The sequence below is a fragment of the Kitasatospora setae KM-6054 genome (genome assembly GCF_000269985.1).
Lineage (GTDB): Bacteria > Actinomycetota > Actinomycetes > Streptomycetales > Streptomycetaceae > Kitasatospora > Kitasatospora setae.
This window is the reverse complement of the sequence record NC_016109.1, coordinates 6,996,872-7,053,203: the sequence shown is the minus strand read 5'-3', so window position 1 is coordinate 7,053,203 and position 56,332 is coordinate 6,996,872. Positions and strand designations below refer to the sequence as shown.

Genomic DNA, 56,332 nt, shown 5'->3' with positions numbered 1-56,332 from the left:
CCCGGCCACCGGTCACCCCGTCCCCCACGGACGTCCTGCGCTACCCGCCGCGGATCACGCCGCGGTTCACGCCGCCGCGCTGAACAGCGGCAGGTAGCCGCTCGCCTGGCCGCTGGCGTTGGGGTGGTAGCTGTCGCTGATCGGCAGCGTGGTGCTGTTCAGCCACTGGCTGGACGAGCCGCAGATCTCGTGCCCGGAGAACGCCGTGCGGACGTCCTGGAAGGTGAACCCGGCGTTCGCCGCCTGCTTGGCGATCACCGTGTCCAGGGTGTCGGCGGCGCCGTTGATCGCGGTCCGCTTGGTGTTCGAGATGCCGAAGACGCAGGTGCCGGGCACCTGGTAGAGGTGCGGGTAGCCGAGCACGACCACCTTGGCGTTCGGCGCCTTCGCCCGGATCTGCCCGTACAGGCCCGCCAGTTGGCCCGGCAGCGTGTTGGTGGCGTAGCTCTTGGCCGCGTTCACGGCGCTCAGGCAGGAGCTCTCGCTGTCCAGCACGCAGGTCTGCATGGTCGAGGCGAACCCGGCGTCGTTGCCGCCGATGGTGATCGACACCAGCGTGGTCGACGAGTTCAGCACCCCCAGCTGGTTGGCCGCCACGTCCCCGGTCTTCGCGCCCGAACAGGCCACGAACGCGAACGAGGACGGCGCGTGCGCGGTCTTCCACAGGTACGGGTACGCCTTGGTGCTGCGGCTGCAACTGCCGCTGTCGCTGGTGTAGCTGCCGGAGCCGACCCCGGCCGAGTACGAGTCGCCCAGCGCGGCGTAGTTGACGCCGGCGGCGCTCGCCTGGGTGGCGGCGGCGAGGGTGGTGACGGTCAGCGCGGCCGCGGTGAACGCGACGGCGGCAGCACGGATTCTGGGCATCGAACCTCCAGTGAGTGACGCAGGCCACACATTGGATACCAGCCGGTAGCCTCGCGGGGAAGCGGTCATGCCAAAGAAATTGACGAACTCTCACCGCACGGGACCCCCACACGCGCTACGCGCGCAGACCCATCCCTGACCTGGACTGCGGGAATCCGCCCACCGAGCCCCCCGCCCCCACTACCGCCGAGTAGCGCCCCGGCGCACCACCCACCGCCGCACCCCGCGCCACACGCCCCGCGCGAAGCGCGTCCGGCCTCAGTGGAACCGGCGGCCCGCCACCGGCAGTTCCTCGATCGTCTCGTCCGCCCGCACCGGCACCCCCCACCGCGCGGCCGCCACCGCGACCGCCGCCCGCGCCTGCCGCAACCCCGGCAGCCCCCAGCCCAGCAGCTCGACCGCCAACCCCGGCGCCACCAGCAGCCGCCGGTAGTGCCGCCCCGACGCCGGGTCCGGCGCCGAAGGGCCCGCCCCGCGCAGCGCCGCCGCCATCCGCACCCGGGCGCACTCGTGCCCGCCGTTCGCCGACCCCACCCGGTCGTACAGGTACCCGAGGTAGACCGGCCCGCCGATCACCGCCTGCGCCTCCTCCCCCGCCTCCCGCGCCAGCGCCCGCCCCGGGTCCCCCGCGTCCTCCGGCTCCAGCGAGCCGCCCGGCAGGCTGACCACGCCGTCGCGCGGATTGACCAACGTCAGCACCCGCCCGTCCGGCACGAACAGCCACCCCCACGACTGCTTCACCGTCAACCCCCCCGGCACCGGCTCCCCCGGCCGCCACGGCCACCCCGCGTTCGGCCGCCGGCGCACCCGTCCGAGCAGGTCGGAGATCTCCGGGCTGTACTCGATGCCCATCCCGCGCTCCCTCCGCTCTCCCGGCCCGCCCGCCGCACCACCTGATGATCTTCCCCGAACACCCGACCGATGAACAGCCCCGACCGCCACCCGGGTCACCCCGTCTGCTACAAGCCCACCCCACCCCCGCCCGCAGGGCGTCCCGCTCGCCCGTCGCCTCCCCGCCTCCTCCCCGCCCGGAGGGCGTCCTGCTCGTCCGTCCCGGGCAGTGTCCGGCACCTGTGATACTCGTAAGCCGGAGCCACCGGAACGACGAGGAGTGACGGGACATGCCGCGGGGAGCGTCCGAGTGAAGCTGCTGCACACCTCGGACTGGCACCTGGGGCGGTCCTTCCACCGGGAGAACCTGCACGAGGCGCAGCGGGCGTTCCTGGATCACCTGGTGGCGACCGTCGCCGCCGAGGGGGTGCGGGCGGTGCTGGTCGCGGGTGACGTGTACGACCGGGCGCTGCCGGGGCTGGAGGCCGTCGAGCTGTTCGACGAGGCGCTGTGGCGGTTGGCCGAGTTGGGCGTGCCGGCCGTGTTCATCTCCGGGAACCACGACTCGGCCCGCCGGTTGGGCACCGCGGCGCGGCTGATCGACCGGGCGGGGATCCACCTGCGGACGGATCCGGGCGCGCTGGCCGTGCCGGTGATGCTGGCGGACGAGCACGGCCCGGTGGCGGTGTACGGGCTGCCCTACCTGGAGCCGGCCCTGGTGCGGGAGCGGCTGGGCGTGGCGAGGGGCGGCCACGAGCAGGTGCTGTCGGCGGCGATGGACGCGGTCCGGGCCGATCTGGCCGGGCGTCCGGCCGGGACGCGCGCGGTGGTGCTGGCGCACGCGTTCGTGACCGGTGGCGCGGTCAGCGACAGCGAGCGGGACATCGCGGTCGGCGGCGTGCAGTCGGTGCCCGCCGAGGTGTTCGACGGCGTGCACTACGCGGCGCTGGGGCACCTGCACGGCTGCCAGACGCTGGCCCCGCACCTGCGCTACTCGGGTTCCCCGCTGGCGTACTCCTTCTCCGAGGCGGACCACGAGAAGTCGATGTGGCTGGTCGAGCTGGACGCGGCGGGCGCGGTGGAGGCCCGCCGGGTCCTCTGCCCGGTGCCGCGCCGGCTGGCCCGGATCGCGGGCCGGATCGACGACCTGCTGGCGGACGAGCGGTACGCGTACGCCGTCGACCGCTGGGTGCAGGCCACCTTGACCGACCCGGTCCGGCCGGCGGACGCGATGGAGCGGCTGCGGGTGCGCTTCCCGCACACCCTGCAGTTGCTGTTCGAGCCGGAGGGCGGTGAGCGGGGCGACGGCGGCTCGTACGCCGAGCGGGTGCGCGGGCGCAGCGACCGGGAGGTGGTGGAGGGTTTCGTCGCGCACGTCCGCCCGGGCCGGGAGCTGGCGGGCGACGAGCGGGCCTGGCTGTTGGAGGGCCTGGAGTCGGTGCGCCGCGCGGCGGCCGGCCGGGCGGAGGAGAGCGCGCGATGACCCCGACCACCTCGAAGGGCGCCCGATGAGGCTGCACCGGCTCACCGTCACCGCGTTCGGCCCGTTCGCGGGCACCGAGCGGATCGACTTCGACCTGCTCTCCTCGGCGGGCCTGTTCCTGCTGCGCGGCGCGACAGGCGCGGGCAAGAGCAGCGTGCTGGACGCGGTCTGCTACGCGCTGTACGGCGAGCTGCCCGGCACCCGCCGCAGCAACGGGGTGCGCAGCGACCACGCCGCGCCGGGCGTCCGCACCGAGGTGGTGCTGGAGGCGACGCTGGGCGGGCGGCGGCTGGAGGTGACCCGCAGCCCGGAGCAGTGGCGGCCGAAGAAGCGCGGCACCGGCCTGACCCCGGACAAGGCGCAGACCCTGCTGCGCGAGTGGGCCGAGGACGCCGGGACGGGCGGGCCCGGCTGGGTCGCGTTCAGCAAGTCGCACCAGGAGGTCGGCGAGGAGCTGACCCGGCTGCTCGGCATGAGCCGCGAGCAGTTCTGCCAGGTGGTGCTGCTGCCGCAGGGCGACTTCGCCCGGTTCCTGCGGGCCGATTCCAAGCAGCGCGCCGAGCTGCTCGGCCGGCTCTTCGACACCGGCCGGTTCCAGCAGTTGGAGGGGTGGACGGCCGACCTGCGGCTGCGCCACGAGCGCGCGGTGCAGGGCGGCCGGCAGCGGGTGCACGCCCTGCTGGCCCGGGCCGAGGAGGCCGCCGGTCCGCTGGCCGGGGGCGACGCCGCCGCGTACCGCCCGGAGCCGGACGCGCCGCCCGCCGAGGTGCTCGGCTGGGCGGCGCTGCTGCGGGTCGCCGCCGCCGAGCGGGCCGAGTCCGCGGGGCTGTGGCTGGCCGCCGCCGAGGACGCCAGGGCCGCCGCCCGGGACCGCTTCGCGGAGCAGCAGGCGCTGGCCGAGCGGCAGTCCCGCCACCACCGGGCCCGGCAGGAGCTGCTGCGGCTCACCGACACCGCCGCCCTGGCCGCCCCGGACCGGGCCCGGCTGGAGGCGGCGCTCCGCGCCGAGGCCCCGGCCCTGCTGCGCGGCCCGCGGCAGCGGGCGGCGGACGCGCACGCCGCCGCCCGGGCGGCGGAGGACGCCCGGCGGGCCGAACTGGCCGCCCGGGCGGCCGCCGCCGGCTGGGCCGGGCCGCTCGACACCCCGGACGACCTGCTGGCCGCCGAGGGCGCGGCCCGCGCCGAGGCGGGCCGGCTGGAGGCGGCCGGCGCGGACGAGGCCCGGCACGGCGCGCTGCGCGCCGAACGGGCCCGGCTGGAGCGCCGGCGCGACGAGGCGGACGACCTCGCCGAGGAGGCCCGGCGCTGGCTGGAGCCCTTCGAGGAGCGGCTCCGGCAGCTCCAGCGGGAGCGCGAGGCGGCCCGCGAGGCCCGCGCCGAACTCGACCTGATCGACGCCCGGCACGCCGAACTGGCCCGGCGCCGGGACGCGGCGGTCCAGCACCTGCGGCTGCTCGGCGAGCGCACCGCCGCCGAGGACCGGGTCCGCGCCCTGACCGGCGCCGCGCAGGACGCCCGGCAGCGCGCCCTGGACCTCCAGGAGCGCCGACTCGCGGGCATGGCCGCCGAGTTGGCCGCCGCCCTGACTCCCGGCGAGCCGTGCCGGGTCTGCGGCTCGGCCGAGCACCCGGCCCCCGCCGAGCCCTCGGCCGGCCAGGTCACCGCCGAGGACGAGCGCCGCGCCCGCGCCGCCCAGCAGGCCGCCGAAGCCGAACTCGCCACCGCCACCGGCCTGGTGGGCGCCATCGCGGCCCGGGCGGCCGCCGCCGAGGCCACCGCGGGCGGCCGCACGGCCGACGAACTCGCGGCCGAAGCCGAGGAGTTGTCGCTGCGGCGGCGCTCGGTGCTGCACGCCGCGGAGCACTGGCTGCCGCTCGGCCGGCAGCTCGAACAGCTGGAGCGCGACGGCCGCACCCGCAGCCGACAGCTCAGCGAGGCGGTCGAGTTGGCCGCCCAGCTGACCGGCCAGTTGAAGGCCCAGGACACCGAACTCGCCACGCTGGAGGGGCGGATCGCCGCCGCCCGGGGCGACGCCCCCTCGGTCGCCGCCCGCACCGCCGCCGTCACCGCGCTGGCCACCGCGGCCGGCGCCGCGCTGACCGCCACCCGGGCCGCCGGGCACACGGCCGAGCGCGCCGCCGAGACCGCCGAGGCGCTGCACCGCGCCGCCCTCGCCGCGGGCTTCGCGGGCCCGCCGGAACTCGCCGCGGCCGTCCTGCCCCCGGACGAACTCGACGCGCTGAAGCGGAGGTTCAAGCAGCTCGACGCCGACCTCGAACTCGCCTCGAACCGGCTCGCCGACCCCGCGCTGCAAGCCTCCGCCGCGCTGCCGCCGGCCGCCGCCGAAGCCGCCCGCGCGGCCGCCGCCCGCGCCGACGGGCGGCTCGCCGACGCCCACTCCGCCCACGACCGGGCCCGCCGCCGGGTCGCCGACCTGGCCCGGATCGGCCGCGAGCTGTCCGCGCTGGCCGCCGAACTCGCCCCGGTCCTCGACGCGTTCGCCCGCACCAGCCGGCTGGCCGCGCTGCTGGCCGGCGCCCCCGCCGAGAACGCCCTGCGGATGCGCCTGGAGTCCTACGTGCTGGCGGCCCGCCTGGAGCAGGTCGCCGCCGCCGCCAGCCGGCGCCTGCTGCGGATGTCCGGCGGCCGCTACACCCTCGTCCACAGCGACGGCCTGGTCTCCGGCACCAAGCGCTCCGGCCTCTCCCTGCACGTCGTCGACGCCTGGACCGGCCGCGAGCGCGACACCGCCACCCTCTCCGGCGGCGAGTCCTTCTTCGCCTCCCTGGCCCTCGCCCTCGGCCTCGCCGACGTCGTCACCGACGAGGCCGGCGGCATGCCCCTGGACACCCTCTTCATCGACGAGGGCTTCGGCACCCTCGACGAGAACGCCCTCGAAGAGGTCATGGACGTCCTCGACTCCCTCCGCGAGCGCGACCGCGCCGTCGGCATCGTCAGCCACGTCGCCGACCTCCGCACCCGCGTCCCCGCCCAACTCCTGGTCCGCAAGCACCGCACCGGCTCCACCGTCCACCACACCACCCGCGAGGACGCCTGACCAGCTGCGGATATAACTTGCCACGCATATAACCTGAAGCGCATAATCCTGTGGTGGCATGGGAAGTCTCACTGCACGAAGCGGTGGTCGCCTGGTTCATCAGGCTGAGCGAGGACGAACCGGAGGTCGCGGACCAGGTCGCCGCCGCCGTCGACAAGCTCGCGGAGGAGGGGCCGACCCTCGGGCGGCCGCTGGTCGACCGGATCAAACGGTCCAGACACCATCACATGAAGGAACTGCGCCCCCGGGTCGGTGGCGAGAGCGAGATCCGCATCCTGTTCGCGTTCGATCCGGAACGGGAGGCGATCCTGCTCGTCGCGGGCGACAAGTCCGGGCAGTGGAACCTGTGGTACGACCTGAACATCCCGATCGCGGATGACCGGTTCGACCGGCATCTCGACGCGCTCAAGGAGGGCGAGTGACCATGGCCAGATCCTGGAAGGACGTCCGCACCGAAGTCGTGACCGACGAGGAGCGGGTCGCGGCCCACCGCACCCGGCTCGACGCCGAGGTGCGCGCCTACCGGCTCGCCGAGATCCGCCGGGAGCAGGACCTGACCCAGACCGAGGTCGCGGAGCTGATCGGCGTCACCCAGCCCAACGTCTCCCGCCTGGAGCGCGGTGACCTCGAAGGCACCTCACTGGGCACCCTCCGCGAGTACGTCGAGGCCCTCGGCGGCCGGCTCCACCTGGTCGCGGACTTCGGCGACCGCCGCCTGCGCATCCAGTAACCCCGGATCAGCCGGTCCCGCCGTCGTGGCGCCCGAAGCCGGCCTCCGGGGTGCCCCGGTGGGCGGGGGCGGGTTCCTGGTCCCGGTCCGTGCCGGGGGCTCGGTCGACGTCATCGGGCCGGTCGTCCGCCGCCAGGAAGTCGGTGGCCAGGCGGCCCCAGCTCCGTACGTCGGCAAGGGTGTCGGCGATGTGCAGGCGGGCGTCCGGGAGGTGGGCGGCGAGGGTGCGGGCGGTGGTGAGGGGGTGCAGGGGGTCGGTGTCCCAGGCGAGCAGCAGGGTGGGGTGGGGGAGGTCGCGGAGGGTTTCGGGGGTGGGGAGGTCGGATGCGGCGGCGGCCCGCATGGCGGCCGGGAGGAGGGCGTCGGGGAGGTCGAACTCGGTGGTGTAGGACGGGGTTTCGGCGAGGACGGCGGGCGGGCCCGTGACCCGGGCGGCGGCGGTCAGGGCGGTGGCGCCGCGCCGTTCGACCAGGGTGGCGGCGGCCAGCAGGCCGCTGCGGCGCGGGGCGCGGGCGGCCCAGGCGACGGCGGGGATGGCCAGGACCAGGCGGTCGAAGCGTTCGGGGCGGGCCAGCGCGGCCCAGAGCACGGTGGCGGCGCCCATCGAGGCGCCGAGGGCGGTGACGGGCGCGTCGGGCGAGAGGTGGTCGCAGAGCGCGAGCAGGTCGTCGGCGAGCACGGCGTAGCGGTAGTCGTCGGGGACGGGGCGTCCGGTGGACTCGCCGTGGCCGCGGGCGTCGTAGCGGGCGAGCCGGCGGGCGCGGTCCAGGCCGGTCCAGTCGAACAGGCCGGCGCGGCGTTCGTGGGCCCGGCTGGAGAGCGCGCCGTGCGCGTGCACGGCGAGCGGTCCGGGGCCGCCGGTGACGGTGTAGGCGAGGGTGGCGTGCGGTCGTTCGATCCGGCCGCGGAGGGCCTCGACGGGCCGCACCGGTCAGCCGGAGCAGGCGGCGCGCTGGGCCTGCTGCCAGGTGCAGACGGGGCACAGCGGGCTGCCTGGGGTGTCGGCGGGGTACTCGGTCGGTTCGCCGCACAGCACGCACGCGGCGCGCTCGCCCGGCCCGCCGGGCCGCAGGCCGCGCAGGGCCCGCTCGGGGTCGGCGGACACCTCGCAGACCTGCTCGGTTCCGTCCCCGGTTCCGTTGCCGGTCTCGGTCGGCCGCTGCTCTTCCATGCCGTCCAGGGTACGCCGGGCCCCGCCGGGTGGGGCGGGGCCATCCACGGGTCGGACGGTGCCCGCCGCACCGTCGCGCCCGCGCCCCGGCGGAGCGGCGTCAGCCGAGGAAGGAGAGCCGGAGCTTGCGCTGCGGGTTGTCGCCGTTGGTGTCGATCAGGACGACGGACTGCCAGGTGCCGAGGGCGATCCGGCCGCCGATCACGGGCAGGGTGGCGTGCGGGGCGACCAGGCCGGGCAGCACGTGGTCGCGGCCGTGGCCGCGGCTGCCGTGCCGGTGGTTCCAGCGGTCGTCGGCGGGGAGCAGTTCGCGCAGGGTGGCGAGCAGGTCGTCGTCGCTGCCGGCTCCGGTCTCGATCACGGCGATGCCCGCGGTGGCGTGCGGGACGAAGACGTTGAGCAGGCCGTCGCGGCCGTCGGCGACTTCCCTGAGGAAGGCGTGGCAGCGGTCGGTGACGTCGAGGGCGACTTCGTCGCGGCCGGTGGTGATGTCGAGCGTCTGGGTATGGAAGGTGTCGGACATGGGGCCCATCCTGGCCGATCTTGGTACGCCCCCCGCTAGGGGTGGCGGCCGATCGCCACCCGACCGCCAGGGTACCCGCCAGGGCGCGCCAGCGACCGCCACCGTGCGCCAGGCCGGGCCGGGGAGGGCAGGGACCGGTAGGCCGGGTCAGGAGCCGGGCACGCCGAAAGCCCGACGGACCCCGGTCCGTCGGGTGGTGGCAGCGGACTGCGGCGGGCCGCCGGGAGCGCTGGCGCGTCCGGAGGCCCGCGGGTCAGCGGCGGCTGCCGAAGAGGCTGCGCTTCAGGCGGCGCAGCGGGGCCATCAGGGAGACCCGGGCGCTGCGGCGCGGTGCGGCGGCGGCCGCGGGGGCGCTGGGCCCGCGCGGGGTCAGCTCCCTTATCAGGCCGAGTGCTTCTGCCGTGTCCACCGCCGGGAGCGCGGGCGCGCCGAGGATCGCCAGGTGCCGGTCGATCCGGCGGCCGGCCGTGCCGACACCGCACTGGATCGCGGGCACCCGGGGCCGCGGTCGCACTTGCATCTGTTCCATCTGTATTCCCACCCCTACGAGGCGCCAGGGCCGTGAGGCGAAGACTATCCGGCTATGACGGCTTTCACACAACCGTCCTGGTGTTCTGCCACCGTATCGCGCGAACGCAACTGACGCTTCACCAGGGCCTGCTGGTCTCGGTCACGACTGCGCATCGGTTGATGGTGCACCATCCGAGCGCCATCCGGGTACCGGCCGGTGCCCGGCCGGGCGCTGACCGGCTGTCAGCTGCCGCGGCGGTCCGGGGCGTTGCCGGGGCGCGCGGGGGCCGGCGGCCGCGCCGGGCGTGCGGCCGCCGGCCCGGCCGCCGGCGTTTGCACCGCGCTCCGCCGGGTTCAACCGAGTTCGACCTCCTCGACGTCGCCGGGCGGCAGGTCGCGGCGCGGCGGGTCGAGGACGGCGGAGACGCCGTAGCCGCACAGGCCGAGGCCGAGCAGCGCGGTGAGGACGAGGACGGCGATCCAGGCGCCGGGCTGGCGCCAGGCGACCAGGTCTCCGTAGCGGGCCAGTCCGGTCAGGCCGAGCAGGCCGGTGAGCACCATGGCGGCCATCCCGCCGCGGACCCGGCGCAGTTCGGACTCGCGGGCGGCCAGCAGCAGGGCGGCGCCGAAGGTGAGGGTCCAGGCGCCGAGGGCGCGGACGTCCAGCGGGCGGGCGGTCCAGGGCCAGTGGGCGGCGAGCGGGCCGGGCGCGAGCAGCAGGGCGAGGCCGAGCAGGGCGAGCAGCGCGCCGCCGCCGGTCATCGGGGCGGCGACCCATCAGGGCGGCCGGGGGGTGCGGGCGGGGGCGGGGCCGCGGGTGCGGAGCTGGGCGCCGAGGGCGAGCAGTCCGGCGGGCGGGGCGGCCAGGTGGACGGCGAGCCAGCCCCAGGCGGCCAGGAAGCCGAGCAGCGGACCGCCGTCCAGGTGCAGGTCGCGGCGGTCGGCGAGGGTGGCGGCGAGGGTGAGCAGGACGAGCAGGCAGCTGGCGGCGGTGGCGACCCGGACCTCGGCCCAGCCGCGGGCCCGGGCGGCGAGCGCCAGCATGACGGCGGCGCCGCCGTAGCCGGAGCCGAGCAGGACGGCGGTGACGGGGGACATCGCCCAGGCGAAGAGGTCGTCGGTGGCGCCGGCGGCGGGCCACAGGGCCAGGAAGGCCCAGCCGGCCGCGGCGGCCAGCGGGCCGAGCAGCAGCAGCCGGAGCACCGGGCTCGCCGGGCGCGCGGCCGGGAGGGGCGCGGCGGGGAGGGGCGCGGCCGGGAGGGGCGGTACGGGCGGTGTGGCGGCCATCCTCGGTGTACCCCCCACTTGTGAGACGTGGCGTCAATATAGGAGCGGCCCGCGCACCGGGCAATGGCCTGTGCACGACACCCGCGCAGTCATGACATCCCGAGTTCAGAAATTGAACACATACGAGGGATTGACGTGACCGAAACCTCCAAGCAATATCTGTATCGACACGGGATAACCGGGAACACCCACCCGTCCCGGGTCGGGTGATTTCGAGTATGAACGAATCACCCGACCATCCCGTTACCCTTCCGACATCACGGTGAGTCACTGTCCGGCCGTCTCGACGCTGCGGCGGCCCGACTCCGACGTGGTGGACGGACCGGCGGTCGATCGTTGAGGGTCGGTCGGACCGCCAACCGGACTGCCGGTGCCGCCGCTGTCACGGCGCGGCACCGGCGGTCGCGTTCCCCCCGCCGTCCGCGGCACCCCGGTCACCCCGACCACCTGCGCCCGGGGTGCCGCGGCCCCCGGCCCGCACCGGCCCCCGCCCGGCCCGCACCGCAGCCGCCCCCGTCACCGCCCCGCCACCGGCCCGCCGCAGGGCAGCCGTCCGCTCCCGGGGAGCCCCCGGCCCGGCTCGGTAGAGTGTCGGTACCGGGCGACCCGCCGGCAGCCACCCCTCATCCCTTCGCGGAGTGAACGCACGTGCCCCCTCTGCTCAGCATCGTCCTGCCCGTTCACGGCGTGGAGCGCTTCCTGCCGCAGTGCCTGGACTCGCTCCGGGCCGAGGGCGCCGCGCCCGGCGAGGTCGAGCTGATCGCAGTGGACGACCGCTCCCCCGACAACTGCGGCGCCCTGTTGGACGCGCACGCGGCCGGCGACCCGCGGATGCGGGTGCTGCACCTGGCGGAGAACCGGGGGCTGGGCGGCGCCCGCGCGACCGGGCTGGCCGAGGCCACCGGCACGTACGTCTGGTTCGTCGACAGCGACGACTGGCTGCCGGAGGGCAGCATCGACGCCGTGCTGGCCGAGCTGCGCGCCGAGAGCGCCCGCGAGCTGCCGGCCGACGTGCTGCTGACCGACTTCACGCACGTCTACCCGGACGGCGGGCGGGAGCCGAACCCGTGGCGCCGGGTGCTGGCGGGCTCCCCGCTGGTGTCCGGCTGCACCGCCGCCGAGCACCCGGCGCTGTTCAACGCCGTCCTCGCGGTGTGGAACAAGGTGATGCGCCGCGACTACCTGCTCGGCCTGGACGTGCGCTTCGGCGACGGCTACTACGAGGACATCTCGGTCACCTACCCGCTGCTGCTGGCCGCCGACCGGCTGCTCTACCTCGACCGACCCTGCTACAACTACCGGCGCGGCCGCCCGGGCGCGATCACCGCCACCGCCTCGCCCAAGCACGCGGACGCCTTCGCCCAGTACGACGCGATCTTCGCCTTCCTGGAGCGGAACGACCGGGCGAACGCGCTGCGCACCCTGGTCTTCGACCGCACCGTCAAGCAGGCGCTGACCGTCTACGACACCCCGGGGCTGGTCCCGCCCGAGCTGCGCGCCGAGTTCTTCGCCCGGATCACCGGCCACTTCGCGAAGCACCGCCCGGCCGGCTACCGCTACCCGTCCGGCGTGCGCGGCGTCCAGTACCGGCTGGCCGCCCGCGGCTCCCGGCGCGCCTACGCCGAGCTGCGCCGCGGCGGCAAGCTGCCGGCCGCGGTCAAGCGCGGCACCCGGGCGGTGGCGCCCGGGGTGAAGAAGGTGGTCCGCAGCGGGGCCAGGTTCACCGCGTACACCACCTTCAAGCGGCTGCCGATCGACGAGAACCTGGCGGTGTACGCGGCGTACTGGCACCGCGGCTACGCCTGCAACCCGGCGGCGATCTACGCCAAGGCGAGGGAGCTGGCCCCGCAGGTGCGCGGGGTGTGGGTGGTGGAGACGCCCGAGCGGGCCGCCACGCTGCCCGCCGGGGTGCCGTACGTGGTCGTCAACACGCCCGCGTACCTGCGGGCGATGGCCACCGCCAAGTACTTCGTCAACAACGTCAACTTCCCGTACGCGATGACCAAGCGGACCGGCAGCGTGCACGTGCAGACCCAGCACGGCACGCCGCTGAAGGCGATGGGCATGGACCTGGTGGACCGGCCGCTGGCGGCGGACGGGATGGACTTCGAGCGGCTGCGCGAGGTGGTCGGGCGCTGGGACTACCTGGTCTCGCCGAACCCGCACACCAGCCGGCACTTCGCCCGCGCCTTCCCCGGCACCTACCAGATCCTCGACACCGGCTACCCGCGCAACGACCGCCTGGCGCTGGCCACCCCCGAGCAGTGCGTCGACGCCCGCCGCGCGCTCGGCATCGCCGACGGGCAGCGCACCGTGCTGTACGCGCCGACCCACCGCGAGTCGCGCGGCGGCTACCTGCCGCTGCTGGACCTGCCCGCGCTGGCCGAGCGGCTCGGCTCCGGCTGGACGGTGCTGGTCCGCACCCACTACTTCCACGACGGCGGCGCGGGCGACCTGACCGCCGGGCCGGGCGCGGCGACCCTGCTGGACGTCTCCGACCACCCCGTCGTCGAGGACCTCTACCTGGCGGCCGACGCCCTGGTCACCGACTACTCCTCGATGATGTTCGACTACGCGGTGCTGGACCGGCCGATCGCCGTGTACGCCCCCGACTGGGAGGAGTACCAGGAAGTCCGCGGCGTGTACTTCGACCTGATGAAGGAGCCGCCCGGCGCGGTCACCACCGAGCAGGACGCGCTGGTCGAGGCGCTGCTCGCGGGCGACCCGGAGCCGGAGGCCCGGCGGCGCTTCCGGGAGCGGTTCTGCCCGTGGGACGACGGGCGGGCCGCCGAGCGGGTGGTCAGCCGGATCTTCCCGGTCCGCGGCTGAGGCCCCCGGCCCGGCCCCCGTCCCCGCCGACCCCGCCCCGCCCCCGCCGCCGCCCCTGCCCCGCCGTCTCGCCATTCGAGAAGGAACCCGTCCACGGAGCGGGCGTGACAAGGATCGCAGCGTCGCGACGGCACCGGATGTGGACGGGCGGCGGGGTGCATGTCGTAGTCTGCGATCCGTTACCCAGTGGTCCGGTGCCGTACCGGGCCGCGCGCCCCGCCCCTCGCGGCGGGCCCCCGGCCGGGGACGCTCCCCGGTGGGATCGTCTGTCCGGCCAGGGAGGGCCAACACCGTGATCGACCTCGTCACCAAGCTCGTGCTCAAGCCGCTCGCGAAGGCCCTGTACCGGCCGACGATCGAGGGCCTGGAGAACGTGCCGCGCAAGGGCGGGGTGATCCTGGCGAGCAACCACATGTCGTTCGTCGACAGCGTGGTCATCCCGCTGGCCGCGCCGCGCCAGGTGTTCTTCCTGGCGAAGGCCGAGTACTTCACCGGCACCGGGCTCAAGGGCGCGGTGTCCCGGTTCTTCTTCACCCACGTGATCAACGCCGTCCCGGTCGAGCGCGGCAGCGTCCGGGCCGCCACCGCCTCGCTGGACGAGGGCCTGGAGATCCTGACCTCCGGCCGGGCCTTCGGCATCTATCCGGAGGGCACCCGCTCGCTGGACGGCCGGCTGTACCGCGGCAAGACCGGCGTGGCCTGGCTGGCGCTGACCGCCGGCGTCCCGGTGGTGCCGGTCGCGCTGGAGGGCCCGCAGCACATCCTGCCGGTCGGCAAGCGGATCCCCCGGCTGCACAAGATCAGCGTGAAGTTCGGCGAGCCGCTGCGCTTCGACGAGCTGCACGGCCAGGCCCGCTCGGCCAAGGCCCGCCGGCAGGTCACCGACGAGGTGATGGCCGCGATCCAGGCGCTGTCCGGGCAGGAGTCCGCCGAGCAGTACAACGAGTCCCCCAAGGCCGCCTGACCGCCCGTCGGCCTTTTTCGATCCGGCCCGTCCGCACCGGGAACAACGGTGCGGACGGGCCGGTTCGGCTTCGGTGTGGGCGCGCCGTCCCGGCGTCCCGCCACGGAACCGAGAGGCACGGAGCACACCATGAGGATCGGCATCATCGGCGCGGGCAACATCGGCGGCAACCTGGTCCGCCGGCTCACCGCGCTCGGCCACCAGGTCGCGGTGGCCAACTCGCGCGGCCCCGAGACGCTGGCCGACCTGGCGGCGGAGACCGGCGCGACGCCGGTGGCGGTCGGCGCGGCGGCGGACGGCGCGGAGCTGGTCGTGGTGACCGTCCCGCTGAAGAACGTCCCCGACCTGCCCGACGACCTGCTGGCCGGCGCGGCCGAGGGCTTCGCCGTGCTCGACACCAACAACTACTACCCGCAGCAGCGGGACGGCCGGATCGCCGCCATCGAGGACGAGGGCCTGACCGAGAGCCGCTGGGTCGAGCGTCAGCTCGGCCACCCCGTGGTCAAGGCGTTCAACGGCACCTACGCCCAGGACATCCTGGACGCCCCGCGCCCGGCCGGCGACCCCGACCGGATCGCCCTGCCGGTGGCGGGCGACGACCCGGCCGCCAAGCGGCTGGTGCGCGAGCTGATCGAGTCGCTCGGCTTCGACACGGTCGACGCCGGCGGCATCGACGACTCCTGGCGCCAGCAGCCCGCCACGCCCGTCTACGGCCTGCGCGCGGGCACCGACGCCGTCACCGAGGCGCTCGCCGCCGCCTCCCCGGAGCGCCCGGCCGAGTTCCGCGGCTGACTTCCGCGGCTGAGCGCCGCGCCCGGGCGCTCAGGCCCGGGCGCTCAGGCCGCGGGCACCGGCACCGGAGGGGTCTCGCGGCCGAGCAGCGCGGCGTAGCGGCCGTCGCGGGCCACCAGTTCGTCGTGGGTGCCGAGTTCGGCGATCTCGCCGCGGTCGAGGACGGCGATCTGGTCGGCGTCCCGGACGGTGGAGAGCCGGTGCGCGATGGTGAGCGTGGTGCGGCCGGTGGCGAGGGCGTCCAGGGCCTGCTGGACGGCGTGCTCGGTCTGGTTGTCGAGGGCGCTGGTCGCCTCGTCGAGGATCAGGATCGGCGGGTTGCGCAGCACGGTGCGGGCGATCGCCAGGCGCTGCTTCTCGCCGCCGGAGAAGCGGTAGCCGCGTTCGCCGACCATGGTGTCGTAGCCGTCGGGGAGGGCGGCGATCATGTCGTGCACCTGGGCGGCCCGGGCGGCCTCGACGAGTTCGGCGTGGGTGGCGTCGGGCTTGGCGAAGCGCAGGTTGTCGGCGACCGAGGCGTGGAACAGGTAGGTCTCCTGGGAGACCACGCCGACCGCGCGGGCCAGCGTCTCGAAGGACAGCTCGCGCACGTCCACCCCGTCGATCAGCACCCGGCCGCCGGTCGCGTCGTACAGCCGGGGCACCAGGTAGGAGAGCGTCGACTTGCCGGAGCCGGTCTCGCCGACCACGGCGAGCGAGCCGCCGGCCGGGACGGCCAGGTCGATGCCGGACAGGGTGGGGCGGTCCTGGTCGGGGCGGTAGTGGAAGTCGACGCCCTCGAAGCGGACGTCGCCGCGGATCCGCTCCAGGCGGACGGGGTGCGCGGGTTCGTCGATCTCCACCGGCAGGTCGAGGTACTCGAAGATCCGCTGGAACAGGGCGAGCGAGGTCTGCACCTCCACGCCGGTGGACAGCAGGCTGACGGTGGGCCGGAACAGGCCCTGCTGGAGCGAGACGAACGCGACCAGGGTGCCGAGCGAGACGATCGGCGCCCCGGCGGCGGAGGCCAGGCCGGCCGCCCAGTAGATCAGCGCGGGCATCGCGGCCATCACGATGCCGATGGTGGACATCCGCCACCGCCCGGCCATGCTGGCGCGCACCTCCAGCGCGGCCAGCTCGTCCGACTGCTCGGCGAACTCGCGGGTCAGCGAGTCGGAGCGGCCCATCGTGCGGCCGAGCAGGATGCCGCTGACCGACAGCGACTCCTGGACGGCGGAGGAGAGCCCGGCCAGCCGGCGCTGCCGCTCGCCGGTGATCTTCTTGCGCTCGCGGCCGACCCGGCGGCTGATCCAGACGAACACCGGGAGCAGCAGCAGCGAGACGATGGTCAGCCGCCAGTCGAGCGCGACCATCGCGACCACGCTGGCCACCACCGCGGTCAGGTTCGACACCAGCGAGGTGGCGGTGCCGGTGACGGTGGACTGCATGCCGCCGATGTCGTTGGCGATCCGGGACTGCACCTCGCCGGTGCGGGTGCGGGTGAAGAACGCCAGCGACATCCGCTGGAGGTGCCGGTAGACGGACGTCCGCAGGTCGTGCATGACGCGCTGGCCGACGGTGGTGGAGATCAGTGTCTGCAGCACGTTCAGCACGCTGGTGACCACGGCCGCCGCGATCATGCCGAGCGCGAGCAGGCTGAGCAGCCCGGTCCGCCCCTGCGGTATCGCGGTGTCCAGCACCGCGCGGAGCAGGAACGGGGTTACCACCGACACCACGGCGGACGCCCCGACCAGCAGGCCGACCACGCCGAGCCGTCCGGCGTAGGGCCGGAACAGCCGCAGGATCCGCCGCACCTGGGCGGGTTCCTTCCGCTGGCCCTCGGGGGGCGTCCAGTCGATCCGGTTCAGTTGCACGGGGACCTCCTGGGGGTCGGTGAAGGGGCGCCGGGCCGAGTTTAGCGAGCCTTGCTCATCATTAGCAAACCTAAACTTCTCGGCATTCCCGGCCCGGCACCCCCGCCCCTCCGCCCCGCCCGTCAGGGCTTGCGGTAGTCGCGGCCCGCCGTGTTGGAGATCTTGCCGAGGCCCCCCGGCGGGAGCAGCTTCGCGGCGGCGACGGCGGCCTTGTAGCGCTTGCTGGGGACGCAGAGCGGGCGGTTGCGGGCCAGGTCGCGCAGCGAGTCGTCGACCACCCGGTCGGCGGTGAGCCAGCCCCAGGCCGGGATGGAGGAGGTGCCCATGCCGGCCCGCTGGTGGAACTCGGTGCGGGTGAAGCCGGGGCAGAGCGCCTGCAGGCGGACGCCGCTGCCGGCCAGGTCGCGGGCGATGCCGAGGGTGAAGTTGACCACCCACGCCTTGGTCGCGCCGTAGGTGCCGCGCGGCAGGAACGCGGCCACCGAGGCGACGTTGACGACCGCGCCGAAGCGGCGCTCGCGCATGCCCGGGACGGCGGCCGTGGTGAGCCGCAGCACCGCCTCCACGTGCACCTTCAGCATGTCGAGCTCGTCCTGCACGGGGACGTCCAGGTAGGTGCCGCGGTGGCCGAAGCCGGCGTTGTTGACCAGCAGGTCGACGGGGCGGTCGGCGTCGCGCAGGCGCTGCTCGACGGCCTCGATGCCGGCCTCGGTGGCGAGGTCGGCGGTCAGCGTCTCGACCCGGACGCCGTGGCGGGCGGTGAGTTCGGCGGCGGACGCGGCGAGGCGTTCGGAGTCGCGGGCGACCAGCACCAGGTCGCGGCCGTCGCGGGCCAGGCGGTTGGCGTAGGCGGCGCCGATGCCGGCGGTGGCGCCGGTGATGAGAGCGGTGGTCATGGCCCCGACCGTACCGGGCGGTAGCCCGGCGCCGCATCGACCGACCGGCCGACGGACGCCTCGGCCCTTCGGGCGACCCGGGCGGCGTCGGCGGCGCGCCCCGCACCGGCGTTCGTCCGATCACCCTACGGTTTCGGGCAGCGCCGCCGTCCCACGCGGCGCCCATCCCTTCCAGGAGAACCGATGTCCGTTCGACCGCACGCCCGCTCCATAGAAGTCGCCCCGCCGGCCCGTCCCCGCCCCTCGCGGCACTGACGGCCCGGCACCGCCTTCGCACGCCCGGGCCCGCCCCTCCCCACGGGGCCGGGCCCGACGCATGTCCGCCCCCGCCCCACCCCCGCCCCACCCCCGTCCCACCCCCGGCGCCGGGAAACGCTGACGACTTGTCGACGAATCAGCTTCCCGCTCACCCCCTACTGACCGGTCAGTAAATCCGGTCGGATGCCTTGACGGCACGTCAGACCCTCGGGATTCTCGGGAGACCGCGCACCAGCGCCGCCCGCGCCGCCTCCCCGGACCGAGAGGTGACCATGACCGGGAACCACCGCACCCGCCTCCCCCACCGCCTCCCCCGCCACCGTGCCAGGAACGCCCTCGCCCGCCTGCTGCCGCTGCTCCTGTTCGCCGCCGTCCTCGCCACCGGCGCCGGGCCCGCGCCCGCCGCCCGGGCCGCCGACGGGTGGTGGGACCCGGTCGCCCGGCCGGCGCCGGACTCGCGGATCGGCGTGACCGGCGAACCGTTCCGCGGCACCGGCCCGGACGGCGCGGTCCGCGGCTTCGTCGACGCGCACAACCACCTGATGTCGGCCGAGGGCTTCGGCGGCCGGGTCATCTGCGGCTCCGCCTTCTCCGAGCAGGGCGTCGCGGACGCGCTGAAGGACTGCCCCGAGCACTACCCGGACGGCGCGCTGGCCCTGTTCGAGAACGTCACCGGCGGCGCCGACGGCCACCACGACCCGGTCGGCTGGCCGACCTTCGCCGACTGGCCCGCCCACGACTCGCTCAGCCACCAGCAGGACTACTACGCCTGGGTCGAGCGGGCCTGGCGCGGCGGCGAGCGCGTCCTGGTGAACGACCTGGTGACCAACGGGCTGCTCTGCTCGATCTACCCGTACAAGGACCGCCCCTGCGACGAGATGGCGGCGATCCGCGCCGAGGCGGCGAAGTCGTACCAGCTCCAGGACTACGTGGACCGGATGTACGGCGGCCCCGGCAAGGGCTGGTTCCGCATCGTCACCGACTCCGAGCAGGCCCGGGCGGTCGTCGCGCAGGGCAGGCTGGCCGTGGTGCTCGGCGTCGAGACCTCGGAGCCGTTCGGCTGCAAGCAGGTACTGGACGTGCCGCAGTGCGACCGGGCGGCGATCGACCGCGGGCTGGACGAGCTGTACGCGCTGGGCGTGCGCAGCATGTTCCTGTGCCACAAGTTCGACAACGCGCTGTGCGGGGTGCGCTTCGACGAGGGCACCACCGGGGTGGCCGTCAACGCCGGGCAGTTCCTGTCCACCGGCACCTTCTGGAGCACCGAGCAGTGCACCGGCCCGCAGCACGACAACCCGATCGGCCTGCCCACCGCCCGGGCGAACGCGCTGCTGCCCGCCGGGGTCGGCCTGCCGGTGTACGCCGCCGCCGCGCAGTGCAACACCCGCGGCCTGACCGCGCTCGGCGCGTACGCGATCGACGGCCTGGTCAAGCGGCACATGATGCTGGAGGTCGACCACATGAGCGCCAAGGCGGCCCGGAGCGCCTTCGAGCTGCTGGAGGCGAAGGGCTACCCGGGCGTGCTCTCCAGCCACAGCTGGATGGACGCCGACTGGACCGAACGCCTTTACCGGCTGGGCGGGTTCGCCGCCCAGTACCCGCACGACGCGGCCGGCTTCGTCGCCGAGGCGGACCGCACCGCGGCGCTGCGCGCGGCGTACGGGGTCGGCTACGGCTACGGCAGCGACCTGAACGGCGTCGGCGGCTGGCCGGGCCCGGTCGGGCCGGGCGCGCCGACCAGCGTGACGTACCCGTTCCGCTCGGCCGACGGCGGCTCGCTGCTGGAGCGGCAGGTCACCGGCGACCGGACCTGGGACGTCAACACGGACGGCCTGGCGCACGCCGGGCTGCTGCCGGACTGGATCGAGCAGATCCGGCTCGCCCCCGGCGGGCAGCGGGTGGTGGACGACCTGCTGCGCGGCGCGCAGTCCTACCTGACCACCTGGCGGGCCACCGAACTGCACGGACCGGGGCGGGAGTTGGCCACCGGTGCGGCGGCCTCCGCCAGTTCCTCGGAGTGGAACCCGTTCACCTCCTACCAGCCCGGCCGCGCCGTCGACGGCGACCGCGCCACCCGCTGGGCCAGCGACTGGAGCGACGACCAGTGGCTGCGCCTCGACCTGGGCGCCGTCCACTCCGTCGACCGGGTGACCCTGGACTGGGAGCGGGCCCACGCCCGGTCCTACCGGATCGAGGTCTCCACCGACGGCACCGCCTGGCGCACCGTCTGGTCCACCACGGCGGGCGACGGCGGCCTGGACACCGCGGCCTTCCCGCCGACCGCGGCCCGGTACGTCCGCTTCCACGGGACGGCGCGGGCCACCCAGTGGGGCTACTCACTGAACGAGGTCTCGGTGCACGGGACCTGACGGAGCGGCGGCGGGCGGCTGCCGGGGCGCCCGCCGCCGGTGATCGGATGGGCGTCGGGGCGATGATCGGACCTCCCACCACCGATCATCGGACCGACGCCAGGCTGATCATCGGACCTCCCCTGACCGATGATCAGCCGAGCGCCGGTCCGATCGTCATAACGCGACGGGCCGGGACGCCCTGGCGGCGCGGGGCCCACTGCCCCTCGTCCGCTCACTCCCCCTTGCCGGTCCGGGCCTCCTGGTCGGCCCGGCCGCCCGCGCCGACCGGGCGCAGGCGGGTGGCGGCGGTGGCCTTGAGCTCGGGGGCCAGCCGGGCGACGTCGCGCGAGCCGACCAGGGCGATCAGGCCGGGGAGGAAGCCGCGGACCGGCTGCATGCCGCGCAGCCACGCCTGGGCGTAGACGTGCGCGGAGCGGCGGGCGAGGCCGGCCACCAGGCGGTCGACGGCGGGGCCGATCGGGTAGGTCTTGTTGGCGGGCCAGGGCAGCTTGGCCCGCATCCGGCGCAGCACCGCGTCCTGGTCGGCGCCGCGCACCATGTCGGTGTCGGTCCAGCTCAGGTAGCCGACGCCGACCTTGACGCCCTGGTGGGCGACCTCGGCGCGGAGCGCGTGGGCGAAGGACTCGACGCCCGCCTTGGAGGCGCAGTAGGCGGACATCAGCGGCGCGGGGGTGAGCGCGGCGAGCGAGGCGATCTGCAGCAGGTAGCCGCGGCTCTCGGCGAGCGCGGGCAGGAAGGCCCGGGCGGTGGCGACGGAGCCGAGCAGGTTGACCTCGACGACGCGGCTCCAGGTGCGGTGGTCGCTGTCCTGCACCGGGCCGCCGAGCGCGATGCCGGCGTTGGCGACCACGGCGTCGATCCGCCCGTACCGGTCCTTGATCCGGCCCGCGACCTCGGTGAGCGCGTCCAGGTCGGTGACGTCGGCCTCCCAGGCGGAGGCGTGGTCGCCGCACTGGGCGGCCACCGCCTTGAGTTCGGCGGGCTCCAGACCGACCAGGGCGACCTTGGCGCCGCGTTCGGCGAGCTTGCGGGCCATCAGCGCGCCGAGGCCGCGGGCGGCTCCGGTGATGACGACGACCTGCGAGGACAGCGGCGGTGTCATGCGGTCTCCTCAAGGGGCTTCGCGGCGGACGCGACGGCTGCGGACGGGTCGGTGGCGGGCGGATCGGCGGCGGGCGCCGCGGTGGCGGGCGCCGCGGCGGGTTCGGCGTCCGGGAGGCTGGCGGCCAGGGCGGCGATCCGGCGGATCTCGGCGGCGACCTCGGCGGGCCGTTCGACCGGGCTCATGTGGCCGGTGCCGGGGAGTTCGAGCAGGCCGCGCGGGTCGGCGAGGGCGGCGGCGATCCGGCGGGCGTGGACGGGCGGGGTGAGCCGGTCGTGGCTGCCGGCGATGACGGCGGTGGGGGCGGTGATCCGGGCCAGGGCGTCGTGCACGTCGAGGGTGTCGAGCACGGTCGCCCAGTGGAAGCGGACCCGGGTCGGGCAGGCGTGCACCACCTGCGCGCAGGCCGCGACCCGGTCGGCGGGGGTGGCGGGGCCCATGGTGGCGTACTTGAGGGCGGCCCTGGTGAGGGCGGTGACCGGGCCGAGCGGGAGCCGGGAGCGCAGGATCCGCCGGTGCAGGAAGCGCCGCAGGCCCCGGGCCCGGACGGCGGCCGGCAGCACGGCGAGTTCGGCGACGAGTTCGCCGGGGCCGGTGTTGACCAGCACGTTGGCGGCGGTGCGGCGGGCGACGCCGGGGCGGTCGCCGGCCGCCATGATGGTCATGCCGCCCATGCTGTGCCCGGCGAGGACGGCGCGCCGCCCGGCGGGGACGGTGGCGGCGAGCACCGCTTCGAGGTCGTCGGCGAGCTTGGCGGTGGAGTAGCCGGCGGCGTCGGCGGGGGCGGGGCTGCGGCCGTGTCCGCGCTGGTCGTAGGCGACGACCCGGAAGTCGGCGGCGAGCCGGTTGACGACCGGCGCCCAGAACGTGGTGGAGCAGGTCCAGCCGTGGGCGAGGACGATCAGCGGCGCGCCGGCCGGCCCGTACTCCTCGACGTTGAGTACCGCGCCGTCGGCGGAGCGGACGGTGCGCACGGCGGCGGGGTCGGGCAGCACGCAGTCGGCGGGGATCGGACGGCCGGGGCTCACGCGGTCACCTGCTCGGGGGCGGCGGCGCTCCGGGGGGCGCCGGGTTCGACGCGCTTGACGAGTTCGTACTCGGCGAGGTCGACGTGCCGGGTGGCGCGCCGGAAGGCGCTGGTGGAGCCGGGCCACAGGACGGTGTTCTTGCCGCCCTCGTCGAGGTACCAGCTGCGGCAGCCGCCGGTGGTCCAGACGGTGCGGCCCATCCGGTGCTGGAGTTCGAGGTTCCACTGGCGCTGGGCGCGCGCGGTGGGCTGCATGGCGGCGGCGCCGACCGTGTCGAGGGTGGTGAGCGCGTCGATCAGGTAGTTCAGCTGGGACTCGATCATCAGGATCATCGAGTTGTTGCCGAGGCCGGTGTTCGGGCCGATCAGGAAGAACAGGTTGGGGAAGCCGCGCACGGTGGAGCCGCGCAGCGCCTCCATGCCGTCCTTCCAGCTCTCGGCGAGCGAGGTGCCGCCGGTGCCGAAGACCCGTTCGGCGATCGGCAGGTCGGTGACGTGGAAGCCGGTGCCGAAGACGATCGCGTCGACCTCGTGCTCGCTGCCGTCCGCGCCGACCAGGGTGGAGCCGCGCAGTTCGCGCAGCCCGCCGGCGACCACCTCGGTGTTGGCGGCGGCCAGCGCCGGGTAGTAGGTGTTGCTGAGCAGGATGCGCTTGCAGCCGATCCGGTAGTCGGGGGTGAGCTTGGCGCGCAGCGCCGGGTCGGCGACGGCCCGGTGCAGGTGCCGCAGGGCGACCTGCTGGACGAGTTTCAGCAGCTGCGGGCGGCGGACGAACGCGTCGACCTGGAGTTCGCGCATCACGAACAGCCCGGCGCGGCGCAGCAGTCCGGTGGGCGGGAGCTTGGCGTGCAGCCAGCGTTCGGCGCCGGTGACCTCGCGGTCGGCGCGCGGCAGGACCCAGGCGGGGGTGCGCTGGAAGACGGTGAGCGAGCCGACCAGCGGCTGGATGGCGGGGACGATCTGGGCGGCGGACGCGCCGGTGCCGACCACGGCGACGCGCTTGCCGGCCAGGTCGTAGTCGTGGTCCCAGCGGGAGGAGTGGAAGACCTTGCCGGGGAAGGCGTCCAGGCCGGGCAGGTCGGGGATCTGCGGGTCGGCGAGCGGTCCGGCGGCGCAGACCACGGCGTCGGCGGTCCAGTTCCCGGCGGCGGTGGCGACCTGCCAGCGGGTGCGCTCCTCGTCCCAGCGCAGTTCGGTGACCTCGGCGCCGAAGCGCAGGTGCGGGCGGAGGCCGAAGGTGTCGGTGACGCGCTCCAGGTAGGCGCGGATGTCGGGCTGGCCGGAGAACACCCGGGGCCACTCGGGGTTGGGCGCGAACGAGAACGAGTACAGGTGCGAGGGCACGTCGCAGGCGCAGCCGGGGTAGGAGTTGTCGCGCCAGGTGCCGCCGACCGAGTCCGCGCGCTCCAGGATGACGAAGTCGGTGATGCCGGCCCGGCGCAGCCGGACGCCGGCGCCGAGGCCGCCGAAGCCGGAGCCGATGACGGCGACCCGGACGTGCGGGACGGGGCGCGGCGGGGTGTCGGCGGCCCCGGCGGCTGCGGTGTCGGGCGCGGCGGCGGTGTCGGGCGCGGGGGGCTTCTTGGTGCGGGGTGCCATGGGCGGGCCTCCTGGCGGGCGGCGAGGGTGGGGTGCGGCTGGCCGGCGGTGCGGGGGCGGTGCGCTGGTGCGGGGCGGCGGGGCCGGGGAGCCGGAGCTGAGGGCTGAGGGGCGGTCCCGGCGGGGCCTCGCTGGATGCTGCCAGTAATCACTGGCGCGTTTGGCAGCGTAGCCCTTGTTGACACCGAGTGGAATAGCGCGGGGCGTCGCTGTTTCCGCGCCGCCCCACGGCCCTATGCTGACCGGCGTGGCGGAGACCGAGCAGGACCGTGAACCGGGCGGACGCCCCCGCGCCTACCGCGTCGCCGAACTGGCCGAGGCGGCCGGCGTCAGCGTGCGCACCGTCCGCTTCTACCGCGAGCGCCGCCTGCTCCAGCCGCCCCGCAAGGAGGGCCGGATCGCCTGGTACGGGGACGAGCACCTGGCCCGGCTCCGGCTGATCGCCGAACTCCTCGACCGCGGGCACGCCCTGGGCGGCATCGCCGAACTGATCGGCGCCGGCGAGGACGGCCGGGACGTCGCCGAGCTGATCGGCCTGCGGGCCGCGCTGGTCGCCCCCTGGTCCGACGAGACGCCGGTGCACCTCGGCTGGGACGAACTGCGCGCCGCGTTCGGCGACCAGCTGACCGAGGCCAACACCGCCGAATCGGTCGCCCAGGGCTACATCACCGTCGACCCCGACGGCATCACCCACGTCAGCCGCCGCCTGATGGACGCCACCGTCGCCCTGGTCGGCGAGGGCGTGCCGCTGGCCGCCGTGCTGGACGTCAGCCGGCGGGCCAGCGAGTACGCCGACGCGATGGCCGACGTGTTCGTCGCGCTGGTCCGCGACCACGTGTTCGGCGCGCTCGCCCGGGTCCGCGACCTGGCGCCCGCCGAGGCGGCCCGGCTGACCGAGCAGGTCGAACGCGTCCGCCCGCTCGCCCGGGCCGTCAACGAGGCCCAGTTCGCGCTCGCGATGGACCGCCGGGTGCGCGCCGAGTACGACCGGCTGACCGGGCGGTGACCGGACGGCGGCCCGGCCGCGCCGCTCCCCCGCCGGGGCTCCCACCGAGCCCCTCCCGCCCCGACCGCCGGCACAACCCGGTCCGCGCCCACGAGAAACCGCCGGATGCGCGCCGACCACGACCCGGCGGCGCCCCGGCGGAGCCCAGGCCGCGCCGCTCCCCCGCCGGGCCCCTCCCGCCCCGCACGCCACCTGAGCAACGTCCGTCCCGCCCCGGCATGGGAGAGTGGGGGCGGTGGAAGGGAGCACGGGCGTGCTGATGGAGAAGGTCACCGAGATCCTGGTCGAGGCGTCGGCGGAGGCGGTCGAGCCGCGGTTCCGGGCGCTGGCCGACGGCGAGGTGATGGAGAAGGCGCCCGGCGAGATCGTCACCGTCGCCGACCGGGAGGCCGAGCGGATCATCGCCCGGCGGCTGCGCGAGCTGCTCCCCGTCCCGGTGGTCGGCGAGGAGGCGGTCGCCGCGGACCCCGAACTGGCCCGCGCCCTGCACGCCGAGCCTGCCGCCTGGCTGGTCGACCCGGTCGACGGCACCCGGAACTTCGTCGCCGGCCGTTCCTCGTACGCGGTGATGGCCTCGCTGGTCCGGCACGGCGAGACGGTCGCGTCCTGGATCTGGCAGCCGTGCGCCCGCACCGCGTACACCGCCGAACTCGGCGCCGGTGCCTGGCGCGACGGCGAACGGCTCGCCCTGGCGAAGGTGGCCACCCCGCCCGAGGAGTGGACCGGCATCCTGAAGACCCGCTACATCGCGCACCCCGGCGGGCACCGCCTGCTCTCCAACGCCCTCGCGCTCGGCCCGCTCGACCCCGGGCGCGGCGCCGCCGGGATCGAGTACCCGCTGGTCGCCGACGGCGCCCTCGGCTTCCTGCTCTACTGGCGCACCCTCCCGTGGGACCACGCCCCCGGCTCGCTCCTGGTCACCGAGGCGGGCGGCCGCAGCGCCCGCTTCGACGGCTCCCCCTACCGCCCCGAGGCCCCCGGCGGCACCAACGGCCTGCTGGTCGCCGCCGACCCGGAGCAGTGGGAGACCCTCCGGGGGATCCTGCTGGAGGGGGTGTAGCGTACCGGCCGGGCCGCCGGGGGCGGGGCGGCGGCCGGGGAGGGGGAGACGGGATGTTGCGCAGTGAGGCGGACCTGGAGACCTGGTTCGTCCGCCGGAAGGCGGCTCGCGGCGCGGGGCTGCCGGAGCCGGGCCTCTACCTGTCCGTGAGCCTGCGCGGGACCAGCGGGGCGGCGGCCCAGCTGGTCCTGGCGCTCGGGCGCGGACTGGAAGACGGCCTGGCGGAGCTGGGGTTGAGCGCGGTGCGCTCGCGGCTGGTCCGCTGGGCGGAGGACCGCGACGAGTGGGATCCGGTCTGGACCGACGAGTCCTACCGGCGCTTCGCGGCGGAGGGAGGGCTGCCGGAGACCCTGGCGCTCTTCCAGTACTGGGACGTCGACGGGTACCCGCAGGGCCGCAAGGAGGCCCAGGCCCGGGTGGCCCTCCGCCGTTCCCGGACCGACCCGCAGGTGTGGACGTGCGCGGTCAACGCCAGCGCCCTGCACGGCGACGCGGAGCGGGCCGACCGGGCGGGCGAGGTGTTCGCCCGGCTGCTGGCCCGGGCGGCGGAGGAACCGGGCGTGGTGTACGGGGCACTGGTGTACGACCGGACCTCGGCGTTCCACACCTGGCTGCCCTACGAGAAGCACCACCCCTGCCCGGAGGCCGAGGTGATGGCGTTCGAGGTGGCCCGGGGCTACTACTGGGCCAACCTGCTGACCGAGCGGCACGTCCACTACCTCGGCGGGCCGGCGGCACTGGCGGATCGGGCCGCCGAACTGGGCATCACCGTGGACTTCCTGACGGATCGTCCGAACGGCGGCGGCGAGCGGGGCCCCCGGGTCCTGGTCCGCGACCCCGCCCCGCTGACCGGGTTCGACGACGCGCGGCTCGCCGCGATGCGCGACCTGCTGGACCCGGTGCTGCAGCACCGGGGCGAGGGCCTGGGCGGCTACTGCGGCTGGCCGCTGCGGGTGCTGAAGGAGCCGGGCACCTCGTTCCGCGAGGTGCCGACGGACATCGAGATCCCGTGGTTCGAGGACGACGGCCGGATGCCCGAGGGCGGCAACGGGTACCGCCTGGTGCCCTGAGCCCCCGGGCGCCTCGCCAGGGGATCCTGCGCCGTCATCCCTCCGCCGTTCGTCCCTCCGTGGCCCTCCCGGCCTCGACGACGGCGCGCAGCAGGGCGGCCAACTGCGCTTCCGTGGTGTGCGGGTTGAGCAGAGTGAGCTTGAGCCGGACCCGGCCCGGGCCGTGGCCGGGGAGTTCGGTGCGGCCGACCACCGCCCGGCCGGTGCGCAGCAGGAGGCGGCGGAGTTCGGCGTTGACGTGGTCGGCGCGGGCCGGGTCGGCGCTGCGGTAGCGGAACACCACGGTGGTCAGGACCGGGTCGCAGTGGAGTTCCAATTCGGGTTTCTCGCGGACGAGTTCGGCGGCCCGGAGGGCGCTGTGGTGGCAGCGGTCGACCAGTTCGCCGAGCCCGTCGCGGCCCAGCACCCGCAGGGTGGCGGCGAGTTTGAAGGCGTCGGGCCGGCGGGTGGTGCGCAGCGACCGGCCGAGCAGGCTGGGGTAGCCGGCCTGTTCGTCGTCGGCCGGGTTGAGGTAGACGGCGCGGCGGGCCAGCGAGGCGTAGGTGTGGTCCTCGCGGACCAGGAAGACGCCGGCCGCGGCGGGCTGCCAGCCGAGTTTGTGCCAGTCGAGGGAGACCGAGTCGGCGCGCTCGATGCCGGTCAGCAGCGGGGCGAGCCGTTCCGAGAAGAGCGCGCCGCCGCCGTAGGCCGCGTCGACGTGCAGCCAGGCGCCGTGCCGGGCGGCGAGGTCGGCGACGGCGGGCAGCGGGTCGATCGCGCCGGTGTCGGTGGTGCCGGCGGTGGCGACGACCGCGACGGGGGTGGCACCCTCCCAGCCGGCCTCGGCGAAGGCTTCGGCCAACGCGTCCGGTTCCATCCGCAGGTGGCGGTCGACCCGGACGGCGCGGACGGCGCGTTCGCCGAGACCGAGCAGCGCGGCGGCGCGCTGGACGGAGAAGTGCGCGGCCTCGGAGGCCAGGATCCGGGGGCGGACGCCGCTCGGCAGGCCGTTCAACTCGACTTCGCGGCCGAGGCGTTGGTCCCGGGCGAGCATCAGGCCCATCAGGTTGGACTCGGTGCCGCCGCTGGTCAGCACGCCGGCCGCCCGGTCGGGGTCGAAGCCGACCGTCTCGGCGAGTTCGGCGAGCAGTTCGCGTTCCAGGACGGTCGCGGCGGGGGCCTGGTCCCAGGAGTCCTGGGAGGGGTTGAGCGCGCTGACCGCGAGGTCGGCGGCGACCGCGACGGCCAGCGGCGGGCAGTGCAGGTGCGCGGCGCAGTGCGGGTCGGCCGGGTCGGCCGCGCCGTACGCCAGCAGCTCCGCCAACCGGCCCAGCGCGGACGGCCCTCGGGCCTCGGCCAGGGCGCCCCGGACGGCCGCCGCGATCTCGTCCGGCTCGCCGGGGGCGATCGGCCCGGCGCGCCGGGCCGCGCCGGCGGCCAGCCCGGCCAGCACCTCGGCGATCAGCGGGCGTAAGGCGTCCGGTCCGGCCGTCCCGCCGGAGAGTTCGACCGCCCCGGTCATGCGCGGGCCTTCGACTTCGCCGAACAGAAAGAGAATTGACTATGCGTCAGCATGGTGGGTGGCGTGGTCACTTGCCCTCCTCGGGCTGGCGCATCGCGAACTCGATGGCGTCACAGAGCCGTTCGAGGACGGCGTCGGCCTGTTCGTCGGTGATGGTGAGCGGTGGGAGCAGCCGCAGGACGGCGTCGTGGCGGCCGCCGAGTTCGACGATCAGGCCGCGGGCGAGGCAGGCTTCGCGGACCCGGACGGCGAGCCGCGGGTCGGCGGGGCGGGCGCCGCAGCTGTCGGGTTCGCCTGCGGGGTCGACGAGTTCGACGCCGAGCATCAGGCCGCGGCCGCGGACGTCGCCGATCACCGGGAGGCGGTCGCGGGCGCCGTCGAGGCGGGCGGTGATCCGGGCGCCGACGGTCTCGGCGCGGGCGACCAGGCCGTTGGCGGCGACGTGGCGCAGGGTGGCGGCGCCGGCGGCCATGGCGAGGGTGTTGCCGCGGAAGGTGCCGGTGTGGGCGCCGGGCTGCCAGCCGTCGTACTCCTCGCGGTAGACCACGACGGCGAGCGGGAGGCTGCCACCGATGGCCTTGGAGAGCACCATGGCGTCGGGTTCGATGCCGCTGTGCTCGACGGCCCACATCCGGCCGGTGCGGCCGACGCCGGTCTGCACCTCGTCGAGGATCAGCGGGATGCCGCGTTCGGCGGTGATCCGGCGCATCTCGCGCAGCCAGCCGTCGGGGGCGGGGACGACGCCGCCCTCGCCCTGCACCGGCTCCAGGATCATCGCGGCGGGCGGCAGCACCCCGCCGGACGGGTCGTCGAGCAGCCGCTCGGTGTAGGCGGCGGCGAGTTCGGCGCCGCGTTCGCCGCCGACGCCGAACGGGCAGCGGTAGGCGTACGGGTAGGGCAGCCGGGTGACTTCGCCGCCGCTGGGCAGCGGGGCCTTGACGGCGGTGTTGCCGGTGACGGCGAGGGCGCCGGCGGTCATGCCGTGGTAGGCGCCGGTGAAGGCGAGCGCACCGCGCCGGCCGGTGGCGGTCTGCATCAGTTTGAGGGCGGCCTCGACGGCGTCGGTGCCGGCCGGGCCGCAGAAGTGGATCCGGGCCCGGGCGGCGAACCGCTCCGGGAGGCTGGCCAGCAGGGCGGTGGTGAAGTCGTCCTTCTCGGCGGTGGCGAGGTCGAGCAGGTGCAGCGGGGCGCCGCTGTCCAGGGTGCGGCGGATCGCCTCCAGCACGACGGGGTGGTTGTGGCCGAGCGCGAGGGTGCCGGCGCCGGAGAGGCAGTCGAGGTAGCGGCGGCCGTCGGCGCCCTCGACCGTCATGCCGTTGGCGCGCACCGGGACGATCGGGAAGGACCGGGCGTAGGTGCGGGCGGCCGATTCGCGGATGCGCTGGCGGCGCAGGATCGCGTCGCCGGCCGGTGCGGCCGGGGTGCCGACGGTGAGGGTCACAGCAGGAGCTCCCTTGCGAAGTTAGGTAAGCCTAACTTTATCTACGGGGGGATGGAGAACGCCGCCACCAGGCCCGTCGATCACCCGACCGGGCGAGCGCACTGCCCGACTCCCCCGCACGCCCCCGAGGACGGACCCGGGCAGCCCCCTGATGGACACCCCCACCCGTCCAACGAGCCGCACCGCGCCGGGTCACGGCCCGCCCCCGGGTAGCCTCCGTCCATGGACACCACCGCCCACGCCCGCGAACTCGCCGACACCCGGGCCTTCTTCGCCGAACGCGCCGCCACCTGGGACAGCAAGTACCCCGACGACAGCCCGCGTTACGCCGCCGCGATCGCCGACACCGGCCTGGCGGCCGGGCAGTTCGTGATCGACGCGGGCTGCGGCACCGGCCGCGCCCTGCCCCTGCTGCGCGCCGCCGTCGGCCCGGCCGGCAGCGTGCTCGGCGTCGACCTGACGCCCGAGATGCTGGACCGGGCCGCCGCCCACCGCGCCGACGCCGCCCTGGTCCAGGCCGACTGCACCCGGCTGCCGCTGCCCGACGCGGTCGCCGACCTGGTCTTCGGCGCCGGCCTGGTCTCCCACCTCCCCGGCCCGGCCACCGGCCTGCGCGAACTCGCCCGGGTCACCCGCCCCGGCGGCCGGCTCGCCCTCTACCACCCGCTCGGCCGGGCCACCCTCGCCGCCCGCAAGGGCCGTCCGCTCACCCCGGACGACCTGCGCGCCCGCGAACACCTCTTCCCGCTGCTCGCCGCCAACGGCTGGACCCCGCTGTCGTACACCGACGAGCCGACCCGCTACCTGGTGCTGGCCGAACGGGCCTGAACGGGACCGGACGGGAGCGCGCCGAACCGGTCCCGTTCAGGCCCGCTCGCCCAGCGGTAGCCGAGTTCGGGGCGGCCGGTCACCGGCTCCTGAGCCACTCCAGGTACGGCGGGCCGAACGGCCAGCGCGGCATCGGCTCGCAGTCCGGCTCCACCCCGGGCGGCGCCTCGGCGAGCGAGCCCATGCCGTACGCGTACAGCGCGGCGAGGGCGTAGCCGGTCAGCAGCAGCACCGGCCACAGCCACCAGGCGCTGCCGCGCCGCCGGGACAGCGGGGCGGCGATCAGCAGCATGACGGCGACGCAGACGCCGACCGCCACCAGCAGCGGCACGAAGCGGCCCGGCAGCGGTTCGTGGTCCTGGACGAGGCACCAGTGCCAGGCGTCGTCGCCCCGGCTGCTGCCGAGCAGCGCCGCCCAGACTCCGAACCAGACCGCCAGCGGCACCCAGGCGCAGCCGTTCGCCGGGACCCGCCAGCCCTTCCAGTCCAGCACCCTGGTACCCATCCGACCTCCGTTCGCGTGACCAACCCTCTTCACGCGAACCGGGGTTCGCCGGTTCCCCGGCGGCTGCTCCGGCGGGGTCCCGCGCTCAGGCCGGGGTCGGGGTGGTGCCGGAGAGGGCCCAGGCGAGGCCGGTGGCGGGGTCCTCGATGGCGAGGTGGAGGTGGCGCAGGTCGTCGGTGGGCTCGGTCCAGGTGAGGCAGTGCAGGCGGGCGACCAGGGCGTCGGCGGCCTGCCGGGTGGGGGTGGGGGCGCCGTCCATCGCGGCGAGCAACTGCCAGACGGCGAGCCGTCCTTGGGCGGCGCCGCGGTCGGGGCGGGCGGAGGCGAGGTGGACCAGGGCGGGGTAGAGCGCGGCGAACGGGAGCCGGCCGCCGGTGATCTCGGGGCCGCCGGCGAGCTGGGCGGCGGCGTCGGCGGCGCGGCCGCGGACGCAGACGGCGGTGGTCCAGTCGGAGAGCGCGGCGAGCGCGCGGGTGGCCGCGAGGCCGGTCAACCGGGGCCCGGGGTTGGGGAGTTCCAGGACGGCGAGGCCCTCGCGGGTGGGCGGGGCGAGGTGCAGGGCGCGGCGGGCGCCGCCGCCGGGGAGGTACTCGCGGACCCGGGTGTCGCGTTCCCAGCCGCCGTCCTCCCAGGGCAGCAGCCGGTACGGGACGCCGCCGTCGTCGGGCGGGGCGCCGGGTGCCGGTTCGTCGCCGAGCAGGGCGCGGGTGTGGGCGGCGAGGCGGCCGATCGCGGGCGGCAGCGGCAGGGCGTCGAGGACGGCGCGCGGGTGCCGGGTGGCGAGGACCTCCCAGAGCGGTCCGGCGTCGTGGTCGGCGAGGGTCGCGGGGGCGCCGGGCCCGCCGTCGGGGTCGAACAGCCGGGCGGCGAGGGGCGCGGGCGCGCCGTACGCGACGAGGTGGCCGAGCGGCCCGGCGAGCGGGTCGCCGAGCGCCCGGGCGAGCCGGAAGCGCGCCAGCAGTTCGTCCCAGCGCCCCTGCTCGGCGAGCCGCCGCCCGGAGGGGCCCCACCCGTAGCGCTCCGGCCGCAGGGCTCCCGGCCCGTTCTCCACGATCATCCGCTCAATGTACGACCGTACCGACGCGTTCCCCGGGCACCCGGTCCGTGACGGAGTGTCACGGAGCGTCGGGTGCGGACGGGCGGCGGTACTGCGGGCCCATCAGGCCGTGCCGGTACGCGGCGGCCACCGCCTGCGAGCGGTCGCGCGCGCCGAGCTTGCCGAGGATCCGCTTGACGTGCGTCTTCACGGTCGACTCGGCGAGGTGCAGCAGCGCGGCGATCTCCTCGTTCGGGTGCCCCTCGGCGGCCAGCCGCAGCACCTCGCGCTCGCGGACGGTGAGCGCCGCCAGCGGGCCGGGGACGGAACCGGGCGGCGGTGCGGACGGGCCGGGCGGCGGCTCGGGGGCGGCCAGCAGGCGGCCGAGCAGGTCGCGGGTGACGGCGGGGTCGAGGACGGCCTCGCCGGCCGCGACGGCGTGCACGGCGTCGATCAGCCGCTCCGGGGAGGCCCGCTTCAGCAGGAACCCGGCGGCCCCGGCCCGCAGCGCGCCCCACACGTACGCGTCGTGCCGGAAGGTGGTCAGCACCAGCACCCGGCTCGCCGACCCGGCCAGCCGCCGGGTCGCCTCGACGCCGTCGCAGCCGGGCATCCGGACGTCCATCAGGACCACGTCGGGCCGCAGCCGCCGGGCCAGTTCGACGGCCCGCAGCCCGTCCCCGGCCTGGCCGACCACCTCGATCCGGTCGGCGGTCTCCAGCACCACGGCGAGCCCGGCGCGCAGCAGCGGGTCGTCGTCGGCGATCAGCACCCGGACGGCGCCCGGCCCGCTCACCCGGCGCCGCCGGCCGGGAGGGTGACCCGGACCAGGAAGCCGCCGTTCGCCCCGGGCCCGTGCTCGGCGGTGCCGTGCAGGCGGGCGGCCCGCTCGGCGATGCCGGTCAGGCCGCGGCCGGGCCGGTGGCCGGGCGGCGGGCCCGCGCCGTCGTCGGCGACCTCGACCAGGGTCGCCCCGCCCTGCCGGACGATCCGGACGGCGGCGTGCCCGGCGCCGGAGTGCCGCAGCGCGTTGGTCAGCGACTCCTGGACCACCCGGTACGCGCAGCCGTCCTGCTCCGGGGGCAGCGGCGGGGTGTCGCGGTGCAGCTCGACGGCCAGCCCGGCCCGGCCCATCCGCTCGGCCAGCGCCGGGAGTTCGTCCAGACCGGGCTCGGACGCCGCTGCGGCGCCCGGCAGTTGGGGCGCCGTGCCGCGCAACAGGCCGAGCACGCGGTCGAGTTCGCCGAGCGCGTCGTTGCCGGTCCGCTCGATCTCGGCGAGCAGGTCGCGGCTGCGTCCGGGGGTGCGGTCGATCAACCGCCGGGCGGCGCCCGCCTGGACGAGCATCAGGTTCAGCGAGTGGCCGACCAGGTCGTGCACCTCGCGGGCGATCCTGGCCCGTTCCTCGGCGAGCAACTCGTCCCGGGCGCGCCGCCGTTCGGCCGCCTGCTCGGCCAGCCGGTACGCCGAACCGTAGCCGAACGCCCACACCGCCAGCCACACCGCGAGCACGCCGGCCGGCATCACCACCTCGACGTCCTGCCCGGCGAAGTACCCCACCACCCCGGCCACCACCAGCGGCGGCCCCCACCCGGCCCGGCCCCGCCCCCCGTACCGCCCGACCGCGTACGCGCCGAGCAGGTTGGCGTACGGCGAGATCGGACTCGGATCGACCAGCTGCGCCTCGGCGGTCAGCGCCAGCGTCGCCACCAGGTACGCCGCCAGCGGGGCCCGGCGGCGGACCGCGACGGCGGCGGTGAGCAGCGCGGTCAGCAGCAGCGCGAACGGCATCCGGCCGCCGACCCGGGCCTCGGTGCCGAAGCGTTCGGTGAGCATCGCGACGCACAGCACGACGGCCGGTGCGGCGTCCGTGAGCGCGGCCGGGACGAAGTCGAACGTCCTGGGGAACCGGGGCAGTCGGAGCCTGCGGGCGGCGGTGAGGGGCATGCGGCGGCGTCCTCGGGGCGGGGCGGGAGGCTGAGCTGGGTAGCCGAGAACCTACCCGACCGGGCCCGGCTCCGGGCGGGCCGTCCGGCGGGATCCGGGACGGGTCCGGGTCAGGGTCCGGGTCGCTACCCCCGCTGGGGTACGCCGGGCCACCCCGCCGGGGGGACGTCGCGGGCCGGGGCCGGTCCGTAGCGTCCTCGGCATGACACTCCACCGTCCCGCCGAGGCCGAAGTCCCCGATGCCGCAGGGCAGTCCGCCACCGAGCGGCCCGGCCCGGGGAAGCCCGGCGCGCTGCGGCGGGCCGGCCGGATCGCCGTCCCCACCCTGGCGCTGCTCGTCGCCGCCTTCTCCGCCCGCTACTTCACCCTGGACCGCGGCAGCTTCCTGGAGGAGCAGCGCGACGTCTACGCCGCCCACCTCCCCGTCCTGCTGCTGCACATCGGCGGCGGCGTCCTCGCGCTCTCCCTCGGCCCGCTCCAGTTCCTCCCCCGGCTACGGGCCCGCCGCCCCGCCGTCCACCGCTGGACCGGCCGGGTCTACGTCCTCGCCGCGGCGCTGACCGGCGTCGGCGGCCTGCTGATCGCCCCGTACGGCCTCTACCCCCCGCTGGCGCCGCTCGCCTTCACCCTGCTCGCCGCCCTCGTCCTCACCACCACCGCGCTCGGCCTCCACCACGCCCGGCACGCCCGGATCCCCGCCCACCGCGCCTGGATGCTCCGCTCCTACGCGCTGATCTTCGCGGCCGTGACCTTCCGGCTCTGGCTCTTCCTGCTCACCCCCACCGGCCTGCCCGCCTCCGTCGTCTACGCCTCCGGCGCGTGGGCCTGCGTCGCGATCAACCTGGCCGCCGCCGAAAAGCTCCTGCGGAGCGGCCGGCCCGCGTAGGGGGTCCCGCTCCCGGTCTGGTGCGATGCCCGTAGCGGTCGGCGAGCTGCAGCACCCGCAGCACCCGCAGAGCCTCGTGGGCCGACAGGTGCGAGGTCGGGAAGATCTCCACCCGATACCCGGAGGCGCCCGAACTCTCCCCGGCGGGCGCCGTGTTCGTCGCGGTGGGGGTGGAGAGTCCGTGCCGGCGGGGGTTCTTGAAGGGCCGGGGCCGGGCTTCAGCGCAGGGTGAGCATCGCTTCGGCGATCGTCGCGACGTCGGTGCCCGAGGTGGGCAGGGCCGTCGCGGCGGTATCCAGGACGAGTAGGCGCGCGTCCGGGAGTTCGCGGGCGAGGGCCTCGGCGTTGCCGACCGGGAAGAAGCGGTCGTGGCGGCCGTGCACGACGAGGGTGGGGAGGGCGAGCGCGGGGAGGCGTTCGCGCCAGCGGGGTGCGCAGTCCAGTCGGGCGAACACCGTGCCCAGCTGGTTGGCGAGTTGGACGGGCGGGGTGCGGTCGGGGGTGCGGTCCCAGACCCGGCCGGCCCGGGTGCGGGCGGCGGCGGGGTCGTCGCCGAGGATCTCCGCGCCGGCGGCGGCGTACTCCGCGACGGCGGCCCGGTCGGCCCAGTCGGGCATCGGACGGGAGAACAGCCGGCCCATCGTCGCCGGGTCGTGGTCGGGGAGGTCCGGGTCGGTCGGGCCGGGCGCGACGGGGCGGGTGCCGGCCAGGGTGAGCGCGGTGAAGGCGTCCGGGTGGTCGAGGGCGGCGACCTGGGCGACCATCCCGCCGACGCCGATGCCCGCGAGGTGCGCGGGGCCCCCGCCGAGCGCCTCGGCGAGGGCCGCCGCGTCGGCGGCGAGGGTGCGCAGCGTGTAGTCGGGCGCGTCCGGGTCGCCGGTCGCCGAGGCGCCGCTGTCGCGCAGGTCGTAGCGCACCACCCGGCGGCCGCCGGCGGCGAGGCGTTCGCACAGCGCGTCGGGCCAGGAGAGCATCGTGGTCCCGCCGACGAGCAGGACGGGCGGGGCGTCCTCGGGACCGAAGGACTCGGTGCCGAGCGTGGTTCCGTTGACGGCGATTCGTGTCATACCTGGTTGGACGGGGCGGGCCGGCGAAACTCATCGGCGTCCCGGGGGCGAGGCGGCGTGCCCCGGCAGGCGAGGGCGGCGAGGGTCGGGGCGGCGGCGAGGAGGAGGCAGCTGGTGAGCGGGAGGTGGGCGAGCAGGGTGCCGGTGAGGGCGGTGGCGCCGGAGCTGCCGGCGTTGAAGGAGGTGTTGACCCAGGCGCCGGCGCGGGTCCGTTCGGCGGGGGTGGCGAGTTCGTCGGTGCGGAGGTAGGCGGTGGTGAGGGTGGGGGCGACCGCGAGGCCGGCCAGGGCGGCGACGGCGGTGAGGGCGGGGAGGGTGGGGGCGAGCGCGGCGAGGGCGAGGGCCGTGCCGAGGGCGGCGGTGAGCAGGGTGAGGCGGGTGCGGGCGGGGGCGCGCCAGTCGATCGCGCCGAGGGCGAGTCCGCCGACGGCGCTGCCGGCGGCGAGCGCGGCCTCGACCCAGGCGACGTCGGCGGGGCGGCCGTGCCGCGCGGCGAAGACGACGGCGAGCAGCGAGAACGCGGCGAGGCCCGCGCCGGCGCCGGCCGCGGCGCTGAGGGGCTGGCGGGCGCGGCCGAGCAGGTGGCGGGTGCCGGTGCGGGGCGGGGTGGGGGCGGCCGGGTCGCGGGGGGCGACCGGGACGGCGACGGCGGCGAGCGCGAGGGTGCCGGTGAGGGCGAGGACGGCGCTGAGCAGGAGTCCGGCGGCGGGGCGGGTGGTGGCGGTGAGCAGGCCGGCCAGCAGCGGGCCGGTGACGTAGAGGAGTTCCTCGGCGACGGTGTCCAGGCTGTAGGCGCGGCGGCGCAGTTCGGGGTCGGCCGCCAGGACGCTCCACTGGGCGCGGGTGACGGGCCCGAGCGGCGGGGCGAGGGCGCCGGCCGCGGCGGCGAGCGGCAGCAGCGCCCAGGAGGGGGTGCCGGGCCGCCAGGTGGTGGCGGCGAGGGCGAGCAGGGCGGCGGCGTACCCGAGGGCCATCGGGGGCAGGACGCGGCGCGGGCCGTACCGGTCGACGAGTCCGGCGCGGTACGGGAAGAGCAGGACGCTGACGGCCGAGAAGACGGCCATCAGCCAGCCGGCCCGGGCGTACGAGCCGGTGGTGTCGGCGGCGGCGAGCAGCAGGGAGAGCGGGGCGGTGCCGTAGGAGAGGCGGCCGAGCAGGGCGGCGGGGATCAGCCGGGCGGCACCGGGGGTGCGCAGCACGGCCAGATAGGACGTGGACATGACGGGTTGGGGTTCCTCAACGGGGACGGCGCGCGGTGCGCCGGTGGACGGGGACGCCGGAGGGACCGCGACGCCGGGTGCGGCGTGCGGTCGCGGTGCGGGGTCCTAGTCACGGATGAGGAACATGCCGGGCATGCTAACCCGGCCCTGCGCGGACGCGTCAACCCGGTTTCCGGCACCGGTTTCCGGCCCCGGAAGCCCGCCGCCGCACCGGCGCCCGGGTCGGCACCGGCGCCCGGGTCAGCCGCCGGCCCGGGCCAGCACCCGGGCGGCGTGCACCTTGCCGGCGTGTTCGACCAGGCTGATCAGGACGTCCTTGCCGGAGGCCCGCTCGCGGGCGTCGCAGAGCAGCACGGGGGTGGCGGCGTCGAGGTCGAGCGCCTGGGAGACGTCCTCGGGCCGGAAGCTGCGGCTGCCCTCGAAGTGGTTGACGGCGACCACGAAGGGGATGCCGCGGTGCTCGAAGAAGTCGACGGCGGGGAAGCAGTCGGTGAGGCGGCGGGTGTCGGCGAGGACGACGGCGCCGAGCGCGCCCTGGGCGAGCTCGTCCCAGAGGAACCAGAACCGGTCCTGGCCGGGGGTGCCGAAGAGGTAGACCGAGAGGCCGTCGCGGATGGTGATCCGGCCGAAGTCCATCGCGACGGTGGTGGTGGTCTTGCGCTCGACGCCGCCGAGGTCGTCGACGTGGGTGCCGGCCGCGGTCAGCTGCTCCTCGGTGCGCAGCGGTCTGATCTCGCTGACGGCCCCGACCAGGGTGGTCTTGCCGACGCCGAAGCCGCCGGCGACCAGGATCTTCAGGGCCAGGTCGGAGCTGTCAGAGGGCGCGAAGCCCATGGATGACCTCCTGGAGGATGTGTTCGTGCGGGAGCAGCGCGGGCGGGACGGGGCGGCTGACCCGGATGTGTTCGGCGTCGAGCAGGTCGCCGAGCAGGACCCGGACCACGCCCAGCGGCAGGTCGAGGTCGGCGGCGATCTCGGCGACGGAGAGGGCGTTGCCCCGGCAGATCTCCAGGATGGCGACCTGTTCGGGGCCGACCGGCAGCCCGGTCGGGTCGGGGATGTCGGTGACCACCAGGGCGATCAGGTCGAAGGGCTGGCCGGGGCGGGTGCGGCCCTTGGTGAGGGCGTAGGGGCGGACCATCGGCCCGGCGTCCTCGTCGTACCACTGGACGGGACGGTCGGGCGGCGGCGGGTAGCCGAACGGTGAGCCGGGCAGGTAGCGCCGGGGCGGGTAGGCCATCGCTCCGTCGCCCCCTCTAGTAGCCGCGCGGGGCGGCGTGCAGGTGTTCGCCGACCCGGCGGACCAGCCGGGCCATCTCGTAGGCGATCAGGCCGAGATCGGCCTCGGGTTCGGCGAAGACGGCCAGGCAGGAGCCCTGTCCGGCGGCCGCGACGAACAGGTAGCCGCGCTCCAACTCGACCATGGTCTGCCGGACTTCGCCCGCCTCGAAGTGGCGTCCGGCGCCCTTGGCGAGGCTGTGGAAGCCGGAGGCGACGGCGGCCAGGTGTTCGGCGTCCTCGCGGCCGAGGCCGGTGGAGTTGCCCATCGGCAGGCCGTCGGCGGAGAGCATCACGGTGAACCTGACCCGGGCCGTCCGGGTGACCAACTCGTCGAGGAGCCAGTTCAGTTCACCGCTCTGGCGGCTGGTTCCGATCATCGGGCGCTCTCTCCTCGCTGGTGGGGTGACTGGTGGGGTGACTGGTGGGGTGACTGGTAGGGCCGGCCGGTGTCGTAGGGGGCCTCGTACGGGGTGTCGGGCTGCTGTCCGCGCTGCCAGCCGCGCTGGAAGGCGGTCATCGCGCTGCGGGCCTGCTCCGGGTCTCGGTCGGCGGGTTCGGCGGGGCGCAGCCCGGGGCGGGGCGGTTCGGGGGCGTCGCGCAGCTGCGGGGCGAGACTGGCCTGCCGTACCCGGCGCGGGAGTTCGTCCTCCTGCCGGGCGGGGACGGCGAGCGAGGGCAGCGCCTGGACGGGGGCCGGCCCGGCGATCGGCGTCGGCGGCTGGGCCGGGGCCGGGACGGCGGGGGCCAACGGTCGTGCGGTCGGCGGGAGTTCCGCTGGCTTGGACAACTGGCGTGCGGGGTGCGGGGGTTCGACGGCCGGCAGTGGCCTCGGGCGGGCCGCGGCTTCGGGTTCGGGTTCGGGTTCGGCCGGGAACTCCCGTTCTGCCGGCTGGGGTTCGCCGTCGCGCGGGTCGAGCAGGGCGAGCGGGAACAGCACGATCGCGGTGGTGCCGCCGTACGCGGAGGGGCGCAGCGAGACCTTGACGTCGTGGCGCTTGGCGAGGCGGCTGACCACGAACAGGCCGAGCCGGTCGCTGTCGAAGAGGTCGACCTGTTCGCTGGCGTCGATCCGCCGGTTGGCGTCGGCGAGGGCTTCGGGGCCCATGCCGAGGCCGCGGTCCTCGATCTCCAGGGCGTAGCCGTTGCCGACCGCCTCGCCGCGGATCTGGACCTTGGTGTGCGGGGGCGAGAACCCGGTGGCGTTCTCGACGAGTTCGGCGATCAGGTGGGTGAGGTCGGCGACGGCGGGGCCGGTGACGGCGGCGTACGGGAGGCGGTGGACGTCGACCCGGGCGTACTCCTCGACCTCGGCGACGGCGGCCCGGACCACGTCGGTGAGCGGGACGGGCTTGCGCCAGGCGCGGCCGGGGGCGGCGCCGGAGAGGATGATCAGGCCCTCGGCGTGGCGGCGCATCCGGGTGGTGAGGTGGTCGAGCCGGAACAGGTCGTCGAGCTCGGCCGGATCCTCGGTGCGGCGCTCCATGGCGTCCAGCAGGGTGAGTTGGCGGTGCACCAGGACCTGGCTGCGGCGGGCCAGGTTGACGAACACGCCGGAGACGCCGGAGAGCACCTCGGCGCGTTCGACGGCGGCGGTGACGGCGGCCCGCTGGACGCTGTCCAGGGCCTGGTGGACCTGGCCGATCTCGTCGCCACCGTGGTCGCGCGGCGGCACCTCGGCGTCCACGTCGACCTCCTCGCCGGCCCGCAACCGCCGCATGGTGGCCGGGAGTTTGCGGCCGGCGAGTTCGAGTGCGGAGTTGCGCAGGGCGTGCAGTTCGGCGACCAGGCCGCGGCCGATCTGGACCGAGATCAGCAGCGAGGCGAGCACCGCGACCAGGCCGAGCAGCACGGTCGCGCCGGAGGTGCTGAACAGGCCCAGCGCGTAAGGGTTCGCGCGTTCGGCGGCGGCCGCGCCGGCCTGCCGCTCCAGGTCGGCCAGGGCGTGCGCGGTGGCGTCGGCGGCGGCGGCCCAGCGGGTGTCGGGGACGGCGGCGAGGGCGGCGCGCGGGTCGGCGGCGGTCAGCAACTGCTCCTCGTAGCGGCGCAGTTCCTGGTAGTCGGGGCCGCCGGTGACGGCGGCCAGCGCGGTGCGGTCGGCGGGGCGCAGGTCGGCGGCGGCGGTCTGCTCGAACTGGGTGCGGGCGTAGCCGGCCTGGACGATCTGCCGGTACTGCGCCTCGGTGAGCCGGCCGTCGCGCTGGGCGGCGCGCAGCAGGGCGTCCTCCCGGGCGAGTTGCTCCCGGGAGCGGGCGAATTCGAGCAGCACCCGGGCGTCCGCGGCGACCCGGTGGTCCTGGAGGGCGGTGAGCGAGCCGCTGACCGCGAACGCCTCGTCGACGGCGGCGGTGTAGACGGCGTAGGCGTCCGGCCAGGGGACGGTGCGGTCCAGCAGCCGGGCGCGCAGCGCGGGGAGGGCGGCGACGGCGCGGCCGAGGACGTCGAGCCGGCCGGCCGCCTCGGGGCCGAGGCCCTCGGCGTCGGCGCGGTTGTAGTCGGGGGCGAGGATCAGCGGGGCGGCGGCCCGGTCGGTCTGCTGGGCGGCGGTGCGCAGCGCGGCCTCCTGGTCGGCGCCGGGGGCGGCCGACAGCTGTCCGGCGGCGGCCCGTTCGGCCTGCAGGGCGGTGACGGTGCGGTCCAGCGGGGTGCGCAGGCTCGCGTCGACGCCCTTGATCCGCAGCAGGTCCCAGACGTCCCCGGCGGCGGTGACGCTGGCGAACGCCCAGAGCGCCATCACGGACACCACGGGCACCATCAGCACCGCGACGATCCGGGCCCGGACGGTGCGCGGGCGCAGGCCGACCCGGTCGGCGGCGGGGACGGCCGGCGGCGTCTCGTCGGCGGGCGGCCCGGCGTGGGCGCCGCGCCGGGGCGCGCCGGGCCGGCTGCGGGCCGGGCCGCGCGGGGGGCTGGGGGCGGGCGGTCCGCTGCGGGAGGTGCCTCGGCTTGCGCGCATGGGTGTGGCGGCCTTTCGGGCTACGGGTCTCGTCGGGGCGGGGGGAACCGGCCGTACGCGGCTCAGGCGGCGCGGCCGAGGTCCTCTACGGCGAGTTCGCCGGCCTCGCGGTAGGCGGCGCGCTCCTGGGCGGTCGGGGAGAGCGCGACGAAGGCGGAGGTGAGGAATAGGAAGGAGCCGAGCCCGACGGCGAGCGGGAAGACGAACTGCATGGGGGTGGCCCCGCCGAGGCCGGTGCGGGCGGGTTGCATGTGGACGTGGACGGCGGCCATCCCGACGTAGTGCATGCAGCTGACCGCGATGCCCATCACCAGCGAGGCCGCCGCGGCGGCGTACACGTTGCGGATGGTGACGGCGGCCCAGAGCGCGGCGGTGGCGGCGCCGACGGCGATCAGCACGGACAGCGCCACGGTGCCGGCCTGGTAGCGCAGTTCGCCGTGGATCCGGACCGCCGACATGCCGAGGTAGTGCATCGCGGCGACGCCGACGCCGGTGGTGAGGCCGCCGAGCAGCAGGCTGCGGCCGCGGTGCCGGCCGTAGCCGACCACGAAGACGCCGAGTCCGACGACGGCGATCGCGACCAGCAGGCTGAGGATCGTCAGCGGGACGTCGTAGCGCAGGTCGGTGCCGTCGACGGTGAAGCCGAACATCGCGACGAAGTGCATCGTCCAGATGCCGGAGCCGATCGCGGCGGCGGCGGTGAGCAGCCAGTTGCGCCGGGAGGCGCCGGTCGCGGAGAGCGCCCGCAGGGTACATCGCAGGCCGAGGGCGGCGCCGACGCACGCCATCACGTAGGACAGCGTCGGCGTGAGCCCGCCGAAGCTGAAGTGGTCCATCGATCCCATCGGGTGCCTCCCGCCTTTCGCGAGAGGTGTCCGCCACTCGCCCGAGCCCCTGTGGTCCAGGGACCGTGGACGCTACCCAGGGTTGACGGATGGTCACCAGAAGATGTGAAAAGCACCACGGAGTGCGGGGGTTCTGTGCTCGAATAGCCGGACGGCGTGTGCCCTCCCGCACCCCGCGCGCCCCCTCCCCCGCCCTTGCGCCCCGCCCGGCGGCCACCCCCGCGCTCCCCCGGTGTCCCGCCCCCGCGCTCCCCCGGCGCGCCGGGCCCGGGCGGGGGTCAGCTCTCCCAGTCGACGGCGGTGACCGTGCCGTCGGCGGTGGCCCGGACGGCCAGGATCTGGTCGCTGAGCGCGGGTTCGAAGACGTAGTCCAGGACGATCGGCGGCCCGTCGGCCAGGCCGGCCGGCCAGAGGCCGATGGTGCGCAGGCGCAGGGCGGCCAGGAAGGCGTCCACGCCGACCTGGCCGTCCGCCGCCCGTTCGAGCAGGTGGCGGACCGCCGGGCTGTCGGGGAGTTCCTCGACGTGGTGGTCGATGAAGAGGCGGTCGGCCAGCAGGTACGTCCGGAGGGCGGCGCGGGCGGCCGCGTCGAGGGCCGCCGGGTCGGCGAGGCGGGCGGCGAGCGCGTCGAGTTCGGCGGTGTCCGGGCCCGGCCCGGGGCCGGCCCACAGCAGCAGCCCGACCTCGTCCGCGCCGAGTCGGGCGGTGCCCGTCCAGACGGCGTCCGGTTCGCCGGTCGCGCCGGTCTCCAGCCGCCCGAAGTGGGGGTGTTCGATGGTCGCCATCCGTGCCGCTCCGCTCCGCCGCTGCCGCTGTCGCCCGCTGTCGCCCGTTGTCGGCGCCACCGTAGCGGGGCGGTCGGACAGCGCCCGCCGCCCCGCCGTCCGGCCGCCGGACAGGGCCTAGCGCGGAGTGAGCTTGACCCGGACCGGGCCGCGGACCTCCAGGGTGATGCCCTGTCCGAGCGGGACGTCGGTGTCGACCGCTGTGACCTCGAACTCGCGCAGCAGCACGGCCAGCGCGAGCACGGCCTCCAGCATCGAGAAGTGCTGGCCGATGCAGGCGCGCGGTCCGCCGCCGAACGGGAACCAGGCGTAGCGGTGCCGGGCGGCCTCGCGTTCGGGGGTGAAGCGCTCGGGGTCGAAGCGCTCCGGGTCCTCCCAGTGTCCGGGGTGGCGGTGGGTGACGTACGGGACGACCAGGACGTCCGCGCCGGCCGGGATGTCGACGCCGCCGATCGTGGTGCCGGCGACGGCCCGCCGGCCGACCGAGGGGGCGGCCGGGTAGAGCCGCATGGTCTCCTTCAGCACCTGGGTGAGGTAGGGGAGTTCGGCGTAGTCGGCGGCGGTGGGGCGGCGGCCGTCGGCGAGCAGGGCGGCGGCCTCGCGGTGGGCGCGGGCCTGCTGTTCGGGGTGTGTGCCGAGCAGGTGCAGGGCGAAGGTGAGCGAGGTGGCGGTGGTCTCGTGGCCGGCCAGCAGGAAGATCAGCACCTGCTCGCGCAGTTCGGTGGCGTCCAGTTGTTCGCCGTCCTCGCCGCGGGCGGCGGCGAGCAGGCCGAGCAGGTCGTCGCCGCCGCTGCCCTCGGGGTCTTCGCCGCCGGTGGCGGTGCGGCGGGCGATGATCGCGTCGCACACCTCGTACAGGGCCTTCTCGGCGGCGAGTGCCTTGCGGTGCGAGGGCAGCGGCCACTGCCGGGGCAGCCGGAGCGGGGAGAAGCCGCGGTCGCGGACGAAGCCGTTCAGGACCGGGAAGGCGTGGTGGACGGTCTCGACGGCCTCCTCGACGTCCTGGCCGAACAGGATCCGGGAGACGGTGCGCAGCGCGAAGCGGTTCATCTCCTCGGCGAGGTCGACGGTGCCGTCGGGGGCGTCGGCCCAGCGGGCGGCCAGCGCGTCGGTCTCGGTGGCGATCGCGTCGGCGTAGTGGTCGACCCGTTTGCGGGTGAACAGCGGCTGGACGAGGCGGCGCTGGCGCAGGTAGTCGGCGTCCTGGGCGGTGAGCAGGCCGTTGCCGAAGCTGGCCCGGATCTCGCCGTAGAAGACGTTGTCCTTGCGGAAGTTGGCGGATTCGGTGGCGAGCACCTGCTGGGCGCCCTCGGGCGAGAAGACCATCCAGAGCTCGGCGCGCAGGCCGGGCGGGCCGGCCTGGACCCGGATCACGTCGCCGTGGTCGCGGCGGGCGGCGAGGTAGGTGCCGAGCGGGTCGCGCTTGAGGTCGAGCAGCGAGCCGATCAGCGGCAGTCCGGCGGGTCCGGGTACGCGGGTGTCGGGCATGGGGTCCCCTCCTTCGGCGGGCGAACGGCCCTGGCGGGGCGGTTCGCTGAAACCGCGTCAGTATCCCCCGGTGGGGAACGGGAGTACGAGTGGGCGTTCCGGTTCGTCTGGTTCGTCCGGTTCGACCGGTTCGACCGGAACCGGCCCCTTGAGGCATTGCACATGCAACCCTTAAGTTCCTCTTAAGGTCGCTTGTGCGATGAGACAGCAGTCTTGAGCCCCGCAGCTGCGGCACTATGATCACCTGACCGCACCCTCAGCCGTCCGCCACTCCTCCACCCGCCAGCGCCCGCCAGCGCCCACACGACCAGGGGAAACCATCCATGCGCAGCGCCAGACGACTCCTCGCCGCCTCCGCCGTCCTCGCCCTCGCGGTCGGCCTGACCGCGTGCACCAGCTCCGGCGGCGGATCGGCCTCGGTCAACCCGGCGCCGTCCCGGCCCGAGGTGAAGGGCACCGTGACGGTGTTCGCCGCGGCCTCGCTGAAGGAGTCCTTCACCGAGCTCGGCAAGCGCTTCGAGACGGCCTACCCCGGCACCAGCATCACCTTCAACTTCGGCGGCTCCTCGGCGCTCGCCCAGAACATCGTCTCCGGCGCGCCGGTCGACGTGTTCGCCGCGGCCAGCCCGGCCACCATGAAGACCGTCACCGACGCCAAGCTGACCGGCGGCGACCCGACCGTCTTCGCCCGCAACACGCTGGAGATCGCGGTCGCCAAGGGCAACCCGAAGAACATCGCCGGCCTGAAGGACCTCAAGGGCGTCAAGACCGCGCTGTGTGCCAAGGAGGTGCCGTGCGGCGCCGCCGCCGTCACCACGCTCCAGGCGGCCGGCGTGGAGCTCACCCCGGTCACCTACGAGCAGGACGTCAAGGGCGCCCTGACCAAGGTCGAACTGGGCGAGGTCGACGCGTCGCTGGTCTACCAGACCGACGTCAAGGCCGGATCCGGCAAGATCGAGGGCGTGAACTTCCCCGAGGCCGCCAAGGCCGTCAACGACTACCAGATCGCGCCGCTCGCCAAGGCCCCGAACGCCAACGGCGCGGCCGCGTTCCTCGGCTACCTGAGCTCCGCGGACGCCCGCCGGGTGCTCACCGACGCCGGCTTCCAGGCACCGTGACAGCGGTAGACCCCGGTACCACCCCCGCACCACACCCCCGGGGCCGGCGGCGGCCCCGGGGGGCCGGGCGGATCCCGGCCGCGCTGCTGCTGCCCGCCCTGCTCGGACTCGCCTTCCTGGTCCTGCCGCTGCTCGGGCTGCTGGTCCGGGCGCCGTGGAGCGCGCTGCCCGCGCTGCTGACCGGCCCCGAGGCGTGGCAGGCGCTCAAGCTCTCGCTGCTCTCGGCGACCCTGGCCACCGGCGTCTCGCTGCTGCTCGGCGTGCCGCTGGCCTGGCTGCTGGCCCGCACCGAGTTCCCCGGCCGCCGCCTGGTCCGCGCCCTGGTCACCCTGCCGCTGGTGCTGCCCCCGGTGGTCGGCGGCGTGGCCCTGCTGCTGGTGCTCGGCCGCAACGGCATCGTCGGCCGCTGGCTGGACGCCTGGACCGGCCTGACCCTCCCGTTCACCACCACCGGCGTGGTGGTCGCCGAGGCGTTCGTCGCGATGCCGTTCCTGGTGGTCAGCGTCGAGGGCGCGCTGCGCGCCGCCGACCCCCGCTACGAGGAGGCCGCCGCCACCCTGGGCGCCTCCCGGCTGACCGCCTTCCGCCGGGTCACCCTGCCGCTGGTCGCCCCCGGCATCGGCGCCGGCGCCGTGCTGGCCTGGGCCCGGGCGCTCGGCGAGTTCGGCGCGACCATCACCTTCGCCGGCAACTTCCCCGGCCGGACCCAGACCATGCCGCTGGCGGTCTACCTGGCCATGGAGTCCGACCCGGAGGCCGCGATCGCGCTCAGCCTGATCCTGCTCACCGTCTCCGTCGCCGTCCTCGCCGGGCTGCGCGACCGCTGGATGTCCACCCCGTGAAGCCTGCCGAGAACCCCGCCGAGAACGCCCCGGACGCCCCGGACGGCCGCTCCCCCGCCCTGGACGCCCGGCTGACCGTCGCCCGGGGCGCGTTCACCCTGGACGTGCCGCTGACCGCCGACCCCGGCGAGGTGCTGGCGCTGCTCGGCCCGAACGGCGCCGGCAAGTCGACGGCGCTGCGCGCGCTGGCCGGGCTGCTGCCGCTCACCGCCGGGCACCTGCGGCTGGACGGCGCCCCGCTGGACTCCCCCGCGGACGGCGTGTTCCGGCCCGCCGAGCAGCGGCCGATCGGCGTGGTCTTCCAGGACTACCTGCTCTTCCCGCACCTGTCCGCGCTCGACAACGTCGCCTTCGGGCCGCGCTCGCGCGGCCTGCGCCGGGCCGCCGCCCGGGCCGAGGCGCTGCCCTGGCTGGAGCGGATGGGCCTGGCCGAGCACGCCGGACGCCGCCCCGCGAAGCTCTCCGGCGGCCAGCAGCAGCGGGTCGCGCTGGCCCGGGCGCTGGCCGTCCGGCCCCGGCTGCTGCTGCTGGACGAGCCGCTGGCCGCGCTGGACGCCCGCACCCGGCTCGACGTGCGGGCCGAACTCCGGCGTCACCTGGCCGAGTTCGAGGCCGTCGCGGTGCTGGTCACGCACGACCCGCTGGACGCCATGGTGCTCGCCGACCGGCTCGTCGTGATCGAGGGCGGCCGGGTCGTGCAGAGCGGCCGCCCCGCCGAGGTGGCCCGGCACCCGCGCACCGACTACATCGCCCGGCTGGTCGGCCTCAACCTCTACCAGGGCACCGCCGACGGCCGGCGGGTCACCCTCCCCGAGGGCCAGGTGCTGGCCACCGACGAGGACCTGACCGGCCCCGCGTTCGTCGCCTTCCCGCCCGACGCGGTCACCCTGCACCGGCACCGCCCCGAGACCAGCGCCCGCAACCTCTTCCCCTGCACCGTCGCCGGCCTCGACCTGCACGGCGACCGCTTCCGGGTCGACCTCACCGGCCCCCTCCCGCTCGCCGCCGACCTCACCCCCACCGCCGCCGCCGACCTCGACCTCACCCCCGGCACCCGGGTCTGGGCCGCCGTCAAGGCCACCCAGACCCACGCCTACCCGGCCTGACCGGCCCGCGCGCCGACCCGGGCGGGCGGGTTGAGCGGGTTAATTCGCTGGCGGGCGCGGCGGGTTGCTCCTAGGGTGGCGGTCGCGGGCGGCTCCGCGGCGTGCTTCCTTCTCCCTTTTCCGAAAAGAACCAGCGCGCCCCCTCTCCGCCCGCTCCTTCGTCTTCCGCCTCCCCCTGGGGGTCCTCTCCGCATGCCCCGAGCCCTCCCGGTGAAGTTCGACGTCCGCGTCGACCTCGACCTCGGCTCCTTCCTGCTCCGCCGCCGCACCGCCGTCGCGGTGGATCCGGCCGAGCTGCTGCCCGCCGCCGATCCGTGGAGCCTGCGCGGGCTGACCGCGCTGGACGCCGACCTGGCGGCCCGCGGTTACCTGCTGACCGTCGAGCTGCGGGCCGCGCTGGCCCGTTCGGCGCCGTTGCGGCTGGCCGCCGTCGGCGGCGCGCTGCTCGGCCGGATCGACCACCTGCTGGGCACCGACCGCGAGCACACCCCGCTGTTCCGCCGCTTCCCGGACGCGGTGCCGGAGGTCGCGCACCTCCACCACAACCGCCGGATGCGGGCGTTCCTGCGCGGCCAGCCGCACCAGCCGTGCGCGCGCTGCGGCCGGCGCGGCGCGGAGGTCGGGATCGGCCTGCTCGCCCCGTGCGCGCACCTGCTCTGCCCGGACTGCCTGGAGGCACAGGACGGCCCGCCGCACTGCCCGTCCTGCGGGGAGCGGCTGGCCGTCCACCCGTTCCTGTTCGGCGGCAGGCGCAAGGCCGCGCGCGAGCAGGCCCCGCCGCGCAAGGGCGATCCGCAGCCGCGCGAGCCGCGCGGCTCGCTGCTGAAGCCGCTGCGGCTGCTCGCCCAGGACGAGACCGCGGCCGCGCTGGACGAGCTGACCGGCCTGCTGACCCGCCGGACGGCGCTGAACCCGCAGGACCGCGACGACCTGGCCACCCTGCTGGCACACGCCCCCGCCGAGCTGGCGGCGCTGCTGCCGGCGGAGATCCCGGTCCGCGAGACCAAGGCCGTGGTGCTGGCCGAACTGCTGCGCCGCGAAGGCGTGTTGTCGCTGCCGGTGCTGGCCGAGCGGATCACCACCGCGACCGACGTGCTGCGCCTGCTGTGGGCGCACTCCGACGCCGAGCCGGACCTGCTGCCGGCCACCGCCCGCCGGCTGCGGCTGCGCGGCCTGTCCCGGCCGCTGCGCCGCGGGCTGCTGGGCGTGCTGGACGGGCTGCCGACCGCCTCGCTGGCCGAGGACCTCCGCCGCCACCGCGAACCCTGGCTGCGCGCGGGCGAGTTGCTGCACCCGTTCGAGTACCGCGGCCGGTTCCCGGCCGCGGCGGCCGCGTTCGCGCTGCTGCGCGGCACCGACCTGGACGCCGTCTCCCCCGCGTTCGCCGAACCGCCCGCGCCGCTGCGGGTGGAGACCGTCGACGGGCGCCGCCGGCTCGCGCACACCGGCTTCGCCGCCCGGGTCGAGGGCCTGCTCGCGGTCGGCGACACCTCCGGCGCGCTGGCCGAACTCGCCCACCGACCGGGAGAGTTGGTGCGCCGCCTGCACCACCTGCTGCGGGTGCACGAGATCATGGCGCCGGGCACGCCGCCGCCCGCCGAGCTGTCGGCGGTGCTGGCCCGGGCGCTGCCCCGGGTCGGTCCCGGCCCGCTGCTCGGCGCGTACGGCCGACTGCGCGGGCCGCGCGCCGCGGGCGAGCGCCGGCTGTACTTCCCGCGCGGGCTGGTCTCGCTGGCGCACGGCCGGGCGGACCACGGCACCGCCGTCCCGGCCCGCTCCAGCGCCCCGGTGGTCGCCGCGATCGAGGCCGAGCTGCTCCGCCGGTCCGCCGCGACGCTCCCCGAGCGTCCCGAAGTCGCGCTGCTGGACGAGGCGTTGACCGGCATGTCGGTGCCGTTCGCGGAGCGCTCGGCGGCCCGCGCGCTGGTGTCGGTGCCGCGCGGCAGCCGGCTGCCGCTGCCGCCGGGCGAGCGGCTGCGGCTGTTCCTGCACTGGACGCAGCCGCACCACCAGCGCGTCGACCTGGACCTGTCGGTGGCCCTGTACGACGAGGAGTGGCGGCTGCGCGGCCGCTGCGACTACACCCGGCTGCTGTTCGGGCGGCGCGCCGCCGTGCACTCGGGGGACTACGTGGCGGCGCCGCCGCCGAAGGGCGCCAGCGAGTTCGTCGACCTGGACTTCGCCGCGCTGCGCGCCGCCGGGGCCCGGTACGCGGTGATGGTGGTGTTCAGCTACAACGACATCCCGTTCGACCGGCTGCCGGAGGCGTTCACCGGCTTCGCCGAGCTCGACGGCGCCGATGCCGGCACCCGGCCGGACGGACGCCCGGACGGGCGGCCGCTGTCGGCCCGCGCCGTCCGCCAGCGGATGGACCTGACCGGCGACGCCAAGGTGTCCGTCCCGCTGATCATCGACCTGGCCGACCGCCGGTTCACCTGGACCGACCTCAACACCGCGGCCAGTGGCGGCCACCACAGCGTCGCCCGGCACCACGACGCGCTCGCCGAGCTGTGCTCCGACGTGCTCGACCACTTCTCCCCCGAGCGGCGCGCCACCCTGTGGGACGTCGCCTGCGCCCGGGCCGCCCACGCCACCGGCGAGGTGCTGGTGCGCGGCCTGGACGGCACCGTCCGCCGCTGGCGGCGCGAACCGGCCGAGGAGACCGGCGAGTTCGCCGACCGGCTGCGCCTGCGGCACGCCCCGGACGGGCCGCCGGTCACCGAACCGCTGCCCGCCCTGCTCGCCGGACGGCCCGCCTTCCTCGCCCTGCTGGACGCCGACCTGCCCGCCTCGGCGGGCCTGCGCGGCGAGCTGTACCGGCTGCACCCCGGCCCGCTGGACGCCGCACCGGACGCCCTGCGCCGCCTCACCGCCCCCGACCTGGTCGCCACCCTGGCACCGACCGGCCGGTGAACCCCCGGCGGTCCCGCACGGCGGTCCCGTACAGTGGCGGGCATGCATCGCGGCGTCCTGCCCCCTCCCGCCCGCTGAGCGGGCGGCCGGCCACTTCCTGAGCCCGTCCGGGCCCCTCCCCCTCCGTGGGCGGGTGTTCCCGGGCCGGTCGGTGCTGCCCGCTTCCGTGGCCCACCGACCATCACGGCTTTCCGGGAGTCCCGCGTTGTCCCTCTTTCCTTCCTCCGCCCTGCCCGCGCGGCGGGGCCTGCTGTACGTCGCCCTCGCCGCCACCGCCTGGGGCACCGCCGGAGCGGCGGCCGCGCTGCTGTTCCGGCACAGCGGCCTGGGGCCGCTCGCGTTGACGTTCTGGCGTTCGCTGGGCGGTGCGGCGGTGCTGCTGGCGCTGCGCCCGTTCACCGGCCGGGGGCGGTCGGCGGCGCGGTCGGCGGCCCGGGCGGCGGCGCGTCCGGCGGTGGCGCGTCCGGCGGTGGGCCGGATCCTGCTGAACGGCCTCGGGCTGACGCTGTTCCAGGCCGCGTACTTCCTGGCCGTCCGGGACGCGGGGCTGGCGGTGGCGACCGTGGTGACGCTCGGGTCGGCGCCGGTGCTGGTGGCGTTCGGCGGGCGGCTGCTGACGGGTGAGCGGCTGGGCCGGGCCGGGCTGGCGGCGGTGGCCGGGGCGGTGCTCGGCCTGGGCGTGCTGGTGCTGGGCGGTGCCGGCGGCACCGACGGCCCGGCCGGCCGGGCCGGGTTCGAACCGGCGGGCCTGGCCTGGGCGTTGGCCTCGGCGGCGGGCTACGCGGCGATCACCGTGGCCACCCGGCACCGGGCCGCCCGCACCGGGGCGGTCGACGACCCGGCGGCCACCACGCTGTGGTCGTTCGGAGTCTGCGCGGCCTGCCTGTTCCCGTTCGCGCTGGCCGAGGGCCCGCTGCCGGCCGCCGGCTCGCTGCCCTCGACGCTGCTGCTGCTCGGCTACCTGGCCACCGTGCCGACCGCCCTCGCGTACGCCCTGTACTTCGCGGGCGCGGCGGTGATCCGGGCCGCGACGGCCTCGGTGGTAGCGCTGATCGAACCGCTCAGCGCCACCGTGCTCGCGGCCGCCGTCCTGGACGAGCCGCTCACCCCGGCGGCCGTGCTGGGGACGGCGGTGCTGCTGCTCTCGGTGACGGCCCTGGCCCGCGCGGAACTCCGCGCGGGCTGAGCCGCGTACGGCCCCGGGCGCGCGCCGCCCGGGGCCGGCTCGGATCGGGACCGGCTCAGATCGGCTGGGGTTCGAAGTCCCAGTAGGGCCGGTCCCGGCGGCGGACCGCGACGGTGTGCGGGTGTTCGGGGCCGAGGACGCGGGAGAGCCGGGCCAGGACCTCGGTCTCGACCCGGGCGGCCTCGTCGGCTTCGCGGACCAGCCGCAGGTCCATCGCGAGGGCGGCCTGGCCGGAGAAGGTGAGGGGGTGTTCGGGGCCGAGGGCGGCGGTGCTGCGGGCCAGGGTGTCGCGGCTGAGGGCGAGGGCGGCCTCGTCGTCGCCGGCGAGCTGGCGGGCGGCGGAGAGGTTGAGGGCGCAGCCGAGCGTCCAGGGGTGGTCGGGTCCGACGGCGGCGGCCATGCCCTCCCAGGCTTCGGTGGCGATCCGCAGGGCGGTGTGCCGTTCGCCGTAGACCTGGTGGAGCAGGGCGAGGTTGCCGCGGGTGCCGACGGTGTAGGGGTGGGCGGGGCCGACCAGGTCGTGGTACTGGTCGGTGACGGCCTGGGAGAGTTCGGCGGCGGCGGTGAGGTCGCCGCGCTGGCGCAGGAAGGTCGCCCAGTCGGCCTGCACCAGGATGGTGTCGGGGCTGCCGGGGCCGTGCAGTTGGAGCGAGGAGTTGACCACGGCGCGCATCAGCTGGGCGCCGCCGGCCAGGTCGCCGCTGCGGCGCATGCACTGGGCGAGGTTGTGTTCGGCGGCGAGCGTGGCGGGGTTGCCCTGGCCGAGGATCTGGCGGTGCTGGCGGGCGTTCAGCTCCTGCCGGGACTGCGCCTCGGGGTAGCGGCCGATCAGCCGCAGGATCCGGGCGTAGAGCAGCCCGCTCTGCAGGGTCTGGTGGTGGCCGCGGGGCAGCAGCCGTTCGCGGACGGCGAGCACCTCGCCGTGCACGGTGAGCGCGTCCTGGTAGCGGCCGAGCAGGCTGAGCGCGAGGCCGTAGTTGCCGCGGGCCTGGAGGGTGGTGGGGTCCTCGGGGCCGAGGACGGCGCTGTACTGCTGCCAGACGCTCTCGTACAGCTCGTGGGCCTCGTCGAGTTCGGCGAGGGCCATCAGGGTGCCGCCGAGACCGTTGCGGGCCTGGAGCAGGTCGGTGTCGGCCTCGACCGGGCGGGGCGCGAGGCGGCGCGCGGTGGCGAGCCGCTGCCACTGGTGCGCCCGGAGCGCCGGATCGTCGCCGGGCGCGCCGGCGGGCGGGCGGTGGCGCAGCACCACCTCGCGCTCGGTGCCCAGCCGGCCGCTGCCGGCCCGCCAGGCGTGCGCCGGGGCGAGCAGTTCGGCCATCGGCGCGGCGACCTCGACCCGGGCCCGCGCCTCCCGGCCGTCCGGCTGCGGCCCGTCGGCGTCGAGCAGGACGTCGCGCAGCTGGTCGCGGACCTCGCCGACCGCCTCCGGCAGGCTGAGCCGGCCGCCGCGGCCCGGGTCGTCCCCGCCCTGCCGGGCCGGGCGCCACTCGCCCTCGCCGAAGCCGTGGCTGATGCTCCACCGGTAGGCGCGCTCCTGCCGGCCGTAGCCGAGCAGCGGCGTGAACTCCAGCAGGACGGACTCCGGGCGGCGGCGGGCGTGTTCGAGCTCCGGCCGCTCGGCGAGGGCGACCTCCCGGCGGCGGACCGAGACCCAGCTGGCCAGCCCGGTCACCGTCTCGCGGACGGCCGGGTCGGGGCCGCGGGAGAGCTCGGCCACCACCGCGAGCAGGAACCGCAGGTGGTGGGCCTCGCTGTCGCCGAGCCGGACGTAGCCGTCGCGCCAGGTCAGCAGCGGGACGGGCCAGTCGTCGGCCGGGCGGGCGGCCACGTTCGGCATCAGCTGGCCGACCACCTCGGGCCGGGCGGGGGCGGGCAGCCGGGACAGCCAGTCGAGTTCGGCCAGCCGGTCCAGCGGCGTCCAGCTGCCGCGCTGGCGGGGCAGCCGGCGCCGGACGTCGGTCCAGCTGGCGGAGGTGCGTCCGGGGCGGTCCTGGTGGCGGACGTGCCAGACGTCGTGCCGGCGCAGCAGCTCGCGTCCGGGCTGCGGGCCCAGGTCCGGCGCGCCGGGCCGGTGGTGGCGGGCGGCCAGCTCGTGCACTGCGCCGACCGGGACCACCAGGCCCAGCTCGTCGCCGTCCCGGGCCCGGACCAGGCCGACCACCTCGCCGCGGTCCTCGTCCACCAGCGGGCCGCCCGAGTAGCCCTTGCGCAGCCGGCTGACCGCCGCCACCTGGAGGTAGCGGCCGTCCTGCCCGGTGACCCGGCAACTGGAGTCGACCGGCGTGAAGCCCTCCCCGGCCGCGCCGCCCGGCTGGTAGCCGTACAGGTGGGCGTTCTCGCACAGCAGCGGCTCCCGCTCGCCCAGCCAGGCCACCGGCTGCGCCTCCGGCCGCTCCGGCCCCTCCGGCAGCGCGACCAGCGCCAGGTCGGGCGCCCGCCCGTCCCTGAACTCCTCGACCAGGTACGCGAGTCGGCCGCGCAGCAGCCGCCCGCCGAGCTGGACGCCGACCGTCTCGCCCTCGGCCGTGCCGCGCCGCTCGCCCCCGGCCGAGACGAACAGGTGCGCGCAGGTCAGCACCCAGCCGGGCGCGACCAGCACCCCGCTCCCCCACAGCCGCGGGGCCCGGGCGCCGGGCGGGTCGCCGATGCCGACGGTGGCCGACTTCGCCAGCAGGATCAGCTCGTCGGACGCGGGCCACTCACTCACTGGCCACCGGCGGCCGGGGCTCCTGGTCCTGGTCTTGGTCCTGGTCCTGGTCCTGGTCCTGGTCCTGGTCCTGGTCCGCTATCGCCGCTGCCGCTGCCGTGCCCGCCTCCGCCCCGGACTCCGACGCCGCCGCCCCGTCCCGCCGCCAGGTCAGGGTGACCGACAGGTTCGCGCCGACGCTGCCGTCCGCGAGCAGCGCCACCGCCTTGCCCGGCCGGGCCGCGACGTTGACCCCGAAGGTGACGCCCCACTCGTCCGGGGCGACCCGCGCCGCCGCGTCCCGCACCCAGCGGGCCACGCCGGTCACCACCTCGTCCAGCCCCTCGACCCGGGCGGCCACCGCGTCCCAGGCGCCGACCTCCTCCCACTCCTCGGGGCGCCCGCCCCCGACCTCGGGCGGCAGTTCGCTGACGCCGACCCAGATCTCGGTCCCGTCGTCCAGCCGGACCTGCTGGAATCTCGCGCTCACGGCTCCCCCTGCCCTGGCCGTCGCCGGCCGGTGGTCGGTGCGGCGTTCGCACACTCACCCATCCCTACCCCGTATTCGGTCAGATTAGGTCAACTCCGCTCCGCAACGGGAGAGTTGCGCAATCCGTCGATTCGGCGCGGTCAGCCGGCGAGGGCCGCTTCGACCAGGCAGCGGCCCTGGAGCTCCGCGACCGTGGCCCGGTCCGGCACCGAGATCTCGAAGGACGGGAACGCCACGTCCGGCACGTGCCGTCCCCGACCGGTGTCCTACGGGCAGACGGACTGGCCGGCCTGATCGGCCGGCAGGTACAGCGCCTTCTCCTTGGTGGCGAGGTCGCGGGCGACAGCCCCGCAGATGATGCCGATCGCCGTGGACGGGTCGGTGATGGGCCACAGCCGCGCGGTGCTGTCGATGCTGCCGGTGGCGAGGGTGCGCCCGTCAGGGCTGAACGCCACCGAAGAGACGTTGCCGGTGTGGCCGGTCAGGGTGGCGATGCTTCGGCCGGTGGCCACGTCCCACAGCCGCGCGGTGCTGTCGGCGCTGCCGGTGGCGAGGGTCCGCCCGTCCGGACTGAACGCCACCGAGACGACGGGGCCGGTGTGGCCGGTCAGGGTCGCGGTGGTCCGGCCGGCGGCCACGTCCCACAGCAGCGCCGTGCTATCGGCGCTGCCGGTGGCGAGGGTCCGCCCGTCGGGACTGAACGCCACCGCGCCCACGGAACCCGCGTGGCCTCTGAAAGTGGCGGTGGTCCGGCCGGTGGCCACATCCCACAGCCGCGCGGTGCTGTCGGCGCTGCCGGTGGCGAGGGTCCGCCCGTCGGGACTGAACGCGACCGAGACGACGGTGTCGGTGTGGCCGTCGAGGGTGTCGATGGTCCGGGCCGTGGCCACATCCCACAAGCGCGCCGTGTCGTCGCCGCCGCC

The 56,332-nt window shown here is 76.1% G+C and carries 49 protein-coding genes (1 of these 49 only partly in view); 18 read left to right on the top strand and 31 right to left on the bottom strand.

Annotation, left to right across the window (positions count from 1 at the left end; translation table 11 throughout):
• Positions 1-66 precede the first annotated feature (66 nt).
• Complete coding sequence (locus tag KSE_RS31050) at positions 67-864, bottom strand: SGNH/GDSL hydrolase family protein (RefSeq protein ID WP_014139336.1); 798 nt, start codon at positions 862-864, stop codon at positions 67-69.
• 258 nt (positions 865-1,122) lie between these two features.
• Positions 1,123-1,716: an NUDIX hydrolase gene (locus tag KSE_RS31045; protein WP_014139335.1), complete on the bottom strand. Its 594-nt coding sequence runs from the start codon at positions 1,714-1,716 to the stop codon at positions 1,123-1,125.
• A 289-nt stretch (positions 1,717-2,005) separates the two neighbouring features.
• Here KSE_RS31045 and KSE_RS31040 point away from each other — a divergent pair, with 289 nt between their 5' ends.
• The 4 genes from KSE_RS31040 to KSE_RS31025 are packed head-to-tail and all read left to right on the top strand — an operon-like array spanning position 2,006 to position 6,966.
• Positions 2,006-3,178, top strand: coding sequence for an exonuclease SbcCD subunit D (locus KSE_RS31040; RefSeq protein ID WP_014139334.1), 1,173 nt, complete (start codon positions 2,006-2,008; stop codon positions 3,176-3,178).
• 25 nt (positions 3,179-3,203) lie between these two features.
• Positions 3,204-6,236 carry an AAA family ATPase gene (locus tag KSE_RS31035; protein WP_014139333.1) on the top strand — a complete coding sequence of 1,011 codons (3,033 nt, stop codon included), beginning with the start codon at positions 3,204-3,206 and terminating at the stop codon, positions 6,234-6,236.
• 53 nt (positions 6,237-6,289) lie between these two features.
• On the top strand, positions 6,290-6,658 hold the full coding sequence (locus KSE_RS31030) for a type II toxin-antitoxin system RelE/ParE family toxin (RefSeq protein ID WP_033259005.1): 369 nt from the start codon (positions 6,290-6,292) through the stop codon (positions 6,656-6,658).
• 2 nt (positions 6,659-6,660) lie between these two features.
• Complete coding sequence (locus tag KSE_RS31025) at positions 6,661-6,966, top strand: XRE family transcriptional regulator (protein ID WP_033258994.1); 306 nt, start codon at positions 6,661-6,663, stop codon at positions 6,964-6,966.
• Between the two features lie 7 nt (positions 6,967-6,973).
• On the opposite strand, the gene KSE_RS31020 is transcribed toward KSE_RS31025, so the two are convergent.
• The 6 genes from KSE_RS31020 to KSE_RS30995 form a co-directional block, all read right to left on the bottom strand.
• Complete coding sequence (locus tag KSE_RS31020; RefSeq protein ID WP_014139330.1) at positions 6,974-7,894, bottom strand: alpha/beta fold hydrolase; 921 nt, start codon at positions 7,892-7,894, stop codon at positions 6,974-6,976.
• A gap of 3 nt (positions 7,895-7,897) precedes the next feature.
• Complete coding sequence (locus tag KSE_RS31015; RefSeq protein ID WP_014139329.1) at positions 7,898-8,137, bottom strand: hypothetical protein; 240 nt, start codon at positions 8,135-8,137, stop codon at positions 7,898-7,900.
• Positions 8,138-8,237: 100 nt separating this feature from the next.
• A complete protein-coding gene (locus tag KSE_RS31010; RefSeq protein ID WP_014139328.1) occupies positions 8,238-8,660 on the bottom strand; it encodes a secondary thiamine-phosphate synthase enzyme YjbQ in 423 nt (140 codons plus the stop codon).
• Positions 8,661-8,913: 253 nt separating this feature from the next.
• A complete protein-coding gene (locus tag KSE_RS31005; protein ID WP_014139327.1) occupies positions 8,914-9,189 on the bottom strand; it encodes a hypothetical protein in 276 nt (91 codons plus the stop codon).
• Between the two features lie 335 nt (positions 9,190-9,524).
• Complete coding sequence (locus KSE_RS31000; protein ID WP_014139326.1) at positions 9,525-9,932, bottom strand: hypothetical protein; 408 nt, start codon at positions 9,930-9,932, stop codon at positions 9,525-9,527.
• A gap of 15 nt (positions 9,933-9,947) precedes the next feature.
• Complete coding sequence (locus KSE_RS30995) at positions 9,948-10,457, bottom strand: hypothetical protein (protein WP_014139325.1); 510 nt, start codon at positions 10,455-10,457, stop codon at positions 9,948-9,950.
• A gap of 648 nt (positions 10,458-11,105) precedes the next feature.
• Here KSE_RS30995 and KSE_RS30990 point away from each other — a divergent pair.
• The 3 genes from KSE_RS30990 (at position 11,106) to KSE_RS30980 (ending at position 15,042) form a co-directional block, all read left to right on the top strand.
• Positions 11,106-13,286, top strand: a complete 2,181-nt coding sequence (locus KSE_RS30990; protein WP_014139324.1) for a bifunctional glycosyltransferase/CDP-glycerol:glycerophosphate glycerophosphotransferase — start codon at positions 11,106-11,108, stop codon at positions 13,284-13,286.
• Between the two features lie 292 nt (positions 13,287-13,578).
• On the top strand, positions 13,579-14,250 hold the full coding sequence (locus KSE_RS30985) for a lysophospholipid acyltransferase family protein (RefSeq protein ID WP_014139323.1): 672 nt from the start codon (positions 13,579-13,581) through the stop codon (positions 14,248-14,250).
• Between the two features lie 129 nt (positions 14,251-14,379).
• Positions 14,380-15,042, top strand: coding sequence for an NADPH-dependent F420 reductase (locus KSE_RS30980; protein WP_014139322.1), 663 nt, complete (start codon positions 14,380-14,382; stop codon positions 15,040-15,042).
• Positions 15,043-15,086: 44 nt separating this feature from the next.
• On the opposite strand, the gene KSE_RS30975 is transcribed toward KSE_RS30980, so the two are convergent.
• Positions 15,087-16,895 (bottom strand): ABC transporter ATP-binding protein, encoded by a 1,809-nt coding sequence (locus tag KSE_RS30975; protein ID WP_014139321.1) that lies wholly within the window; start codon positions 16,893-16,895, stop codon positions 15,087-15,089.
• A gap of 122 nt (positions 16,896-17,017) precedes the next feature.
• On the bottom strand, positions 17,018-17,791 hold the full coding sequence (locus tag KSE_RS30970; RefSeq protein ID WP_014139320.1) for an SDR family NAD(P)-dependent oxidoreductase: 774 nt from the start codon (positions 17,789-17,791) through the stop codon (positions 17,018-17,020).
• Positions 17,792-18,321: 530 nt separating this feature from the next.
• Between KSE_RS30970 and KSE_RS30965 the strand changes: the two genes are divergently transcribed.
• Positions 18,322-20,418, top strand: coding sequence for a galactose-binding domain-containing protein (locus KSE_RS30965; RefSeq protein WP_014139319.1), 2,097 nt, complete (start codon positions 18,322-18,324; stop codon positions 20,416-20,418).
• Between the two features lie 214 nt (positions 20,419-20,632).
• Here KSE_RS30965 and KSE_RS30960 read toward each other — a convergent pair whose 3' ends face one another.
• Genes KSE_RS30960 through KSE_RS30950 form a run of 3 tightly spaced genes read right to left on the bottom strand, consistent with a single transcriptional unit; the run spans position 20,633 to position 24,149 of the window.
• Entirely contained in the window at positions 20,633-21,523 is an 891-nt protein-coding gene (locus tag KSE_RS30960) for an SDR family oxidoreductase (RefSeq protein ID WP_014139318.1), read from the bottom strand.
• Positions 21,520-22,551 carry an alpha/beta fold hydrolase gene (locus KSE_RS30955; RefSeq protein ID WP_014139317.1) on the bottom strand — a complete coding sequence of 344 codons (1,032 nt, stop codon included), beginning with the start codon at positions 22,549-22,551 and terminating at the stop codon, positions 21,520-21,522. Before KSE_RS30955 ends, KSE_RS30960 begins: the two co-directional genes overlap by 4 nt.
• A complete protein-coding gene (locus KSE_RS30950) occupies positions 22,548-24,149 on the bottom strand; it encodes a flavin-containing monooxygenase (RefSeq protein WP_014139316.1) in 1,602 nt (533 codons plus the stop codon). Before KSE_RS30950 ends, KSE_RS30955 begins: the two co-directional genes overlap by 4 nt.
• 235 nt (positions 24,150-24,384) lie before the next feature.
• On the opposite strand from KSE_RS30950, the gene KSE_RS30945 reads away from it, so the two are divergent.
• The 3 genes from KSE_RS30945 to KSE_RS30935 all read left to right on the top strand — a co-directional run bounded on the left by KSE_RS30945 (position 24,385) and on the right by KSE_RS30935 (position 27,285).
• Positions 24,385-25,155: a MerR family transcriptional regulator gene (locus tag KSE_RS30945; protein WP_014139315.1), complete on the top strand. Its 771-nt coding sequence runs from the start codon at positions 24,385-24,387 to the stop codon at positions 25,153-25,155.
• Between the two features lie 235 nt (positions 25,156-25,390).
• On the top strand, positions 25,391-26,215 hold the full coding sequence (locus KSE_RS30940) for an inositol monophosphatase family protein (protein ID WP_197540722.1): 825 nt from the start codon (positions 25,391-25,393) through the stop codon (positions 26,213-26,215).
• A gap of 53 nt (positions 26,216-26,268) precedes the next feature.
• The gene (locus KSE_RS30935) at positions 26,269-27,285 is read left to right on the top strand and encodes a hypothetical protein (protein WP_014139313.1); all 1,017 of its coding nucleotides are present in this window, start codon (positions 26,269-26,271) and stop codon (positions 27,283-27,285) included.
• 34 nt (positions 27,286-27,319) lie between these two features.
• On the opposite strand, the gene KSE_RS30930 is transcribed toward KSE_RS30935, so the two are convergent.
• Together KSE_RS30930 and KSE_RS30925 are read right to left on the bottom strand one after the other, a co-directional pair.
• Positions 27,320-28,786 carry a pyridoxal phosphate-dependent decarboxylase family protein gene (locus KSE_RS30930; protein WP_014139312.1) on the bottom strand — a complete coding sequence of 489 codons (1,467 nt, stop codon included), beginning with the start codon at positions 28,784-28,786 and terminating at the stop codon, positions 27,320-27,322.
• A gap of 67 nt (positions 28,787-28,853) precedes the next feature.
• Positions 28,854-30,227, bottom strand: coding sequence for a diaminobutyrate--2-oxoglutarate transaminase family protein (locus KSE_RS30925; RefSeq protein ID WP_014139311.1), 1,374 nt, complete (start codon positions 30,225-30,227; stop codon positions 28,854-28,856).
• A gap of 222 nt (positions 30,228-30,449) precedes the next feature.
• Here KSE_RS30925 and KSE_RS30920 point away from each other — a divergent pair, with 222 nt between their 5' ends.
• On the top strand, positions 30,450-31,055 hold the full coding sequence (locus tag KSE_RS30920) for a class I SAM-dependent methyltransferase (RefSeq protein WP_014139310.1): 606 nt from the start codon (positions 30,450-30,452) through the stop codon (positions 31,053-31,055).
• A 79-nt stretch (positions 31,056-31,134) separates the two neighbouring features.
• Here the strand turns inward: KSE_RS30920 and KSE_RS30915 are convergent, their stop codons facing one another.
• From KSE_RS30915 to KSE_RS30900, 4 genes are all read right to left on the bottom strand, one after another.
• Positions 31,135-31,560 carry a hypothetical protein gene (locus KSE_RS30915; RefSeq protein ID WP_014139309.1) on the bottom strand — a complete coding sequence of 142 codons (426 nt, stop codon included), beginning with the start codon at positions 31,558-31,560 and terminating at the stop codon, positions 31,135-31,137.
• Positions 31,561-31,645: 85 nt separating this feature from the next.
• On the bottom strand, positions 31,646-32,617 hold the full coding sequence (locus tag KSE_RS30910) for a hypothetical protein (RefSeq protein ID WP_014139308.1): 972 nt from the start codon (positions 32,615-32,617) through the stop codon (positions 31,646-31,648).
• Between the two features lie 58 nt (positions 32,618-32,675).
• Entirely contained in the window at positions 32,676-33,392 is a 717-nt protein-coding gene (locus tag KSE_RS30905; RefSeq protein ID WP_014139307.1) for a response regulator, read from the bottom strand.
• Entirely contained in the window at positions 33,389-34,543 is a 1,155-nt protein-coding gene (locus KSE_RS30900) for a sensor histidine kinase (protein WP_014139306.1), read from the bottom strand. The genes KSE_RS30905 and KSE_RS30900 overlap by 4 nt, the downstream gene beginning before the upstream one ends.
• 202 nt (positions 34,544-34,745) lie before the next feature.
• On the opposite strand from KSE_RS30900, the gene KSE_RS30895 reads away from it, so the two are divergent.
• The gene (locus tag KSE_RS30895; RefSeq protein ID WP_014139305.1) at positions 34,746-35,429 is read left to right on the top strand and encodes a DUF2306 domain-containing protein; all 684 of its coding nucleotides are present in this window, start codon (positions 34,746-34,748) and stop codon (positions 35,427-35,429) included.
• A 218-nt stretch (positions 35,430-35,647) separates the two neighbouring features.
• Here the strand turns inward: KSE_RS30895 and KSE_RS30890 are convergent, their stop codons facing one another.
• The 9 genes from KSE_RS30890 to KSE_RS30845 all read right to left on the bottom strand — a co-directional run bounded on the left by KSE_RS30890 (position 35,648) and on the right by KSE_RS30845 (position 45,068).
• The gene (locus tag KSE_RS30890; protein ID WP_014139304.1) at positions 35,648-36,496 is read right to left on the bottom strand and encodes an alpha/beta fold hydrolase; all 849 of its coding nucleotides are present in this window, start codon (positions 36,494-36,496) and stop codon (positions 35,648-35,650) included.
• Positions 36,493-37,716, bottom strand: a complete 1,224-nt coding sequence (locus KSE_RS30885) for an MFS transporter (RefSeq protein WP_014139303.1) — start codon at positions 37,714-37,716, stop codon at positions 36,493-36,495. The genes KSE_RS30890 and KSE_RS30885 overlap by 4 nt, the downstream gene beginning before the upstream one ends.
• A gap of 240 nt (positions 37,717-37,956) precedes the next feature.
• Positions 37,957-38,550 (bottom strand): GTP-binding protein, encoded by a 594-nt coding sequence (locus KSE_RS30875; protein ID WP_014139302.1) that lies wholly within the window; start codon positions 38,548-38,550, stop codon positions 37,957-37,959.
• Positions 38,531-38,956: a DUF742 domain-containing protein gene (locus KSE_RS30870; RefSeq protein ID WP_014139301.1), complete on the bottom strand. Its 426-nt coding sequence runs from the start codon at positions 38,954-38,956 to the stop codon at positions 38,531-38,533. Before KSE_RS30870 ends, KSE_RS30875 begins: the two co-directional genes overlap by 20 nt.
• 16 nt (positions 38,957-38,972) lie before the next feature.
• Positions 38,973-39,374 carry a roadblock/LC7 domain-containing protein gene (locus KSE_RS30865; protein WP_014139300.1) on the bottom strand — a complete coding sequence of 134 codons (402 nt, stop codon included), beginning with the start codon at positions 39,372-39,374 and terminating at the stop codon, positions 38,973-38,975.
• Positions 39,371-41,950: a sensor histidine kinase gene (locus KSE_RS30860; RefSeq protein WP_014139299.1), complete on the bottom strand. Its 2,580-nt coding sequence runs from the start codon at positions 41,948-41,950 to the stop codon at positions 39,371-39,373. The genes KSE_RS30865 and KSE_RS30860 overlap by 4 nt, the downstream gene beginning before the upstream one ends.
• A 62-nt stretch (positions 41,951-42,012) precedes the next feature.
• Entirely contained in the window at positions 42,013-42,795 is a 783-nt protein-coding gene (locus KSE_RS30855) for an MHYT domain-containing protein (protein ID WP_014139298.1), read from the bottom strand.
• 278 nt (positions 42,796-43,073) lie between these two features.
• Positions 43,074-43,580 (bottom strand): DUF2004 domain-containing protein, encoded by a 507-nt coding sequence (locus KSE_RS30850; protein ID WP_014139297.1) that lies wholly within the window; start codon positions 43,578-43,580, stop codon positions 43,074-43,076.
• A 117-nt stretch (positions 43,581-43,697) separates the two neighbouring features.
• Positions 43,698-45,068, bottom strand: a complete 1,371-nt coding sequence (locus KSE_RS30845; RefSeq protein WP_014139296.1) for a cytochrome P450 — start codon at positions 45,066-45,068, stop codon at positions 43,698-43,700.
• 323 nt (positions 45,069-45,391) lie between these two features.
• On the opposite strand from KSE_RS30845, the gene modA reads away from it, so the two are divergent.
• The 5 genes from modA to KSE_RS30820 all read left to right on the top strand — a co-directional run bounded on the left by modA (position 45,392) and on the right by KSE_RS30820 (position 52,233).
• Positions 45,392-46,186, top strand: coding sequence for a molybdate ABC transporter substrate-binding protein (modA, locus tag KSE_RS30840; RefSeq protein WP_014139295.1), 795 nt, complete (start codon positions 45,392-45,394; stop codon positions 46,184-46,186).
• Positions 46,183-47,028: an ABC transporter permease gene (locus KSE_RS30835; protein ID WP_014139294.1), complete on the top strand. Its 846-nt coding sequence runs from the start codon at positions 46,183-46,185 to the stop codon at positions 47,026-47,028. Before modA ends, KSE_RS30835 begins: the two co-directional genes overlap by 4 nt.
• Complete coding sequence (locus KSE_RS30830; RefSeq protein WP_014139293.1) at positions 47,025-48,134, top strand: ABC transporter ATP-binding protein; 1,110 nt, start codon at positions 47,025-47,027, stop codon at positions 48,132-48,134. Before KSE_RS30835 ends, KSE_RS30830 begins: the two co-directional genes overlap by 4 nt.
• A 192-nt stretch (positions 48,135-48,326) precedes the next feature.
• A complete protein-coding gene (locus tag KSE_RS30825) occupies positions 48,327-51,047 on the top strand; it encodes an MXAN_6230/SCO0854 family RING domain-containing protein (RefSeq protein WP_014139292.1) in 2,721 nt (906 codons plus the stop codon).
• A gap of 205 nt (positions 51,048-51,252) precedes the next feature.
• Positions 51,253-52,233: a DMT family transporter gene (locus tag KSE_RS30820; protein ID WP_014139291.1), complete on the top strand. Its 981-nt coding sequence runs from the start codon at positions 51,253-51,255 to the stop codon at positions 52,231-52,233.
• Positions 52,234-52,288: 55 nt separating this feature from the next.
• Here KSE_RS30820 and KSE_RS38935 read toward each other — a convergent pair whose 3' ends face one another.
• The 3 genes from KSE_RS38935 to KSE_RS30805 all read right to left on the bottom strand — a co-directional run.
• Entirely contained in the window at positions 52,289-54,940 is a 2,652-nt protein-coding gene (locus KSE_RS38935; RefSeq protein WP_014139290.1) for a tetratricopeptide repeat protein, read from the bottom strand.
• On the bottom strand, positions 54,933-55,409 hold the full coding sequence (locus tag KSE_RS30810) for a CU044_2847 family protein (protein ID WP_014139289.1): 477 nt from the start codon (positions 55,407-55,409) through the stop codon (positions 54,933-54,935). The genes KSE_RS38935 and KSE_RS30810 overlap by 8 nt, the downstream gene beginning before the upstream one ends.
• A 266-nt stretch (positions 55,410-55,675) precedes the next feature.
• Positions 55,676-56,332 carry the 3' end of an nSTAND1 domain-containing NTPase gene (locus tag KSE_RS30805; protein WP_106437760.1) on the bottom strand. 3,561 nt of this gene lie beyond the right edge of the window, so the window shows 657 of its 4,218 coding nt (coding positions 3,562-4,218); the start codon falls outside the window, past its right edge; the stop codon is at positions 55,676-55,678.

Bases quoted from the DNA above. Each gene is read 5' to 3' on its own strand.
- KSE_RS31050 (WP_014139336.1), bottom strand. From the start codon at position 864: ATGCCCAGAATCCGTGCTGCCGCCGTCGCGTTCACCGCGGCCGCGCTG.
- KSE_RS31045 (WP_014139335.1), bottom strand. From the start codon at position 1,716: ATGGGCATCGAGTACAGCCCGGAGATCTCCGACCTGCTCGGACGGGTG.
- KSE_RS31035 (WP_014139333.1), top strand. From the start codon at position 3,204: ATGAGGCTGCACCGGCTCACCGTCACCGCGTTCGGCCCGTTCGCGGGC.
- KSE_RS31025 (WP_033258994.1), top strand. From the start codon at position 6,661: ATGGCCAGATCCTGGAAGGACGTCCGCACCGAAGTCGTGACCGACGAG.
- KSE_RS31015 (WP_014139329.1), bottom strand. From the start codon at position 8,137: ATGGAAGAGCAGCGGCCGACCGAGACCGGCAACGGAACCGGGGACGGA.
- KSE_RS31010 (WP_014139328.1), bottom strand. From the start codon at position 8,660: ATGTCCGACACCTTCCATACCCAGACGCTCGACATCACCACCGGCCGC.
- KSE_RS31005 (WP_014139327.1), bottom strand. From the start codon at position 9,189: ATGGAACAGATGCAAGTGCGACCGCGGCCCCGGGTGCCCGCGATCCAG.
- KSE_RS31000 (WP_014139326.1), bottom strand. From the start codon at position 9,932: ATGACCGGCGGCGGCGCGCTGCTCGCCCTGCTCGGCCTCGCCCTGCTG.
- KSE_RS30995 (WP_014139325.1), bottom strand. From the start codon at position 10,457: ATGGCCGCCACACCGCCCGTACCGCCCCTCCCGGCCGCGCCCCTCCCC.
- KSE_RS30980 (WP_014139322.1), top strand. From the start codon at position 14,380: ATGAGGATCGGCATCATCGGCGCGGGCAACATCGGCGGCAACCTGGTC.
- KSE_RS30970 (WP_014139320.1), bottom strand. From the start codon at position 17,791: ATGACCACCGCTCTCATCACCGGCGCCACCGCCGGCATCGGCGCCGCC.
- KSE_RS30965 (WP_014139319.1), top strand. From the start codon at position 18,322: ATGACCGGGAACCACCGCACCCGCCTCCCCCACCGCCTCCCCCGCCAC.
- KSE_RS30960 (WP_014139318.1), bottom strand. From the start codon at position 21,523: ATGACACCGCCGCTGTCCTCGCAGGTCGTCGTCATCACCGGAGCCGCC.
- KSE_RS30950 (WP_014139316.1), bottom strand. From the start codon at position 24,149: ATGGCACCCCGCACCAAGAAGCCCCCCGCGCCCGACACCGCCGCCGCG.
- KSE_RS30945 (WP_014139315.1), top strand. From the start codon at position 24,385: ATGCTGACCGGCGTGGCGGAGACCGAGCAGGACCGTGAACCGGGCGGA.
- KSE_RS30935 (WP_014139313.1), top strand. From the start codon at position 26,269: ATGTTGCGCAGTGAGGCGGACCTGGAGACCTGGTTCGTCCGCCGGAAG.
- KSE_RS30930 (WP_014139312.1), bottom strand. From the start codon at position 28,786: ATGACCGGGGCGGTCGAACTCTCCGGCGGGACGGCCGGACCGGACGCC.
- KSE_RS30920 (WP_014139310.1), top strand. From the start codon at position 30,450: ATGGACACCACCGCCCACGCCCGCGAACTCGCCGACACCCGGGCCTTC.
- KSE_RS30915 (WP_014139309.1), bottom strand. From the start codon at position 31,560: ATGGGTACCAGGGTGCTGGACTGGAAGGGCTGGCGGGTCCCGGCGAAC.
- KSE_RS30910 (WP_014139308.1), bottom strand. From the start codon at position 32,617: ATGATCGTGGAGAACGGGCCGGGAGCCCTGCGGCCGGAGCGCTACGGG.
- KSE_RS30900 (WP_014139306.1), bottom strand. From the start codon at position 34,543: ATGCCCCTCACCGCCGCCCGCAGGCTCCGACTGCCCCGGTTCCCCAGG.
- KSE_RS30895 (WP_014139305.1), top strand. From the start codon at position 34,746: ATGACACTCCACCGTCCCGCCGAGGCCGAAGTCCCCGATGCCGCAGGG.
- KSE_RS30890 (WP_014139304.1), bottom strand. From the start codon at position 36,496: ATGACACGAATCGCCGTCAACGGAACCACGCTCGGCACCGAGTCCTTC.
- KSE_RS30885 (WP_014139303.1), bottom strand. From the start codon at position 37,716: ATGTCCACGTCCTATCTGGCCGTGCTGCGCACCCCCGGTGCCGCCCGG.
- KSE_RS30875 (WP_014139302.1), bottom strand. From the start codon at position 38,550: ATGGGCTTCGCGCCCTCTGACAGCTCCGACCTGGCCCTGAAGATCCTG.
- KSE_RS30870 (WP_014139301.1), bottom strand. From the start codon at position 38,956: ATGGCCTACCCGCCCCGGCGCTACCTGCCCGGCTCACCGTTCGGCTAC.
- KSE_RS30865 (WP_014139300.1), bottom strand. From the start codon at position 39,374: ATGATCGGAACCAGCCGCCAGAGCGGTGAACTGAACTGGCTCCTCGAC.
- KSE_RS30860 (WP_014139299.1), bottom strand. From the start codon at position 41,950: ATGCGCGCAAGCCGAGGCACCTCCCGCAGCGGACCGCCCGCCCCCAGC.
- KSE_RS30855 (WP_014139298.1), bottom strand. From the start codon at position 42,795: ATGGGATCGATGGACCACTTCAGCTTCGGCGGGCTCACGCCGACGCTG.
- KSE_RS30850 (WP_014139297.1), bottom strand. From the start codon at position 43,580: ATGGCGACCATCGAACACCCCCACTTCGGGCGGCTGGAGACCGGCGCG.
- KSE_RS30845 (WP_014139296.1), bottom strand. From the start codon at position 45,068: ATGCCCGACACCCGCGTACCCGGACCCGCCGGACTGCCGCTGATCGGC.
- modA (WP_014139295.1), top strand. From the start codon at position 45,392: ATGCGCAGCGCCAGACGACTCCTCGCCGCCTCCGCCGTCCTCGCCCTC.
- KSE_RS30825 (WP_014139292.1), top strand. From the start codon at position 48,327: ATGCCCCGAGCCCTCCCGGTGAAGTTCGACGTCCGCGTCGACCTCGAC.